The organism is Thalassospira sp. UBA1131 (assembly GCF_002311515.1).
Lineage (GTDB): Bacteria > Pseudomonadota > Alphaproteobacteria > Rhodospirillales > Thalassospiraceae > Thalassospira.
The window spans coordinates 1-45,061 of the sequence record NZ_DCAO01000059.1 but is presented as its reverse complement, the minus strand read 5'-3'; the positions used below and the strand labels follow the sequence as shown (position 1 = coordinate 45,061).

Annotated in this window: 42 protein-coding genes, 2 tRNA genes and 2 pseudogenes; 25 read left to right on the top strand and 21 right to left on the bottom strand. The window is 55.0% G+C overall.

The genetic code is table 11. The features are described 5' to 3' along the window. Positions 1-212, bottom strand: a pseudogene (locus tag B3Z49_RS09060) (2-isopropylmalate synthase); the annotation flags it as partial. Between the two features lie 630 nt (positions 213-842). Here B3Z49_RS09060 and B3Z49_RS09055 point away from each other — a divergent pair. Together B3Z49_RS09055 and B3Z49_RS09050 are read left to right on the top strand one after the other, a co-directional pair. Further along, complete coding sequence (locus tag B3Z49_RS09055; protein ID WP_296990168.1) at positions 843-1,466, top strand: LysE family translocator; 624 nt, start codon at positions 843-845, stop codon at positions 1,464-1,466. Between the two features lie 130 nt (positions 1,467-1,596). Further along, positions 1,597-1,929: a hypothetical protein gene (locus B3Z49_RS09050; RefSeq protein WP_008892093.1), complete on the top strand. Its 333-nt coding sequence runs from the start codon at positions 1,597-1,599 to the stop codon at positions 1,927-1,929. Between the two features lie 83 nt (positions 1,930-2,012). On the opposite strand, the gene B3Z49_RS09045 is transcribed toward B3Z49_RS09050, so the two are convergent. Continuing rightward, positions 2,013-3,047, bottom strand: a complete 1,035-nt coding sequence (locus B3Z49_RS09045; protein WP_296990163.1) for a hypothetical protein — start codon at positions 3,045-3,047, stop codon at positions 2,013-2,015. A gap of 212 nt (positions 3,048-3,259) precedes the next feature. Continuing rightward, on the bottom strand, positions 3,260-4,285 hold the full coding sequence (locus B3Z49_RS09040) for a GGDEF domain-containing protein (RefSeq protein ID WP_064789853.1): 1,026 nt from the start codon (positions 4,283-4,285) through the stop codon (positions 3,260-3,262). A 544-nt stretch (positions 4,286-4,829) separates the two neighbouring features. Here B3Z49_RS09040 and B3Z49_RS09035 point away from each other — a divergent pair. The 3 genes from B3Z49_RS09035 (at position 4,830) to B3Z49_RS09025 (ending at position 6,775) form a co-directional block, all read left to right on the top strand. After that, positions 4,830-5,555 carry a hypothetical protein gene (locus tag B3Z49_RS09035; protein WP_296990159.1) on the top strand — a complete coding sequence of 242 codons (726 nt, stop codon included), beginning with the start codon at positions 4,830-4,832 and terminating at the stop codon, positions 5,553-5,555. Positions 5,556-5,755: 200 nt separating this feature from the next. Beyond that, positions 5,756-5,962, top strand: coding sequence for a cold-shock protein (locus B3Z49_RS09030; RefSeq protein WP_008892097.1), 207 nt, complete (start codon positions 5,756-5,758; stop codon positions 5,960-5,962). 141 nt (positions 5,963-6,103) lie between these two features. Further along, positions 6,104-6,775, top strand: coding sequence for a 5-formyltetrahydrofolate cyclo-ligase (locus B3Z49_RS09025; protein ID WP_296990149.1), 672 nt, complete (start codon positions 6,104-6,106; stop codon positions 6,773-6,775). Positions 6,776-6,798: 23 nt separating this feature from the next. Here the strand turns inward: B3Z49_RS09025 and B3Z49_RS09020 are convergent, their stop codons facing one another. The 3 genes from B3Z49_RS09020 to B3Z49_RS09010 form a co-directional block, all read right to left on the bottom strand. Next, on the bottom strand, positions 6,799-7,164 hold the full coding sequence (locus B3Z49_RS09020) for a GFA family protein (protein WP_197145383.1): 366 nt from the start codon (positions 7,162-7,164) through the stop codon (positions 6,799-6,801). 122 nt (positions 7,165-7,286) lie between these two features. Beyond that, positions 7,287-7,360 (bottom strand) — tRNA-Gln (locus B3Z49_RS09015). A gap of 80 nt (positions 7,361-7,440) precedes the next feature. Next, a tRNA-Gln gene (locus B3Z49_RS09010) sits at positions 7,441-7,514 on the bottom strand. A gap of 308 nt (positions 7,515-7,822) precedes the next feature. On the opposite strand from B3Z49_RS09010, the gene B3Z49_RS09005 reads away from it, so the two are divergent. From B3Z49_RS09005 to B3Z49_RS08985, 5 genes are all read left to right on the top strand, one after another. Beyond that, a complete protein-coding gene (locus B3Z49_RS09005; protein WP_296990145.1) occupies positions 7,823-8,950 on the top strand; it encodes a Ppx/GppA phosphatase family protein in 1,128 nt (375 codons plus the stop codon). 60 nt (positions 8,951-9,010) lie between these two features. After that, complete coding sequence (locus B3Z49_RS09000) at positions 9,011-9,817, top strand: RlmE family RNA methyltransferase (RefSeq protein WP_008892170.1); 807 nt, start codon at positions 9,011-9,013, stop codon at positions 9,815-9,817. Positions 9,818-10,005: 188 nt separating this feature from the next. Further along, entirely contained in the window at positions 10,006-10,530 is a 525-nt protein-coding gene (locus tag B3Z49_RS08995; RefSeq protein ID WP_040824713.1) for a PAS domain-containing protein, read from the top strand. Between the two features lie 197 nt (positions 10,531-10,727). Further along, on the top strand, positions 10,728-12,194 hold the full coding sequence (gene guaB / locus B3Z49_RS08990; RefSeq protein WP_296990140.1) for an IMP dehydrogenase: 1,467 nt from the start codon (positions 10,728-10,730) through the stop codon (positions 12,192-12,194). 199 nt (positions 12,195-12,393) lie between these two features. Then, positions 12,394-13,731 carry an RsmB/NOP family class I SAM-dependent RNA methyltransferase gene (locus B3Z49_RS08985; RefSeq protein ID WP_120225417.1) on the top strand — a complete coding sequence of 446 codons (1,338 nt, stop codon included), beginning with the start codon at positions 12,394-12,396 and terminating at the stop codon, positions 13,729-13,731. A 131-nt stretch (positions 13,732-13,862) separates the two neighbouring features. Here B3Z49_RS08985 and B3Z49_RS08980 read toward each other — a convergent pair whose 3' ends face one another. Beyond that, positions 13,863-14,156: a hypothetical protein gene (locus B3Z49_RS08980; RefSeq protein WP_296990138.1), complete on the bottom strand. Its 294-nt coding sequence runs from the start codon at positions 14,154-14,156 to the stop codon at positions 13,863-13,865. A 290-nt stretch (positions 14,157-14,446) separates the two neighbouring features. Between B3Z49_RS08980 and guaA the strand changes: the two genes are divergently transcribed. Next, positions 14,447-16,000 carry a glutamine-hydrolyzing GMP synthase gene (gene guaA / locus B3Z49_RS08975; protein ID WP_296990135.1) on the top strand — a complete coding sequence of 518 codons (1,554 nt, stop codon included), beginning with the start codon at positions 14,447-14,449 and terminating at the stop codon, positions 15,998-16,000. A gap of 226 nt (positions 16,001-16,226) precedes the next feature. Here guaA and B3Z49_RS08970 read toward each other — a convergent pair whose 3' ends face one another. Beyond that, positions 16,227-16,985 (bottom strand): SDR family NAD(P)-dependent oxidoreductase, encoded by a 759-nt coding sequence (locus B3Z49_RS08970; RefSeq protein WP_296990133.1) that lies wholly within the window; start codon positions 16,983-16,985, stop codon positions 16,227-16,229. Positions 16,986-17,117: 132 nt separating this feature from the next. Next, positions 17,118-17,534, bottom strand: coding sequence for an MAPEG family protein (locus B3Z49_RS08965; RefSeq protein WP_296990131.1), 417 nt, complete (start codon positions 17,532-17,534; stop codon positions 17,118-17,120). A gap of 280 nt (positions 17,535-17,814) precedes the next feature. Between B3Z49_RS08965 and B3Z49_RS08960 the strand changes: the two genes are divergently transcribed. After that, positions 17,815-20,268 carry a GcvT family protein gene (locus B3Z49_RS08960; protein ID WP_296990128.1) on the top strand — a complete coding sequence of 818 codons (2,454 nt, stop codon included), beginning with the start codon at positions 17,815-17,817 and terminating at the stop codon, positions 20,266-20,268. 54 nt (positions 20,269-20,322) lie between these two features. Here the strand turns inward: B3Z49_RS08960 and B3Z49_RS08955 are convergent, their stop codons facing one another. Together B3Z49_RS08955 and B3Z49_RS08950 are read right to left on the bottom strand one after the other, a co-directional pair. Further along, on the bottom strand, positions 20,323-20,529 hold the full coding sequence (locus tag B3Z49_RS08955) for a helix-turn-helix domain-containing protein (RefSeq protein WP_008892160.1): 207 nt from the start codon (positions 20,527-20,529) through the stop codon (positions 20,323-20,325). After that, positions 20,529-21,083, bottom strand: a complete 555-nt coding sequence (locus tag B3Z49_RS08950; protein ID WP_296990124.1) for a DUF2975 domain-containing protein — start codon at positions 21,081-21,083, stop codon at positions 20,529-20,531. Before B3Z49_RS08950 ends, B3Z49_RS08955 begins: the two co-directional genes overlap by 1 nt. A gap of 177 nt (positions 21,084-21,260) precedes the next feature. Between B3Z49_RS08950 and B3Z49_RS08945 the strand changes: the two genes are divergently transcribed. Together B3Z49_RS08945 and B3Z49_RS08940 are read left to right on the top strand one after the other, a co-directional pair. After that, positions 21,261-21,695 (top strand): ArsR/SmtB family transcription factor, encoded by a 435-nt coding sequence (locus tag B3Z49_RS08945; protein ID WP_296990121.1) that lies wholly within the window; start codon positions 21,261-21,263, stop codon positions 21,693-21,695. 179 nt (positions 21,696-21,874) lie between these two features. Continuing rightward, positions 21,875-24,295 carry a heavy metal translocating P-type ATPase gene (locus B3Z49_RS08940; protein WP_296990118.1) on the top strand — a complete coding sequence of 807 codons (2,421 nt, stop codon included), beginning with the start codon at positions 21,875-21,877 and terminating at the stop codon, positions 24,293-24,295. Positions 24,296-24,376: 81 nt separating this feature from the next. Here the strand turns inward: B3Z49_RS08940 and B3Z49_RS08935 are convergent, their stop codons facing one another. Both B3Z49_RS08935 and B3Z49_RS08930 read right to left on the bottom strand, forming a co-directional pair. Then, positions 24,377-25,288, bottom strand: coding sequence for a sugar kinase (locus B3Z49_RS08935; RefSeq protein WP_296990115.1), 912 nt, complete (start codon positions 25,286-25,288; stop codon positions 24,377-24,379). A gap of 21 nt (positions 25,289-25,309) precedes the next feature. Further along, entirely contained in the window at positions 25,310-26,356 is a 1,047-nt protein-coding gene (locus B3Z49_RS08930) for a D-TA family PLP-dependent enzyme (RefSeq protein ID WP_296990113.1), read from the bottom strand. A gap of 172 nt (positions 26,357-26,528) precedes the next feature. Between B3Z49_RS08930 and B3Z49_RS08925 the strand changes: the two genes are divergently transcribed. The 6 genes from B3Z49_RS08925 to B3Z49_RS08900 are packed head-to-tail and all read left to right on the top strand — an operon-like array spanning position 26,529 to position 30,719. After that, positions 26,529-27,377: a transporter substrate-binding domain-containing protein gene (locus B3Z49_RS08925; RefSeq protein ID WP_064782283.1), complete on the top strand. Its 849-nt coding sequence runs from the start codon at positions 26,529-26,531 to the stop codon at positions 27,375-27,377. Between the two features lie 27 nt (positions 27,378-27,404). Beyond that, positions 27,405-28,067: an amino acid ABC transporter permease gene (locus B3Z49_RS08920; RefSeq protein ID WP_064782282.1), complete on the top strand. Its 663-nt coding sequence runs from the start codon at positions 27,405-27,407 to the stop codon at positions 28,065-28,067. Between the two features lie 11 nt (positions 28,068-28,078). Then, positions 28,079-28,738, top strand: coding sequence for an amino acid ABC transporter permease (locus tag B3Z49_RS08915; RefSeq protein ID WP_064782281.1), 660 nt, complete (start codon positions 28,079-28,081; stop codon positions 28,736-28,738). A gap of 10 nt (positions 28,739-28,748) precedes the next feature. Further along, positions 28,749-29,513, top strand: coding sequence for an amino acid ABC transporter ATP-binding protein (locus B3Z49_RS08910; RefSeq protein WP_008892151.1), 765 nt, complete (start codon positions 28,749-28,751; stop codon positions 29,511-29,513). A 19-nt stretch (positions 29,514-29,532) separates the two neighbouring features. After that, positions 29,533-29,919 carry a RidA family protein gene (locus tag B3Z49_RS08905; protein ID WP_296990105.1) on the top strand — a complete coding sequence of 129 codons (387 nt, stop codon included), beginning with the start codon at positions 29,533-29,535 and terminating at the stop codon, positions 29,917-29,919. A 41-nt stretch (positions 29,920-29,960) separates the two neighbouring features. Continuing rightward, on the top strand, positions 29,961-30,719 hold the full coding sequence (locus tag B3Z49_RS08900; RefSeq protein WP_296990102.1) for an IclR family transcriptional regulator: 759 nt from the start codon (positions 29,961-29,963) through the stop codon (positions 30,717-30,719). A 457-nt stretch (positions 30,720-31,176) separates the two neighbouring features. Here the strand turns inward: B3Z49_RS08900 and B3Z49_RS08895 are convergent, their stop codons facing one another. The 4 genes from B3Z49_RS08895 to B3Z49_RS08880 all read right to left on the bottom strand — a co-directional run bounded on the left by B3Z49_RS08895 (position 31,177) and on the right by B3Z49_RS08880 (position 36,361). Then, complete coding sequence (locus B3Z49_RS08895) at positions 31,177-32,316, bottom strand: DUF1513 domain-containing protein (protein WP_296990101.1); 1,140 nt, start codon at positions 32,314-32,316, stop codon at positions 31,177-31,179. 24 nt (positions 32,317-32,340) lie between these two features. Beyond that, on the bottom strand, positions 32,341-33,468 hold the full coding sequence (locus B3Z49_RS08890; RefSeq protein WP_296990098.1) for an imelysin family protein: 1,128 nt from the start codon (positions 33,466-33,468) through the stop codon (positions 32,341-32,343). Between the two features lie 68 nt (positions 33,469-33,536). Continuing rightward, positions 33,537-35,000, bottom strand: a complete 1,464-nt coding sequence (locus tag B3Z49_RS08885; RefSeq protein ID WP_296990096.1) for a di-heme oxidoredictase family protein — start codon at positions 34,998-35,000, stop codon at positions 33,537-33,539. 92 nt (positions 35,001-35,092) lie between these two features. Then, on the bottom strand, positions 35,093-36,361 hold the full coding sequence (locus tag B3Z49_RS08880) for an imelysin family protein (RefSeq protein WP_296990095.1): 1,269 nt from the start codon (positions 36,359-36,361) through the stop codon (positions 35,093-35,095). Positions 36,362-36,703: 342 nt separating this feature from the next. Here B3Z49_RS08880 and B3Z49_RS08875 point away from each other — a divergent pair, with 342 nt between their 5' ends. Continuing rightward, entirely contained in the window at positions 36,704-37,405 is a 702-nt protein-coding gene (locus tag B3Z49_RS08875) for a cytochrome b/b6 domain-containing protein (RefSeq protein WP_296990093.1), read from the top strand. Between the two features lie 107 nt (positions 37,406-37,512). On the opposite strand, the gene B3Z49_RS08870 is transcribed toward B3Z49_RS08875, so the two are convergent. After that, positions 37,513-37,977: a c-type cytochrome gene (locus B3Z49_RS08870; RefSeq protein WP_296990091.1), complete on the bottom strand. Its 465-nt coding sequence runs from the start codon at positions 37,975-37,977 to the stop codon at positions 37,513-37,515. Positions 37,978-38,175: 198 nt separating this feature from the next. Between B3Z49_RS08870 and B3Z49_RS08865 the strand changes: the two genes are divergently transcribed. The 4 genes from B3Z49_RS08865 (at position 38,176) to B3Z49_RS08850 (ending at position 41,968) form a co-directional block, all read left to right on the top strand. Next, positions 38,176-39,726, top strand: a complete 1,551-nt coding sequence (locus B3Z49_RS08865; protein WP_296990088.1) for an NAD-dependent succinate-semialdehyde dehydrogenase — start codon at positions 38,176-38,178, stop codon at positions 39,724-39,726. Positions 39,727-40,224: 498 nt separating this feature from the next. Further along, positions 40,225-40,386 (top strand): RSP_7527 family protein, encoded by a 162-nt coding sequence (locus tag B3Z49_RS08860; RefSeq protein WP_157088485.1) that lies wholly within the window; start codon positions 40,225-40,227, stop codon positions 40,384-40,386. 163 nt (positions 40,387-40,549) lie between these two features. Beyond that, positions 40,550-41,338, top strand: coding sequence for an alpha/beta fold hydrolase (locus B3Z49_RS08855; RefSeq protein WP_296990080.1), 789 nt, complete (start codon positions 40,550-40,552; stop codon positions 41,336-41,338). Between the two features lie 15 nt (positions 41,339-41,353). Next, on the top strand, positions 41,354-41,968 hold the full coding sequence (locus B3Z49_RS08850; protein ID WP_296990078.1) for an NUDIX domain-containing protein: 615 nt from the start codon (positions 41,354-41,356) through the stop codon (positions 41,966-41,968). A 7-nt stretch (positions 41,969-41,975) separates the two neighbouring features. Here the strand turns inward: B3Z49_RS08850 and B3Z49_RS08845 are convergent, their stop codons facing one another. The 3 genes and pseudogenes from B3Z49_RS08845 to B3Z49_RS08835 all read right to left on the bottom strand — a co-directional run. Beyond that, positions 41,976-42,716 (bottom strand): SDR family NAD(P)-dependent oxidoreductase, encoded by a 741-nt coding sequence (locus B3Z49_RS08845; protein WP_296990075.1) that lies wholly within the window; start codon positions 42,714-42,716, stop codon positions 41,976-41,978. An 80-nt stretch (positions 42,717-42,796) separates the two neighbouring features. Continuing rightward, on the bottom strand, positions 42,797-44,719 hold the full coding sequence (locus B3Z49_RS08840; RefSeq protein ID WP_296990072.1) for a monovalent cation:proton antiporter-2 (CPA2) family protein: 1,923 nt from the start codon (positions 44,717-44,719) through the stop codon (positions 42,797-42,799). A gap of 188 nt (positions 44,720-44,907) precedes the next feature. Then, positions 44,908-45,061 (bottom strand): annotated as a pseudogene (locus tag B3Z49_RS08835) (polyhydroxyalkanoate depolymerase); the annotation flags it as partial.

Sequence of the window (45,061 nt, the reverse complement as noted above, 5' to 3'; positions counted from 1 at the left end):
CCTTTGACCTGCTTGGCGATTTCATGGACGGACTGGAAGTCGCCGTTCGATGCGATGGCAAAGCCTGCTTCGATGACATCAACCTTCAGTTCCGCCAGTGCGTGCGCCACGCGCAGCTTTTCATCAAGCGTCATCGATGCACCCGGGGACTGTTCCCCGTCACGCAGGGTGGTGTCGAAAATGATGACGCGATTGTCGTTTGCACTAGCCATTATCTTGTTTCCTGATCAAACGGGTCTTTGCCCGGTATGTAAATTCTGTCTGGAAGGAGTGCGGGCCGTCTGGCGCGACTTTTTCCCCTGAGCTGCGGTAAATGGATCGACAAGCTATTCGTGTGATCCGGACCGGCATGATTCGCTCAGGGGCGAGTAAGTCGTAGAGCGCCTAGCTCTGCTAGACCAAGGAGACCGGAAATTAGGTTGAGGGCAGACAGCGCAAGCGCGCGCGAAGCGGTGGCTTCGGCACGGTCGGCATATGCATCAATGTTGCAAATGTCTGCGGTCATCGGTCTTCATCAATTGGCTTTGGATGCCAGCTGTTGCTGGCGACGTCCACAATTTCGTCGGCGGGCCCCTTCAGGTCAAGTAATTTTTGTACCTTTTGGTCTGTTTTTTGAGTGGAATTTAGCGGCGCCGGGTTTGGCTCGTGCATTTCTGTTACGATATTCGGGCCATTGTGCTGTTTTGGTGGGGGCCGACACGGCAACCGAAATGTCATTTCGGCCATACCAAAAAGATACTGGTCGGAATTTGTCTAATCGGGTAGTGATTTCGTCCCTGATGACGTCACGCCCCCAATGGTGACGGTCAGGGCGGAACGCCATCCAAGCCACAGGAACCATTATGCTGAGTTTGTCGTTGATCGGGGCCTTCATCCCCACGGCCTTCTTTGTCTCCATTACGCCGGGTATGTGCATGACACTTGCGCTGACCCTTGGCATGACAATTGGTCTGAAACGCACACTCTGGATGATGGTGGGCGAACTGATCGGTGTGGGCATTGTGGTCGTTGCCTCGGCACTGGGCGTGGCGGCGATCATGCTGCAATATCCGGCCGTGTTCGCGGTGTTTAAGTATATCGGCGGGGCCTATCTGGCGTGGCTTGGCATTCAGTTGTGGCGTTCGCGCGGGCGCATGGCAATTTCCGGCGAAGTCGAAGGTGCCAAGACAGCAACAGCAGCCGGGCTGGCAGCACAGGGCTTTGTGACCGCGATTGCCAACCCCAAGGGCTGGGCATTCATGATTTCCCTGCTGCCGCCATTTATCAGTTTGCAGCATCCCATCGCGCCGCAGCTTTCGGTGCTGGTTGGGATCATTCTGGTTACCGAACTGATCTGCATGACGATGTATGCCACCGGTGGGCGGTCGTTGCGTCGCTTCCTTGAAAAAAGCGGTAACGTGCGCATCCTCAACCGTGTCGCCGGAACACTGATGATCGGCGTTGGCATCTGGTTGGCAAGCAGCTGATCTGGTGATCGTTTGCGGCGTTTGGTTGTGCTTTGGGCATTATTTCAACGCGTTGCCTGAATTTGATGTTTGTTTTGTTGTTTCATCATAACAATATGTAATCAAACAACTGTTTTGAGGATTTCCGAGCATGCGCGAGATACGCTGTATCGTTTTCGAGGACGGCGAACTGATCAAGGCAATTCTGGCCCATGGTCGACGCACTGGCAAAGCGCTTCCGCCCGGTCAGATCAGCAGCTTTGAGGTGGAACGCAAACCGGAAGTCATCGCGCGTATGACGGTTACTTCTGATGAAGGTCAAAAGCTGATTGTGCCAACCGCAGGCGCAGAGCTTGCCGCTGCGATGATTGCCTATTGCATTGATCGCAAGGTCCCCGTGCCGGCAAATGCGTCAAAGTCGATTGCGGTTCTGGATGATCATGTGGCGCTTAAAATCACCATGACCGGTGAGAAGGCCCGCTAAGGCAGGTCGACAAGGCAGCTTAGAGACACAAAAGGCGCGCTTGAACAGCGCGCCTTTTTCTATTCCCAGCAGGGCGGGCAGGGTTACCACTGCATCATCTTGCCTTTGAGCTTGCCCATGCGTTCGTCTTCGTTCTTGAAGCTGTGTTGTTCGGAAACGCCGTCCTGCACCTTGGTCATCAGCAGCCATTGCTTGACCTTCATGAAGCGCGGGGCCAGGAACTGATAGGTCTGCTTGACCAGATTGACAGCCTTGGGACCGCGTTCCAGTTCAAGCTCTTCCCACTGTTCTATCAGTGGTTCCCAAGCGCGCAGACGTTTATAAAGGTCATCACGCTGGCTTCGGATATATTGGCGCTGCGACGTGAAGTTACGCAGAACTGACATGATTTCGCCGGTATTGGCATCCAGTTCGTCAAACGTGTTTTCGAACTTCTTCTTGGCATCATCAAGCAGGCGAATAGCCTGTGTGACGGTTTCGAGAACACCTTTTTCATGTGCATAGATGCGGCGAAGGTCCTGCAATTTGCGATCCACCATCAGGATCTTGCGATACTTCACGCGGAGCGTCTCAATATAGGACAGCTCATCAGCGACCTGATGCACAAGATTGACGACTTCTTCGCGATTTTCTTTGCCAAACCCAAGCTTTTCGGCAACTTCGTCAAAAGCCTGGTTGATTTTCTTTTTGGTGTTCGGATCTTCGGCGATCTGCATCAGTTGATCCGGGTCGGTGATGAGTTCTTCGCTCCCCGACATCCAGGTTACCAACTGCATGGTAATACGGTTATAGGCAATCGCCTTGTGATCTTCGTCGACGGCCCATGATGCTTCACCGGTCAGAACTTCAAGCGGCAGATTGTCGCCCGGGCGCAGGACGTTGACAAAGTTAAGCGACTTGTCGATCAGACCGATCAACTCACCATCCGCAGAGTTCGGATCGATGTCGAATTCGCGACAAATGGCCTTAAGTGGCAAAGACACAACCGATCCTTCTGCCATTTTCAGGACAAAAAGAGCTTCGTCTGAGATATCAGACTTCTGAAAGTGGCATTCCTCGAACGTTTTGAAAATCTTGTGCGTTAGCTGGATTTTACGTTCGCTATTGGGTGTCTTCATCTGCTTCTCCGCCCTGCAAAGCCGGTGCAACATATTACTATGTTGTACATCGCAGGTCCGATTGTTAGGTCATCGGTTCTGCTCTTTTGGCCTATTCGGACATGTGTGTTAGCTCGGTGTCTTGGTCGGTTCTTGGTTTTGTCTTCGAACTCTCTGTTTTCAGAGATGTCTTCATTCATGCCCTGTTTTGACGTGGTCCGCCAGAGCGCTTCCTACTGCGTGACGCAGGTGTTCCTGCCATCCTGCTTTGCCATATAAAGCGCTTTGTCCGCACGGTCCACAAACTCCATTATATTCTCTCCAAGATTATAGGCCGTCAAGCCAATTGAAACGGTTAACTTGCCGAAATCCTTGCCGGTTTTTTTGTTTATAATATGTTGGTTTGACACGTTTTGTCGCAACTTGTTGGCAAGCTTTGCCGCGTTCTCCGGCTCGGTATCGGGCAGGATGATCGCAAACTCTTCGCCGCCATAACGGGCAACCGTGTCTGCACCCTTTGTCGAACTGACCAGCACCCGCGCCACAGCCTTCAGGACCCCGTCACCGGCACGGTGCCCGAAATTATCGTTGAATTCCTTGAAGTGATCGATGTCGATCATCAAAAGCGATAATGGCGCGCCGGACTCCATTGTCGTCGTCACCGCATCGCGAAGCGACGTGTCAAAATTCTTGCGGTTGGCAATCCCGGTCAAGGTGTCGGTCAGGGCATCCCGGCGGACAAGCTCAAGCTCGGTACGGACCCTGAGAACTTCCTTGTGATATTCCTCAAGACTGCCGTTAAAGGAGCTATATGTATCGCGCGCTTTGCTGGATCTTTCCGACAAGCCACGGCTGACAGACCGGGCGTCCTCCAATGAGATGTCCGAGGCCAGCAACTGCTGTGATGCGACCTCGATATCGCCACAGAAAGTATCCGTCTCCCGCATGACCGACGTTACCGCCATTTCCACACGTTCGACAGCGGACTGCAGCCCCTCGACCCCTTGTTTCAGATGCTGTTGCATCGCGTGGGTGCCGAGGTACTTGTGGTAAATCCGGAAAACAGTCTCTTCATCAAGATCCTGCGTGTTGCGGATCAAGACCTTGATCAACTGACTGAGTTCGGGCACCTCGTCTGTCAGGTAGCTGTAGAAAACATGGTAAACCTGTGGCGTCGGCTGCAAGTTGAGCTCGTTGACGAGCGCCATAACGTTGTGCGCAATGTCGCGTGGGTTTGCGATCTTGGTTGTCGCTGTCACTTCCTGTTATCCGATCCGAATATCATGTCCATTCAGTCAAGCGTGTCCCAACTTAAACCCTGCATCGCTACTAACCGATGCTCTAGGGTGCCCGTGCACATTTAGGTGCAAGATATACTTTTTATATTAGGCTTGCTCTATCATCGTCTAAAGCAAGGGGCTTTGTCACGCACTTCTACCCCTCAGACGATGACAAATTCAGACATTCCGAATGAATGGCTTTCTAATTGTCAGGTGACAACGGCGTCTTGCGCTTGACGCCTGAAAAGTCGGTAACGGCGTATACGACGCCGGATCGTGGAGTGATCACTGCGGCCGCCATGAAAATCTGCTGATTTTATCCATTTTCAGGCTGTCCGGCCATCTGGCCCAATTTGGCGCAAGAACTTCATTTCATCCTTCCTGACTGTGAGCGGGGCAGTCTTTCTATTATCACTATCTGGTATTCAGATCGGGCGACCTTATATGGCTATTAGTCGAATGTTGCCCGGGAACGGCTTGCGCGTGACGGCATCTGTAATAACCACGAGGGCAGGGCGTTTAATTGATCCTTGTTACCAGCCGAATAGCGATGCGAGCAGCCCTGTTTGTCGGGCTTTTTGTTGTCTGCGGTCTTGGTGTTTCTGGTGCGCACGCAGCTGATGCGGTGCGGGTTGCCAGCAATATCGTGTTTGACACCAAATGGAGCCGATATGCTCTTCCCGGTCAGCGGCGGTTTATTACCCTGCTTGGCGCGCAACAGCGTCCGGTTGCCTTTGACGTTTTTCCCTATAACCGTTTTCGCGATGCGCTTGATGCGGGGCTGACCGACTGTATTCTTGCATCCCACCCGGCACGTTTTGAAGACACCATTGCCTCAAAAAGCAAGGTTCGCTTCGAACTTCGCGTCTTCCAGCATATCGGTGCCGATATCCGGACCCTGCCGCAGGTCGATATCGGAATCCTTGCCAATCTGCCAAGGCCGAGTCTGTCGCTGCGTGGTGAGATCGTCTGGCATGATCTCGGAAGTCTCGAGCAGGCTGTCGAGCTGCTTGCGGCCGGGCGGCTGACTGGGATCATCGGTGACAGCACCAATATCCGCATGTTTGGTCGCACCGATATCATCGAGGCCGAGCTGCCCCCGGTAATCACCGTCGACATCTCGCTGATCTGCCGCGATACAGAACCTTTACGGGAATTCGTTTCGGCATTTGATTCATCTATGGGTGTGTCTGGTTCCGGGCAGGTGCCGCATGGTGACCTGCGTCACATGGTCGATTACGCGTGGTAGCGAAAAAAGAACTTCATGCATGAATCCATTGCACTAAGCCGAAAATTGGGTAATTATTGAAACGATGCAGTGCATCTTTCAAGTGTGTGGTCGCTCTCTGGTTGATGGTGGTTGCGCTTTTGGTCGGTGTAATGCAGGGACTGTTTTCATGCATTCCTGACTTTGGGGATGCGCATACTAAACTAAGGACGACTACGGATATGGCTACCGGAACGGTTAAGTGGTTCAATGCGACCAAGGGTTATGGCTTCATCACCCCGGACGAGGGCGGCAAAGATGCATTCGTGCACATCACCGCTGTTCAGCGTGCTGGTCTGCAGGGACTTGATGAAGGGCAGAAAATTCAGTTTGAGCTGATTGAAGGTCGCAACGGCCGCATGTCGGCAGAAGAACTCGCCATTCTCTAAATTTCTATCTGGCTTGCAGCTTTCTTTGCTGACAACCGTTAACGCGCCGGCCTTCCGGCGCGTTATGCGTTTTTGGGGCCCGCTTGTTGGTGTCGCCTGAACGCGTGACTTTTATCAAAGCAGCAAACTCTCCGGGCATTCATGATCCTTGACCTTCCTGCCGCACCTGTTGGCGGTGATGCAACCACACAGTCGGAATGGCGCCACACGGTCAGGCGGGCTTTGCTTGGCTGGCGCGCCGGGCTTGATGCGCAAACCCACCAAAAACTTTCCGATCAAATCCGTGGTCATTTCGCGACCTTCCTAAAGGATCGTCCCGCCGCAACTATTGGTTTTTATTGGCCGATCCAGAACGAAATTGATCTGCGTCCGGTGGTCAAGGCCCATGTCAAATCAGGCGGTAAGGCAGCCCTTCCGGTGGTTCCAGGCAAGGATCAGGCGATGATCTTTCATGACTGGACGCCAGATACCGAAATGGTGTCGGGCTTTGCACGGATCCCCGAACCGGCCAATAGCAAGGAAGTCGCTGTAAATGTGCTTCTGGCCCCATTGGTCGGGTTCGACCTAGCAGGGTATCGTCTGGGATATGGCGGCGGGTTTTTTGACCGGACACTGGCGACGCTTACGCGAAAGCCGTTGGTGGTTGGTATCGGATTTGAAGCCACCCGGCTTGATGACATTCTTCCGCATCAATATGACGTGCCTGTCGATGTTCTGATCACCGAACACGGGACGCGCTATATTGACGGGCAGGCCACAGCTGATGCGGACAAGCCCGATCAAACATCACCGCCTTGCCATTTAAGTGACTAGGCAGCGTTGCGGCGATTGATGGTTCAGTCGCGATCGTAAAGGTGTTTGACAGGAAATTCCGGGAGCCACTTTTCGCGCCGGATCGTCCAGAGCTCATAGGTCGGGATGAACTGATCCGGGGCATCCATCGCGCCCAGATGAAGCTCGATCTCGTCATCGCTGCATGAAAACACCGACGATCCGCAATCAGGACAGAAATGCCGCCCCTGATAACTTTGGGTCTTTCCGGTAATCTCGACCGCCGTTTCCGGAAAAATGGCCGAGGCATGAAACAGAGCCCCGTGATGCTTGCGGCAATCCATACAGTGACACAGCCCGACCCGAAGCGGTTCACTTACTGTCTCAAAGCGGATTTTACCGCACAGGCAGCCACCAGAAACCTTCTTCATGCAACGTCCCCGTCCAAAATAGATGCCATCAATGATCAGGCACTTTAAATCGAACGTGTTCGCGCTGCAATTCAGCGACATTGCGGTTGGTCGAAAAGTGTCGTGGGAAGGTTGATGCAAAGTGGCTGGGGAACCTGGATTCGAACCAGGACTGACGGAGTCAGAGTCCGTAGGTCTACCGTTAACCTATTCCCCAACAGAACTTTGCGTACGTCATTTATAGCCCGGAACGTACAAATTGCAGGACGAAGAATGCGCTGCGATGTCCGGAAAGGTTGGCTGGGGAACCTGGATTCGAACCAGGACTGACGGAGTCAGAGTCCGTAGGTCTACCGTTAACCTATTCCCCAACAAAACTTGCTCCACCGTGCGCGACGTGCGGCGCGGTGTGGGCCGCTATGTATAAAACCCGCCCGGTTTTGGCAACCCCTTTTTTGTTTCCATCTGGTCAACCATGCGATTACCGCATACGGGATTTGCCTTGCCGGGGATTGTCGTTACACTCATATAGTTGATTCGCGATATCGTCACATAAATATCATGATGATCCGCAATATAGAAATTATGCGCGTAACAGAAGGCAGGTTTTCGAACGGTGAAGCACCAATCCCCTCATAGCAACTCGCACAGGGGCAGCAGCCCGGCAGGCGGCGCTGCGATGGGCGGGCATGCCGTGCTTGATGGCCCCGATAAACCGGGCATGCCGCAACCGGGAACCGCCGTTCAGGTCCCCGACGGTGGCGCGAAATCATCGCGCATCGTCGATTGCATTACAGCCCCGCTTTATGCCGCGATTGATTTGGGCAGTTCAAACTGCCGACTTCTGGTCGCGCGTCCGTGCAATGATGGCTTCAAGGTGATTGATGCCTTTTCGCGTGTCGTGCGCCTTGGCGAAGGTGTGCGTGAAAAGGGCTATCTGTGTGAGGCGGCCATGGACCGGGCGATTGATGCGCTTCGGGTCTGTGCCAAAAAACTGCGCCGCCATCCGGGGGCAAAGCTTCGTGCCGTTGCAACCGAGGCCTGCCGCACAGCCAATAACCGTGATGAATTTGTTCGTCGCGTTTTCGATGAAACCGGTATCTCGCTTGATATCATCAATCCGGATGAAGAAAGCCGTCTGGCGCTTCAGGCCTGCTCGGCCCTTCTGGACGAACGGCCCTATGCGGTGGTGTTTGATATTGGCGGTGGCAGTACAGAGATCTGCTGGATCAAGGTCGACAAGACCGGCAAGACCCAGTGCATTGAAACCCTGTCCATGCCATGCGGTGTTCTGTGCCTGACCGAACGTTATGCCACGGTCGAGGAACGCCGCGAACGGTTTGAAGCCATGCGCACCGAAATTCGCCAGCGTCTTGAAGAATTTGCCAAGCGTAATTGCTGCTCGGACATGCTTGATGATGACAAGGTGCAGATGGTTGGCACATCGGGGACCGTCACCACATTCTGTGGCATCGCCCTCGGACTTGAACGGTATGAACGTCACAAGGTCGATGGGTCTGATCTGCGGTTTGATGATGCGGAACGTGTGACCGAGCTTTTGCTGCGCATGGGATCGGACAAACGCAAGGGCCATCCGTGCATTGGCAATCAGCGCGCCGAACTGATGGATGCCGGGGCGGCGATCTTTGCAGCGATTCGTGATATCTGGCCTTTGGCGACGCTTAAGGTTGCTGATCGTGGGCTTCGAGAAGGCATTCTGGTCGATTTGATGCGCGCAGATGGCCACGCTATTGACCCATGCGACGCACGCCGTCATACAGTGTCGCATATTCCGGCTTCCACCTGATCGGTTGACATCCATGTCCCGGCAGGTCAGGCCAAAACAGAATTCAGTTCAGGATAAATCATGAGCGACAATCGCAGCGGAAAAGGCGGGCAGCGCCGCCGCAAGGGTTCGGCCATTGCAGCCATCGACACCGGCGCACGCCGTGGCCTGCGTACGCGTGTAAAAAGTGCCAAGGGGCGCAAGATTTCCTCTACCCGCTGGCTTGATCGCCAACTCAATGACCCGTATGTGCAAGAAGCCAAGCGTCTTGGCTATCGTTCGCGTGCGGCCTTCAAGCTGATTGAAATCAATAACCAGTTTGATCTGCTGCAACCGGGCATGCGCATCGTTGACCTTGGTGCGGCCCCTGGCGGCTGGACGCAGGTGGCGGTGGATATGGTCGGCTCCAAACATGGCAAGGGCCAGGTTGTCGGCCTTGATATCCTTGAATGGGAAGGCATTTCGGGTGCGACCTGTTTGCAGGCCGATTTCCTTGATCCCAAGGCGCCGGACATGATCAAGCACGAATTGCAGGGCGCGGTTGATGCTGTGATTTCCGATATGTCACCGGAAACCACCGGTCACCGTCAGACCGACCACATTCGTATTATTGATCTGGTCGAACATGCTTTGCTGTTTGCCGAGGAAGTTCTGGCACCGGGCGGCATTTTCATTGCCAAGGTGTTCAAGGGCGGTACCGAGAACGAGCTTCTTGACCGTGTCAAAAAGAACTTCCGGGTGACCAAGCATGCCAAACCACCAGCATCCCGCCCCGAAAGTCCCGAGGCTTACCTGATCGCAACCGGTTTCCGCGGCCAGAACAACGCCGAGGACGACATCAAGAATGCCGAAATCCGCGAAGACGACAACTGGTCGCCGATCGAATAAGCATCAATAAATTATTCCAATATCCACAATGGGATAGACTGGAATAGTTATAATTCTTCAGGCATTGTTGCGTTACATCAAACCCTGATCGCGCCCAAGGCGTTAATGATCAAGGTGGCAAGAAGTTAATCTTGCATTCCGGGTGGAACGGGCCATGTGGGGTGGCCATTGCTTGTGGGGTTTATCTGATGAAACAGGACAATCTTAGCCTGACAGGGGTGGAGCGTCATTTTGACGAGCATGAGATCATCGTCTCAAAGACCGATCTCAAGGGCAGGATTACATATGCCAATGACACGTTCCTGCGTGTCGCCGGATACCGTGAACGCGATATCCTTGGTCAGCCACACAGCATCATCCGCCATCCCGATATGCCAAGGTCGGTCTTTGCCCTGCTGTGGCAAACCATTGAGGCCGGGCGCGAGATTTTCGCCTATGTGATCAATCGCAGTGCCAATGGCGACCATTATTGGGTCTTGGCAAACGTTACGCCAAGCTTCGGTCCGGATGGCAAGATCATCGGGTATCATTCTAACCGCCGGGTGCCGCGTCGTGATGCGGTCGAAAAGGTCATTCCGCTTTACAAGGCGCTGTGTGAAGAAGAGGCCAAGGAAGCCAACCGCAAGGAAGGCATGGCGCGCGGGATCAAGATGGTCACTGACCTTCTGAATGACGCTGGCATGGATTACGACCAGTTTGTCTTTAGCCTTTAGGTCTGCGTTTCCAAGGCTTGCATTCGCGGAAATGAAAAAGGGGCTCGCCTGACGGCAGCCCCATCGACCAGTTTCTAACGGAATGCGCAAAATAAAGCATCAATAAAATCACAGGGCTGTTATGGGCGCACAAAACTTGGCATTTGGGGCATAACGTGTATAAATTCCGCGCCAACTCAGATTAACGAGGTGGCCAGATGACCCGCATTGCCGAAGCCCTGACGTTTGACGACGTATTGATCAAACCCGCAGCATCAGAAGTGCTGCCTGCTCAGGTGCAGACCAACACCCGCATTACCAAGAATATTGAACTCAGAATCCCGCTGCTTTCCTCGGCAATGGATACCGTTACCGAGAGTGCAATGGCGATTGTCATGGCACAGCATGGCGGCATGGGGGTCATTCACAAGAACCTCGATATCGCTCAGCAGGCCGAAGAAGTTCGCCGCGTGAAAAAGTTCGAATCGGGTATGGTCGTCAACCCGATCACCATTCATCCCGATCAAACGCTTGCCGATGCGCTCGACCTGATGGATGCCAACCACATTTCCGGTATTCCGGTTGTCGAACGTGGTTCGAACAAGCTGGTCGGCATTCTGACCAACCGCGATGTTCGTTTTGCTTCCAACCGCGCACAGCCGGTTTCCGAACTGATGACCCACGAAGGTCTGGTCACGGTCACCGAGAATGTCGATACCACCGAAGCCAAGAAACTCCTTCACCAGCACCGCATCGAAAAGCTGCTTGTTGTGGATGAAGCCTATCGTTGCACAGGCCTGATCACGGTCAAGGACATCGAAAAAGCCAAACTCCACCCGAACGCCTGTAAAGATGAAAGCGGTCGCCTGCGCGTTGCCGCAGCAACCGGTGTCGGCGAGGCCGGCTTTGAACGCGCCGCAGCCCTGATTGAGGCTGGCGTTGACGTTCTGGTCATTGATACCGCCCACGGCCATTCGGCTGGCGTGATCAAGGCGGTCGAACAGATCAAGGCCCAGGTTGGCGATACCCAGATCATTGCCGGTAACGTCGCCACTGCAGACGCCGTAAAGGCGCTGGCAGAGGCCGGTGCAGATGCGGTCAAGGTCGGTATCGGCCCGGGCTCGATCTGTACGACCCGTATCGTTGCCGGTGTTGGCGTGCCACAGCTGACCGCTGTTCTTGAATGTGGTGAAATGGCCCACAAGCTTGGTGTGCCGATCATCGCGGATGGCGGCATCAAGTTTTCGGGCGACATTGCCAAGGCGATGGCGGCCGGTGCAAGCACCTGCATGGTCGGATCGCTTCTGGCCGGTACCGACGAAGCCCCGGGTGAAGTCATCCTGTATCAGGGCCGTTCGTACAAATCCTATCGCGGGATGGGCTCTGTCGGTGCGATGGCACGTGGCTCGGCTGACCGTTATTTCCAGCAGGATGTTCAAGACAACCTTAAACTGGTTCCCGAAGGCATCGAAGGCCGCGTTCCTTACAAAGGCCCGGCTGGTCAGATCATCCATCAGCTGGTTGGTGGTCTTAAGGCATCCATGGGCTATACAGGTTCGGCAACGCTTGCGGACTTCCGCGAACGTGCAGAATTTGTTCGCATCACCAATGCAGGCCTGCGTGAAAGCCATGCGCACGACGTGACCATCACCCGCGAAGCGCCGAACTATCGTCCGGGCGGCTGATGGGTTTGCGCCTGCTGATTGGCTGACCAGCCTTGCGTTTGACGCTGTTGGCGAATGGTCTTTGCCATGATATGAGGCGCATTCAAATTTCGATGACGGCAGGCCTTCCTGCCGTCATCAGCTTTTTTATCGTAGAGTGATTGTTTGCTTCCCATATGCGAAGCAGTCTTTCACCCGCAAACAGGTTGGATTTTACGCTTTGAAACCCGGTGCCCGCATAGCAGCCGTTATCGAACTTTACGATGGCTGGACCCATAACCGAGATGACGCTGACCGCGTTGTGTCAGGCTATTTCGGATCACGCCGGTATATCGGCGGCGGGGATCGTCGTGAAATCAGCGAACGTTTCTATAACCTGATCCGTCATCAGGCCCGTCTGGGCTGGTGGCTGGCGGAATGCGATTATCAGTTCCAGGATGGTCGTGCGCGCATGATCGCCGATCTGGTGTTGCATGACGGTTTGACAACCAGCGAAATCGAAGACCGTTTCTGCGGCGAACAATTCTGCCCCGACATATTGCGTCCCAATGAAAAGCATTTGATCAACAAGCTTTCTGGCAAAACACTTGATCATGATGCGCAGCCCGGTGCGGTAAAGGCCGAATTGCCGAAATGGCTTTATACCGAACTGATGAAGCTGCATCACGAAAACCTTGCAGCCGAAATGGCGGCGTACAACCAGCCAGCCAAACTTGACCTGCGTGTGAACCGCTTGCGCGGGACTGTCGAAGACGCAATCAAGTCGCTGAAGGCTGATGGCATCAAGGATATCGAACGCACGCCCTATGCGCCCAATGGCCTTCGTTTGCCGCTTGGTTTGAACATGCTTGTCACGGCCGCCTACAAAGACGGCCTGATCGAAATCCAGGACGAAGCATCGCAGATTTGCGTGCATCTGGTCGATGCCAAGCCGGGCATGACGATTTTGGATATGTGTGCTGGCGGTGGCGGCAAGACGCTTGGCCTTGCAGCAGACATGCGCGGCAAGGGCCGTATCCTTGCCTGTGATACCCATGGCGGTCGTTTGGACAATGCGCGCAAGCGTGCACGTCGTGCCGGGGCAGGCGATTGCATTCAACAACGCATCATTGCCGATGAACGTGACAGCTGGCTGCGTAACAAGTCGGGCTTCTTTGACCGGGTGTTGCTTGATGTGCCGTGCTCGGGCCTTGGGACGCTGCGTCGTAACCCCGCACTGCGCTGGCGGATTGGGCAGCGTGACCTGCGCGGCCTGATGGCTGAACAAAGCAAAATCCTTAAGGCCGGTGCCGCCAAGGTCACCAAGGGCGGGCGCCTGATTTATGCGACCTGCTCGATCATGCCCGAGGAAAACGAACGTCTGATCGAAACCTTCATGCGCGATCGCAAGGATTTCAAACCGGTGCCGGTTAATGAAATCTGGCCGGATGCGCCAAAATCAGTGCCTGTACCGGGTGGCAAGGACAAGCCGTGGCTGCGTTTGTCGCCAAACGTCCATGGCACGGATGGTTTCTTTGTTGCGGTGTTCGAACGCACTGCAAAAGGCAAGGTAAAGTAATGACACTGGCGGTAATGGCATATGGAAACCAGTCCCAGCCTCACACCGCCCTTGTTCTGCCTGCAAATCAAAAGGCCCTGCGAGTGATGCTCGCAGGGCCAATTTTGTTTAACCGTCAACGCGCTAATGCGTTACTCGGTGGTCTGTACCGGCTCGTCAAAGATGGTGCCGGTGCCGGTCGCGCTACCGTCGCTTCCTTTGGACGCGTCGCCGTTCTCAAGGTTTTTCATGCCCGGAACGATTTCTTCGGCGCTATCAGGGATCAGGTCTTTGCCGTTTTGCGCCGGTGCGGTTTCCTCGGTGCCAATGATCGGCAGGGTGGTGCCGTCGTCTTTCTGGGTCATGGCGATTGCGGTTGCCGTGCCGGCAATCAGAATAAGGCCCGCGACGGCCATGGCGATTTTGCTACCGGTGGAAGTGCTCATGATGATGTGTCCCTTGCGTTGATCAATCGTTTGATGCTCGTGCTTGGACGCGGTGTTTCCCGCGTTCCGTTAGCTCAGATACTGCGCGCCCATTGCGCGGAAAAAAGGGACCAATTGTGGGGTTTTCGGGGTGCTCTGCGCGCAAATCCGCCGCAATTGCACCGCGACACCCGTAACAACAAGACAAGTTTTTTGAATGCATCGTTGGGGGACCATCTGCGCCGGGTTGCCCATCACGATGGTTTGGCGTATGTACGGCGCAACCCAATCTTCGACGGAGATACGGCCCGATGACTGATCGCGTGCTGATTATTGATTTCGGATCCCAGGTCACCCAGCTGATTGCACGTCGCGTGCGCGAAAGCGGTGTCTATAGCGAGATCCATCCTTTTAACAACGTCTCGGACGCGTTCCTGGATGAATATGCCCCCAAGGCTGTCATTCTTTCGGGTGGCCCGGCATCTGTCCATTGGGACAAGGCCCCCTCGGCACCGGCAAAGGTGTTTGAGCTCGGCGTGCCGGTTCTGGGCATTTGCTATGGTCAGCAGACCATGGTCAATCAGCTGGGCGGCAAGGTTGCGACCTCTGACCATCGTGAATTCGGTCGCGCCTTTGTCGATGTGATCGAGGATTGCGATCTTTTCAAAGGTGTCTGGGCCGAGGGTGCCCGTGAACAGGTCTGGATGAGCCACGGCGACCGCGTTGATGCGCTGCCCGATGGTTTCCGCGTTGTTGGTAAATCCGAAGGCGCACCGTTTGCCGCCATCGCCAATGACGACAAGAAATTCTATGCCGTGCAGTTCCATCCGGAAGTGGTCCACACCCCGCATGGTGCGCAGCTTCTCAAGAACTTCACCCATGGTGTTGCCGGGTGTTCTGGCGACTGGACCATGAATGCCTATAAAGACGATGCGATCGACAAAATCCGCAAACAGGTCGGCGATGGCAAGGTCATCTGTGGTCTTTCGGGTGGTGTTGACAGCTCCGTCACGGCAGTTCTGATCCACGAAGCGATTGGCGATCAGCTGACCTGCGTATTTGTGGATCATGGCTTCATGCGTTCGGGCGAGGCCGATCAGGTTGTGACCCTGTTCCGTGACCACTACAACATTCCGCTTGTGCATGTTGATGCGTCCGACACCTTCATCGGTGCCATCGAAGGCGAAACCGACCCGGAAGTAAAACGCAAAACCATTGGCCGTCTGTTCATCGAAGTGTTTGAAGAAGAAGCCAAGAAAATCGGTGGTGCAGACTTCCTGGCACAGGGAACGCTTTATCCCGACGTGATCGAAAGTGTGTCCTTCACCGGTGGCCCGTCGGTCACCATCAAGTCGCACCATAACGTTGGCGGCCTTCCGGAACGCATGAACATGAAGCTGGTCGAACCGCTTCGTGAATTGTTCAAGGACGAAGTCCGCGATTTGGGCCGTGAACTCGGCCTACCTGACAGCTTTGTTGGCCGTCACCCGTTCCCTGGACCGGGCCTTGCCATCCGTATCCCGGGCCAGCCGATCACGCGTGAAAAGCTTGATGTGCTCCGCAAGGCTGATGCGATCTATCTCGAAGAAATCCGCAATGCCGGTTTGTATGATGCCATTTGGCAGGCTTTCGCCGTCCTGCTGCCAGTCCGTACCGTTGGCGTCATGGGCGATGGTCGTACATACGATTACGCGTGCGCCTTGCGTGCCGTGACCTCAACCGACGGCATGACCGCGGACTTCTTCCCGTTCCCGCCAGAACTGCTCGGCCGCATTGCCAACCGCATCATCAATGAAGTCAACGGCATCAACCGCGTGACCTACGACTTCACCTCGAAACCACCGGGAACGATTGAGTGGGAATAAGTTTTCCGATAGCGGAAACAACAAACGGCGCGTCCTATGGGCGCGCCGTTTTGCTTTTGAGCTAGTTCGAGCCCGGCCCCTCCGACCCGCAGTCGCCAGTTGAATTACATGCATTTGACAAAGCCTGCTGTACGCTGCGCTGCCAGTTGAAGGTCAGGCAGGATGACAGGGCCAACATGGCGGTCAACGCTATGATCAGGCGGAGCGGGCGCATGGTAGGCGGCCTTTACTCTCTGCGAAGGGCGGGTAGGCCAACACCGGTGGTTTCAAACCCGCCGTCGGCGGCAACGATCTGGCCGGTGACAAAGCTTGCCTTGTCAGAACACAGGAAGTGTATCACTTCGGCAATTTCGTTCTCGGTGCCATAGCGGCCCAGCGGCATCGCGTCGAGATAGGCCGAGATGATTTCTGGCGAATGCACGGCCATGGCGAGTTTGGTTTTGACCGGTCCGGGGCAAACACAATTAGCGCGGATGCCATATTCGCCAAGTTCGGCGGCCTGCTGTTTGGTCATGTGAATGACCGCGGCCTTTGACGTGCCATAGGCCACGCGGAGCGTCGATGCCCGAAGGCCGGAGATCGAGCCGATATTGACAATCGTACCCTTGGTTTCCTTGAGTGCTGGTATGGTCGCCTGCGAAACAAGGAACACGCCATCAAGGTTGGTTTCCATGATCCGGCGCCAGGTGGCGAAGCTTGTTTCCTCGACCGGCAGGAAGTCGGCAACACCGGCATTGTTTACGACTGCATCAAGCCGCCCGAAGGCCGAAAGCACGGCATCCACCATCTGGTCAACCTGTGCGGGGTCGGAGACGTCATATTCAAAGGGCGAAGCCGCATCCGACACAGTTTTTGACGCAGCGTCCAGTTCCGGACCGTCGCGATCAATCATGGCGACCTTCCAGCCCTGATCGATAAACAGTTTGGTGGTGGCAAGTCCAATCCCGCGTGCGGCCCCGGTGACCAGTGCGACTTTCTGCGTCATGTAAAACGTCCTTTCCTGAACCATTCCCTGTTGCCACTGCTTTGTGCACGGCATTATTGGCGTTCATTAAGGCAAAACTCACAGCGCCCGGCAAGCGCGCGATCAATCAAGGATGTAAATGATCGCTTCGACCTAGGCCAAAAACAGTTGGGACGCGTAAACCAGCATCGAAAACAGGCTAACAAAATAGGCGATGGATCGAATGCCATTGATCCCCGAAACGCGCGTAATGCCGGCAAGATAGAAGCTGGCATGCGCGATGCGCGCCGCAAGGAATATGGCAGCACACGCAACGGTAACAGTATTGGAGATACTGATGGCATGTGCGGTCAGCACGATAATCGCAAAGGGAACAAGGTTTTCCAGATGGTTCTGATGGGCGCGTGCCCCGCGTGCGGCCATTCCGGTGCGTTCTGGCAGGGAATCACGGTTGCCCATGAGGCGCTTGCCACCGACACCGGGCTGCTTGGCGTAGGCATAGTTATAGGCCCATGGGAAAGCCAGGCAGAGAAACGCATTGAGAACCAGAATGGTTAATTCGTAAGTCACTGGAAATCCTGATTTTGAGAACGGTATCTGACTTACGTTGTCAAAACATCTGGTAGATCAGTTATGGCGGCTTTTAAACCGTGATAAATAAACGGTTTGTTGGTGCCAGTTGGCTGCATTTTATAGAGCCAAGCCATCTTTTGGCTCCATGTCCCCTTGTCGCGATGAAGCTTGTTGTCTAGCGTCAGGGGAACAACAGGAGCATCCGCGTTCCACACAGGGATGCCATCCGATCAGGAAACCGTCCGGTAGTCCTTCAGTGCATTTCGTGTAAGGGGTTATGGCATTGGCAAATATTCAGGACAAGGCCCGTGTGGTCATTATCGGCGGTGGTGTGATTGGTTGTTCGGTGGCCTATCACCTGACCAAATTGGGCTGGAAAGATGTTGTCTTGCTTGAACGCAAGGAACTGACATCGGGCACCACGTGGCACGCGGCGGGCCTGATTGCCCAGTTGCGCGCAACCGCCAACATGACCCGCCTTGCCAAGTACTCCCAGGAACTATACGGCACGCTTGAAGACGAAACCGGGGTCGCCACAGGCTTCAAACGCGTTGGTGCCATCACCGTCGCCCTGACGGAGGATCGGAAGGAAGAATTGTTCCGCCAATCCGCGATGGCACGTGCCTTCGGGGTGGAGATCGAAGAAATATCACCCGCCGAGGTCGGGGAACGCTACCCGCATGTCAATCTGGATGGGGTGACAGCAGGCGTGTATTTGCCCAAGGACGGGCAGGGTGATCCGGGCAATATTGCGCTGTCACTGGCGCGCGGTGCGACCAAACGCGGGGCGAAAATTCATAGCCGCACCAAAGTCACCGGTATGCGCAAACAGGGATCGCGCATCACAGCCGTTTCGTGGCAATCCGAGGATGGTGATCAGGGTGAAATTGCCTGCGATATGGTGGTCAACTGTGCGGGCATGTGGGCGCGTGATGTTGGCAAGATGGCCGGTGTGAATGTGCCGTTGCATGCGTGCGAGCATTATTACATCGTCACCGATAGCGTTCCGGATTTGGGTGATTTGCCGGTTCTGCGCGTGCCTGATGAGTGCGCCTATTACAAGGAAGATGCCGGTAAGATTCTTCTGGGCATGTTTGAGCCCAGGGCAAAGCCATGGGGGATGGATGGCATTCCCGACAGTTTCGACTTTGATGAACTGCCACCCGATTTCGAACATTTTGAACCGATCCTTGAAATGGCGATCAATCGCCTGCCGCTGTTGGGGCAAATCGGCATTCATACGTTCTTTAATGGACCTGAAAGCTTTACGCCCGATGACGCCTATCACCTTGGTTTGGTACCGGGCATGGATAATGTTTGGGTCGCGGCCGGGTTCAATTCCATCGGCATTCAATCGGCCGGTGGGGCCGGGATGGCGTTGGCGCAATGGATGGAAGACGGCGAAAAGCCGTTCGATCTTGGCGATGTCGATATCGCACGCATGCAGCCATTTCAGGGCAACAAGACCTATCTGACGGAACGTGTTTCAGAAACATTGGGCTTGCTGTATGCCGATCATTATCCGTTCCGGCAAAAGGCAACATCACGCGGCATTCGTCGCTCGCCCCTGCATGAACACCTTGCAAAGAACGGCGCGGTCTTTGGTGAGCTCGCAGGGTGGGAGCGTGCAAACTGGTTCGCCAATGACGGTCAGAAATCGGAATATGAATATAGCTGGAAACGCCCCAACTGGTTTGACAATGCCAAGGCAGAGCATTTGGCAATCCGAGCCGGTGTGGGCCTTTATGACATGTCGTCCTTTGGCAAAATCCGCGTTGAAGGCCCGGATGCGACGGCCTTCCTGAACTATGTCAGCGGTGGGGAGATGGACGTGCCGGTTGGCAAGATTGTCTATACCCAGTTCCTCAATGCGCGGGGCGGGATAGAGGCGGACGTGACCATCACACGCCTGTCGGAGCTTGCTTATCTGGTGGTCACACCGGCCGCAACGCGACTGGCCGATGAGACATGGATGCGTCGCCATGTTGACGATCATATGGTTGTCATCACTGATGTCACGGCGGGTGAGGCGGTTCTGGCCGTTATGGGGCCGAAGTCACGTGATCTGTTGGCTTCCGTATCGCCCAACGATTTCTCAAACGCGGCCAATCCGTTTGGCACAGCACAGGAAATCGAAATCGGCATGGGGATCGCGCGTGCTCATCGTGTTTCCTATGTCGGGGAACTCGGATGGGAAATCTATGTCAGTTCCGACATGGTCGCCCATGTGTTTGAAACACTGCTGGCGGCTGGCGAAGACCTTGGCCTGAAATTGTGTGGCCTGCATATGATGGATGGGTGCCGGATCGAAAAGGGCTTTCGTCACTTTGGACATGACATCACCTGCGAGGATCATGTGCTTGAAGCCGGGCTTGGCTTTGCGGTTAAAACCGACAAGCCGGATTTCATTGGCCGAGATGCAGTGCTTGCCAAGCGTGAAAGTGGTTTGACGCGTAGGATAGTGCAATTCCGCCTGAATGATCCTGAACCGCTTCTGTTCCATAACGAACCGATCCTGCGCGATGGCAAGATCGTCGGTCATCTGACATCGGGGGCCTATGGCTATCATGTCGGCGTGGCTGTCGGGATGGGCTATATTGGATGCGAGGGCCAGACGGCCAGTGATATTCTGGCGTCAAGTTACAGCATTGATGTCGCTGGAACAGTGGTTGGTGCTCAGGCGTCTCTGCGCCCGTTCTACGACCCGTCCGGGGATCGGATGAAGTCGTAAAAGCGGGCGAAATGCCATGGTTCTCGTGCTCTGCTCGCTTGCATTGGCCAGGCACTAGTCTGGTTGAAACTCCAGAAGATCACCGGGTTGGCAATCAAGCTCCTTGCAAATGGCCGACAGCGTTTCAAATCGCACACCGCGGACTTTGCCGGATTTCAAAAGCGACAGGTTTTGTTCGCTGATACCGATCCGTGCGGCGAGGTCCTTTGACTTCATCTTGCGGGTAGCCAGCATGACGTCCAGCCGAACGATAATGGCCATTAGACGAAGCTCCGATTTTCGTCATCAATGCGGGCGGCTTCGCCCAGCACCCAGGCAATGACGATGATCAGCCCGCCCAGGAACAGCGTGCTGGCCTCGGCATTGCTAAGTCCGATCGACAGAACCCGTTCACCCGCAGGACGGTGAAAAGTCGCAAGGACCGAGGTGGCAGCACCGGTTAGCGGTTTGATCAGGGTTTGCGCCAGAAGGGCAATACCAAACGCCTTGAGGTGCCTGATGGGTTCAGGCTGGAAAATGGTGTTATGAGCGAAGGCGCCAAACATCTTGCGCAAGCGATACAGGCCATAGGCCAGAACAAGTGACGGGATCATCATCACCGCCATGGTGGCGTATTTCTGCCAGCCTGAAAGCGCATGAAGATCGTCAAGGCTGACGGTCATTTGACTGGTGCTGGCTTCAACCCAGCCCGGCGCATACCACACCAGTGGCACGACCAGGATCTGAAAAATGATGGCAATCGCACAGACCCAGTAAAGCAGGGTGCTGATGGCGCGTACATTCTTAAGCCTATCAGTGTGTTCGGTGGAGGGCATCTGTGGGGCTCCTGAATAGGGAAATTCCGTATTAAGTTATAAAATTCATGTAAAACATGAATAATTCATCGAAATAAGTCAATTCGGTTTATTTCTGGCCTGCCGAAAGCGACGGCGGTATAGGCGAATTTTTATGTGTTGCTTGCCTTGTGCGGGCAGGCGTGGAAAATAGTTCCCATGTCAGAAAGCAAAACAAAACCTCGCACGCTCGTTCCCGCGACTGATCCTGATGACTGTCAGGAATGTGATGCGGCTGCCCGCCTTGGTCTGAGCACCGAGCAGGGCGAAGCCGTCACCCGCGATGCATCGCGGGCCGTTGGCGCAAATTTGGCTTTGCCTGATGTCGAGGCGGCAGCGAAAATCTTTTCCCTATTGGGGGATGCTGGGCGGCTTCAACTTGTTTTGCGCTGCATGGAAAAGCCGCAAACCGTCTCCGAGCTTGCCGATGCGACCGAGATGTCGCAATCGCTGTGCAGTCATCATTTGCGCCACTTGCGCGATCAGCGGATTCTGGCATCAGAACGGCGCGGCAGGCATATTTTCTATCAGATTGATGATGAACATATCTCGTGCGTGGTGCGCGATGTGTTTGCGCATGTGACGCACGACTAATTCTATTTCGGTTGTGAATTCAATATCTTGACGTGCTGTATCGCCGGGAATGGCCCGGTGGCATTTCTGTGTGCAATTCCCATATTCAAATGACGGTTTGAATGTGGTTGACAGCAGGACATATGAACCATATTTTGAATATAACATATGAACAGAAATTTGATCGTAAGAGGCCTTGAATGTCTTTCGTCGCCAAATGGGATGACCTGCCAGCCATCGGCAATTGCACGCAATGCCGTGATACGCTGATTGATGCCCTGAACAAGGCCGTACCTGATCACGGCTTTGTCAGTGATGTACATGGCATTTCGGCCGCCGCCCCGATCAGTCAGGCCGACGACGAGAAAATGCGTGAAGTCCTGCGTCAGCATGGCGGCGCTGTGAACCACTACCATTGGCAAGTGGCCGGCATGGATTGCGGGTCATGTGTTGCCAAGATCGAAACCGCCCTTGGCAAGTTCGAGGGCGTTTCATGCATCGATGTATCGATGATGCGCGAAACCGTGACGCTTGGTATTGATGCTGCCCACGATGAAACCCGTTCAGACATCACCAAAACCCTAAATAAGCTCGGATATCCGGCGCAGGAAAAGAACGCCCCGGGGGCTGCAAAGGCAAGCGGATCGTCTTGCTGTGCCAATAGCAGTTGCGGCTCGAGTACCGCCAATGATGGGGTATCGAATTCCGCAGATGACGCGCAAAATGCACCCAAACAAAGCCTTCTGCACCGTTTTGCGCCATGGTCCTCGGAAAATGACGAAATCGCCTTTGCCGCCATTTGCCTTACACTCGGCGGGCTGGTTGGTGCGATCTTGCCGGTGACGTTGCCATACGCCATGTCGGTGGCATCGCTTTTGGCAGCATTGCCCGTGATGAAAAAGGCTGCGCGGTTGGCGCAAAGCGGGGCGGTGTTTTCGATCGAGCTTTTGATGTCGGTTGCCGTGATTGGTGCAGTCGCGATTGGTGAAAGCCTTGAGGCCGGGATGGTCGTCTTGCTGTTTGCCATTGGCGAGCGACTTGAAGGTGTGGCGGCCGGACGGGCCAGAAGCGGGGTAAAGGCGCTGATGAAGCTTACCCCGGAACAGGCACGGCGTGTTGTTGATGCCGGTTTTGAGACCGTGACGCCGCGTGATCTGGTTATTGACGACATCATCGAAGTCCGCCCGGGCGAACGGGTGCCATCTGATGGCGTGATTGAAAGTGGTGTGGCCGAGATTGATAACAGCCACCTGACGGGTGAGTCGGTGCCGGTCTATAGCGACACTGGCACAGATGTTTTTGCCGGTGCGATTGTCACCGACAGTCCGGTCCGCATTCGTGTGACCCGTGCGGCGGGTCAAACCATGCTGGACCGCGTGATTGAGCTGGTCGAGCAAAGCGAAAAGCACAAGGCACCAGTCGAACGCTTTGTTGCCAAGTTTGCCCGCATCTACACCCCGATCATCATGGGGCTGGCACTTGCCACCGTCGTGATCCCGCCGCTGTTGTTCGGGCAGGCCTGGGAAGAATGGATTTATCGCGGTCTGGCCCTGCTTCTGATTGGCTGTCCTTGCGCCCTGGTGATCTCCACCCCGGCGGCGGTCACCTCGGCCCTGGCACGCGCGACCAGGATCGGCCTTCTGGTCAAGGGTGGGGCTGCGCTGGAGCTGATCGGGGCTGTGCGCACCATGGCGTTTGACAAAACCGGTACGCTGACCGAAGGCAAGCCGAAACTAAGCGCAATCAAAACAGCCGATGGTTATGGCGAAAATGGCATTCTGACGATTGCCGCAGCCCTTGAGGCTGTCACATCGCACCCACTGGCGCGTGCTGTCGTCACGGCCGCCGAAAACCGCAATCTTGATCTGCCTGTGGTCGAACAGGCCAGAACCATTGCCGGTGCCGGTGTCGAAGGCCGCATCGACGGGGCGCTGTATCAGGTGGGTGCCGCCAAACGTCTGAAAGGTATGCCGGATGGTGAAATTGGCGATTGGCTGACTACGCAAGAAGATGAAGGCAGTACTGCCGTCGTGATCCTGAAAGACGGGCAGGTAATCGGTGCCCTAGCCTTGCGCGACGTTGCACGCAGTGACGCGAAGAACGCACTTGGCGAACTTAACAGGCTTAACATCACGCCGGTGATGTTGACGGGCGATGCGGATCGGGTTGCCAAACGCATGGCCGCAGAGCTTGGCATGGAGTATCGCGCCGAACTGATGCCCGAAGACAAACTGAATGCCTTGGCAGAACTGCGGGATGATCCGAAAAGATCCGGTCCGGTGGCGATGGTCGGTGACGGCATCAACGATGCCCCGGCACTGAAATCCGCCGATGTGGGGATCGCGATTGGCGGGGGCACGGATATCGCCCTTGAGGCCGCCGATGCGGTGGCGGTCAAGGACCGGCTGGGTGATGTGGTCAATCTGGTAAAGCTGTCACGTGCGGCACGCCGGGTGATCCGTGAAAACATCACGATTGCATTGGGGCTTAAGGCGGTCTTTCTGGTGACATCGATCACCGGCCTAACCGGTCTTTGGCTTGCTGTTCTGGCCGACACCGGGGCGACGGTTCTGGTGACAATCAATTCGCTGAGATTGTTGATCGCCTTGCGAAAGGCATAGGTCACGAAGCACACAAGCAACAACAAATAAAGCCCGGCGTGATGCCGGGCTTTGTGCTGTGACAATGGTTTGTTTCGGCGCTTAAAGGTCTGCCATCATCTCGGCTGGTATAATCGCCCCGCGATGGGTGATGACCTTGCTGGCAAGCTTGTGTCCAGCAAGCGTTGCTGTCAGGCCGTCCTGTCCCTTGAGCAAGCCTGCCATGAAGCCTGCGTTAAAGCTGTCACCGGCGGCCGTCGTATCAATCGGGGTGACCGGTTCCGGGATCGGGACATGGTGAGTTTCCCCACCTTCATAAAGCAGGCAACCTCGCTCCCCCTGTTTGACGACAATCAGGGCAGGGCTCAGCTTGGCAATCCGGCTTACGGTGTCTTGCGCCGTTTTATCACCCCAAAGAAGCTGTTCGTCATCAAATGTCGGCATCATGACATCGGCAAGGGCGGTGATGCGGGCGTATGTCTCGCGCGCCTGTTCTTCTTTGCCAGACCAAAGCTTGGGCCGGAAATTGCCATCAAAGGCAATCTTGCCGCCCTTGTCTTTGTGGGCCTGAAGGGTCTGAAACAGAAGCGTGGTGTCGTCTTCCAGCACATGCAGGCTGATCCCGGAAAGATACAGCCACGGCGCATCTTCAAGTGCGTTTAGGTAGGCCGGGCTTGCCAGTGAAATCGTCTGGCGTGCGGCGGACTGATTGCGCCAGTAGTGGAAAAAGCGTTCGCCATCCGCCCGGTTGGTGATCGAATAAAGTCCGGTGTTTGCCTGATCCGTGCTTATCAGGAACGCATCACTGACGCGGTTGTCTTTTAGCACAGACCGGATCTGCTCACCAAACGGGTCCTCGCCGACGGCAGAGGCAAAGGCGCACTTGATCCCAAGGCGACCAAGATAGACCGCAGTATTAAACGTATCACCACCAACCTTGACGCTGGCGTTTCCTGCCGGGTCGAACGAAATCTCGCCCATGGCCTCGCCAATGCAAATGACATCAACAGACATCACAAAACTCCCTGATGCGGATTAACGCAGCATGCCGCGTGCGGCGACCGGCATTTCTGTCATTTCGCCGTTCTGATCCTTGATCCAGACGGTCGGAAACAGGTTGGTCACGACGCAGATGTGATTGGGGATAATCGAAATCACGTCACCAACTGCCGGGTCCCAATCGCTGTCACCAAGCTCAATGATGCCGTGTTCTTCGGACAGGCCGACAATTGATGCGTCCGGTGCCTCCCGAACCATGCCAAAGCCCTCCAGGCCCAGGAGGTCGGAACTCAGCGCCTTTGATCCTGCATCGATGATGGCACGGGTTTTCGTCGGGCGGGAAACCACGGTGGTCTTAACAACCGCGGCACAGTTTTCAACGCCACATGCACCGCGCGCAATCAGGGAACGGTCATTGTAAATATAGGTCCCGGCGCGGTGTTCAGTTGCGTGATTGAATGCAGGCAGGGCGTCCAGGTTTGGCGTGCCACCGGTCGAAACAACCGGGCAGGGGAGCCCTGCGTCCTCAAGGCGTTGTTTGGCATCACTCAGCCATTTGTCGACATTGTCTGCGTGATCCATTGGCGGATAGGTCATGAGCCCGCCAAATCGCAGTCCGGGCAGCTCATTGATCCTTGATGCCAGTTCAGCGGCGTCAGTTGGGCTTTGCACGCCACACCGTCCGGCACCGGTGTCGCATTCTACAAGCACGGTCAATTCGGCTTCTTCATTGGCAAAGCGCGCCGATAAACCCTTTGCGACGGTCAGGTTGTCGCAGGTGACCGACAGTTTGCATTTGCGCGCCAGTGCCGCCAACCGATCAAGTTTGGCAGCACCGATGACGTTGTAGGTCAGCAATATGTCGCGGAGTCCGCCCTCAACCATAACCTCGGCCTCGCCAATCTTCTGGCAGGTGATGCCGATCGCCCCGGCCTCAATCTGTCGTTTGGCAAAAAACGGCAGTTTGTGCGTCTTGATATGCGGGCGTGTCTTAAGGCCCGCCGCATCGGCAAGGTTTTGGAAACGCGCAATGTTTTCGTCAACGACGGGGAGGTCAATCACAAGGCAGGGGGTGTCGAGCATGCTGGTTCCTGATTGGTTTGAGGTTGGCGCTCTCAGCTTTTTGCAAAACGAAATTGACATATCTTGAACGCCGCTGCTAGGGTAAATCCGAAATAACGGGATATGTTCCGTTATAACGGAAAAACAAAAAACGATCCAAGAATGTGTGGCTCATTTGAAAGTGGAGACAAAAATGGCATTTCTTAAAACTCTGGCGGTCGCAACTGTCATGACCGCGACGGCGGCTTCGGCACTCGGTACTGCATCCGCCCAGGAAACAAGCAAACTTCAGCAGGTCCTTGATCGCGGCTATCTGGTCCTTGGGACCGGGTCGACCAACCCGCCGTGGCACTTTGTTGATTCAGACAATAAGCTCAAAGGTTTTGACGTTGATATGGGCCGCCTTGTGGCCAAGGCCCTGTTTGGCGACCCGGACAAGATCGAGTATGTCCAGCAGTCGGGCGACGCTCGTATTCCGAACCTCGTCACCGACAAGGTCGATATGGCCTGCCAGTTCATGACGGTCACGGCCGAACGTGCCCAGCAGATCGAATTCACCATTCCCTACTATCGCGAAGGTGTTGGTCTTTTGCTGATGGCAAACGGTGACTACGCCGATTATGACGCGCTGAAAGAAGGTGGCGATGATGTCACTGTCGCAGTTCTGCAGAACGTCTATGCCGAAGAAATGGTACACGCGGCCCTGCCGGAAGCCGAAGTTGATCAGTATGACAGCGTTGATCTGATGTATCAGGCGCTTAATTCCGGTCGTGCCGAAGCCGCCGCAACCGATCAGTCTGCGCTTCGCTGGTTCATGGTTCAGAACCCGGATCGTTACACGGATGCTGGCTATGCCTGGAACCCGCAAAGCTATTCGTGCGGTGTAAAACCGGGCGATCAGCGTTGGTTGAACTTCGTCAATACCGTCCTGCATGAAGGCATGACCGGTGTTGAATTCCCGTTCTATGCTGAAAGCTTCAAAACCTGGTTTGGTGAAGAGCTCGAAACGCCGAAAATCGGCTTCCCTGTCGAGTACAAGTAATCAACGCAAGCATTCGGGAATTCCGCTTTGAATTACGATTTCAACTTTGACGTCATCTGGCGTAACTGGGATCTCCTCGCAGAGGGGCTTGGGCTGGGGCTGTTTCTGGCCATTGTCTCGATTGCGATTGGATGCGGGATCGGCCTTCTGGCGGCGTTCGGGATGCTTTCGCGCCACAGAACCTTGCGCTGGATCGCGGTGGCTTATGTCTCCGCGATCCGCAATACCCCGATCCTTGTTCTTATTCTGTTTTGCTATTTCGCGCTTCCACAACTGGGTATCGCGTTGGACAAAATATCGTCCTTTGTCTTTACGCTTTCGATCTATGCCGGGGCCTATTTGGCCGAAGTATTCCGGTCCGGTCTGGTCGCGTTGCCCAAGGGATTGCGCGAAGCCGGCCTTGCGATTGGTCTGACGGAATTCAAGATCAAGACCAACATCATCATTCCGGTGATGTTTCGAAATGTTCTGCCGTCACTTTCAAACAACTTCATTTCGCTGTTCAAGGACACTTCCCTTGCCGCCGCCATTGCGGTGCCGGAGCTGACCTTTTATGCGCGCAAAATCAATGTCGAGAGCTTCCGTGTGATTGAAACATGGATGGTCGCGTCAATGATCTATGTGGTTGCCTGTTATGTGATTGCGGCTCTGCTGCGCCGTCTTGAACTGCGCCTTGCAGTTCCACGCTAAAGGGGTATCAGATGAATTTCTCTCTTTTCCTGACAGAATTGTGGAACGCACGGCTAAGCCTGCTTTCGGGACTGGGTGACACAATCCTGATTTCGGTTGCCTCGGTTATTCTGGGATCAGTCCTTGGTGTGTTCGTTGGTTTGGCGATGACATATGGCGCGAAGTGGCTCCGCTTTGTTGTCCGGCTGTATATCGACTTTCTGCGCGGAACGCCGGTCTTTGTTCTGATTTTGGCCTGCTTCTACATCCTTTCGGTTGTCGGTCTTGACCTGACGGCGTTTCAGGCCGGTGTTTTGGCACTGACGCTGTTTTGTTCATCCCATGTTGGTGAAATCGTCCGCGGGGCATTGTCCGCCATTCCGCAAGGCCAGACCGAAGCTGCCAAATCGGTCGGTCTGACATTCGGGCAAACCTTTGTTTATGTGCTACTGCCCCAGGCTCTGCGCCAGATCCTGCCAACCTGGGTCAATACCGCGACCGAGATCGTCAAGGCATCGACGCTGCTTTCAATCATTGGCGTGGTGGAGCTTCTGCTTGCGACCCAGCAGGTCATCTCGCGCACCTATCTCAGCCTTGAGTTCTATCTCTTTGCGGGCTTTGTCTATTTCCTTTTGAACTTCGTGATCGAACAGGCTGGTCGTGCCGTCGAACGCCGCATTTCGATCCCATAAAGAGGCAATCATGTCCCCAATTTTGACTATTTCCGGCCTTCACAAAAGCTTTGGCAAGGTCGAAGTGCTTAAGGGCATCGACCTGACCATGCAGCAGGGCGATGTGGTTTCGCTGATCGGATCGTCCGGTTCGGGCAAGACCACGCTTTTGCGTTGTGTGAACCTTCTGGAAGATTTTGAGCAGGGCTCGATTGAACTGGCAGGTCAGTCTATCGGCTATAAACAGGACGGCGGACAGCGTCGCCGGCTGTCGGAACGTGAAATTGCCCGTCAACGTGCCATGACCGGCATGGCTTTTCAGCAGTTCAATCTTTTCCCGCATATGACGGCCATTCGCAACGTCATGCTTGGTTTGATCAAAACCAAGAAAATGCCGAAGGACGAAGCACGGGCAATTGCCGAAAAATGGCTTGAGCGCGTCGGTATGGGGCAGCGTCGCGATCACTATCCCGGCCAGCTTTCCGGTGGCCAGCAACAGCGCGTAGCTATCGCTCGTGCCATCGCGATGAACCCGCAAATCATGCTGTTTGACGAAGTGACTTCCGCACTTGATCCGGAACTGGTGGCCGAGGTGCTGGCAGTTGTTCGTGATCTGGCGAATGAGGGCATGACCATGTTGCTTGTGACGCACGAGATGCGGTTTGCGCGCGATGTTTCAAGCAAGGTCGTGTTCATGCATCAGGGGCGCATCCACGAAGAAGGCACGCCGGAACAAATTTTCGGTGCGCCGAAAACTGAACGTTTGCAGGGCTTCCTTGCAAATTCTGAATTTTAAGAACCAGGAGATATTTTTTATGAGCATTAAAAGACACGGTGTTGGCGAAGGTAAGGGCAACGGTCAGAAGGCATTGCCATTCGCCAAGGCCACCGAAGCCGATGGCTGGCTTTATGTGTCCGGACAAACTCCGATGCGCGATGGCGAAGTCGTCGGCAACGGCATCGTCGAACAGTCCCGCATCGCGATTGAGAATATGCTCAAAATCGTTGAAGATGCCGGTTACACTGCGGCTGACATCATGCGCATTGGTGTCTGGCTTGATGACGCGCGCGATTTCTGGTCATTCAATGGCGTGTTCGAGGAATATTTCGGCGAAAATCCTCCGGCACGTGCCTGCGTGCAATCCTCGATGGTTGTTGACTGTAAAGTAGAGGTCGACTGCATCGCCTTTCGTAAGGCATAACAGTCTACAACTATTGCACTAAGACGTTAAATGAGGGGTTTATGACGGAACAGCAGATACGAAAGCGCGCGCGCGGCATTGATCGTGCGTTCGATATTCTGGACCATCTGCGTGATGTCAGAACCTCTCAGCGTCCTGCCGAAATCGCCCAGGCTTTGTGCGCGCCGACCTCGACGGTTTACGATCTGATCGGCACGCTGATCGATCATGGCATGCTTGAAGTGACCGATGCCAATGGCTCGGTCTTTTTGGGGCGGCGGGTTTATTTCCTAGGCCTTGCCTATCGTGATTATTTCGACCTGACCCGGCAGGCGGCCGGGGTGCTTGATGAAATCACCGCAAGCACCAAGGAAACCTCCCAGTTTTGTATGCTGGATGGCAACAAGTATACCGTGGCCCTGCAACGCGAAGGCAGCCGCCCGTTTCGCATTTCTGCTGATGTCGGGGAACGGACTGCCATTCCGTGGACGGCGTCTGGTCGGCTTTTGCTGGGGCACCTGAGTGATCAGGAAATCCGCGATCTGATCCCGGCTGAGGACTTTATCCTGCCCGACGGGCGTCAAATGGATATTGCTGCCTATATCGCCGAAATCCGCCGCGCGCATGACGAACGCTTTTTCTCGTTCGACAGCATTGTGGATACCTTCACCCATTGCTTTGCCGCACCGGTCTATAATCAAAGCGGTATCTGTTCTGCCACGCTGTGTATCGTCGCCCCCAAGGACGATGCGCGTAAAAACTATGATTTCTATAAAAACGTGCTTCAGACAGCGGGCGACAAGCTTTCCAAAACCGTCTGAGCCCATCGGGCATCGGTCGATAAACACATCACCCGGATCAATCGTCCGGGTGTTTTTGTTTTTGCGTGTTGGTGTTGTTGTGGAATTTGGCCGGAAAAGAGAAAGCGGCGGTTATCGTTTCCCGCATCGATAACCACCGCTTTTCCACCTTGAGAGGCCTATGGGGAGAGAAGACCCATAGGTCTGAGAGACAAGCCGCTTGGGGACAAGTGCGAATGGGTTTCATTCGCGGGCTGTGTCGAGACCCGTTATAGGTAAGAAAAAACACCGACGCAAGTGAAAATCGTTCTCATTTGCGAAAAACTTTTGGTTGATGGATTTCTGATATAAATATCCCGACAAAAACAGTTGGTTAATCGTGGTGCTTATGCCCGGATTTCCGCGATTTTCAGATGTCGGAAATAGAAAAACCCGCAGCGTTTGTGCGGGTTTTGAATGGCTTTATCGTCGGGTTGTTTCAGGTAATAATCCGGCGTAAATGATTGTCCCAATGCTGCGATTTCAAGGAATCGTCGGGCAGTTCGACCCGCTTTCGGCGAATCGCATCCATCCGCCAACCATTGCCAAGGCCACTGGTGCCAACAAATTCACCGGCCCGATCCGTTGCGGCAAGGCCGCAGCCATCCGGGGCGGCGATATGGGTGAGGAAGTCATTGGTTTGCGCATCCCAGAAGGTCACAAGCCCGCCGCGCGGACAGGAAATGCCAAATACCTGGCCCGATGCATCAAATCGCACCGACCCGCAATATTGCCGCATGCGGTACTGAACGGTATCCGGGGCCTCAAGCGGGCGGATGTCTGATCCCGGTTGCCAGATGCCGACAAGTGGCACCTGATCGGTCAGATCGCCCTGATACTGGAAGCCAGCGGCAATCGTGCCGTTGGCGGACACATCAAGATGGCGGATCGAAAGTTTGTGCCAGTCATGTTTCAGCGCCGCCTGGTGAACAAGCTTGCCGTTGCTGCGATCAATGATCGACAGGTTGGGTTCCATCGAGCTGATATTAAGTGGTGTGCGTCCGTCCTGATCGGGATGGGTGTGCAATCCGCCATTGGCAATCACCAGATGTTCGCCATCCGGCATCAGATGCAATTCATGCGGACCGGTACCAAAGCTGTCAAACTCCGCCACCCGGCGATAGCCATCCTTGGCATCCCACACGGAAACAACCCCGCGGGCATGGTCAAAATCGTTTTCGGTGATGTAAAGATACCGACCATCATTGGAATAGATCGCATGGCCATAAAACCGGCGGTCTTCGGGGCAATGCAGTTTTGCGCGAACATCCCCGGTATGACGATCAAGGATCAGGCCATAAAGCCCCGGACGGCGTTCCACCGCGGCCACATCAACATGGTTGGGGCGCAGGCCAATATCATGGCCACGGCCGGGCAGAGTCTGTTCAAACAGGATTTTGCCCGAAGCATTAAACGCGCTGACATAATAGTCGCCATCATCCCCGGCGCTGGCGGAGATATAAACTGCGCGGTCTTCGGGGTTGGGCGTGGTTGCCGCACGGGCAAGGCCCACTGGCAAAAGGGTGAACGCCCCGCCAACACCCATGAGTTTCAGGAAGCTGCGACGTTGATATGCCATCTTTGATCTCCTGCCGTCTGAGAACTAGTCGCCATCCAACGCGTTAAAGCCACCGCCAAGCTGGGTATTGCCGCCGACGTCGTTTTCAACAAGCGTGGTCAGGAAATCAATCTGCCCCTTAAGGTCTGTCAGCACGGTATAACCATTCGGCTGCTCCAGCACCTCGGCAACAGAGGGCGGAAGCTCTGCCACTGTGTCGCCAACAGTCTGCCAGTTAAGCTTGAATGACCGATCCAGCAGGCTGTTATCAATCAGGGCGGCAAGGCCTTTGCCTTCTTCACCGACATCACCCCAAGTGCCGTCATAGATGGCAAACAGACCAATCAGGTTATGTTCGATATTACGAAGCGATCGTTCCGATATCGGGCTTTCCGCACGGCCTGCACTGGCGTCCTCTGCCCCATCGCCAAGCGGACGGGCAAGCTTCTGGCTTGAGATGATCAAAAGCCCTTCATGCAGGGCACGATAGAGATCGGTCGCAGCAAACTTGGCGGTGGGATAATCCATGCTGTCCGGTCCGGCATTTTCCACTGCCGTCGCAAATTCCGGCCATTCGGCCTGCAATTCGCCCGAAAGCGTACCAAGGTTGGTGGCAATTGCCGTGCCGTACTGGCACAGGAACACGCCATCTTCATCGGCCGCAACCATCTGATCACCGTGATCATCGGCAAACAGGACTTCTTCGAGTGCGGGGAAGCCTTGAAGTGCGGCACTGGCACCAGAAAGTTTTTCGGGATCGGTATAGGCGGCCGGTTTATCAAACATCAGCTTGCGGAACTGACGCGCCGCCGTACCGTGTTTGTCCGGCCAGTATTCGATATGCTGATCACGCCCATTGGCAACCAGCGGCCCCATGTGCCAGGGCTGGATTTCCTGCCAGATATCCATCGCCGCGTGAAAGGCCGCTTGGGTGCCTTCAAGTCCGCTCTTATCCGGATCTGAGCAGAAATCCTTGAACTCGCTGGTCAGATTTTCCGTTGCCGCGTGGAAGTCATCAAGCTTGGGTGGCATCACGGTGCCCAGCAAGTGCGCCAGAACCGGTTGATAGTTTTCATCGGGAATATCCGCACGCGCATCGGGGCTGATGACACCAACAGCAAGAACGGTGGTGGTCGAAAGCAACAATGTGCGCCAGCTCGGTTTGCAGAACATATGACTTATCCCGATATTCACGTGATTTGGTATCTGGTTTGGTATCCGGTCTTGCGACATATATCGCGTCACAATGACTTTAGAAATGCCAACAATTGACTGCGTTCCGATGGTGGCAGCTTTGTGACTGCTTTGCGGGCGTTTTCGGCCTCGCCCCCATGCCACAGGATCGCTTCAAGAATGGTTCTTGCCCGGCCGTCATGCAGGAAGCGGGCACGTGGATCAATCTCTTGCGCGCGGCCAATCCCCCAAAGCGGTGGCGTGCGCCATTCAGTGCCCGATGCCTGTGCCTCCGGCCTGTGATCGGCAAGGCCGTCGCCCATGTCGTGTAACAACAGGTCCGTATAGGGCCAGATGATCTGCCCGGACTGTTCGGGCAGGTCGTCACGTTCGGGCAACGCGTAACGCGGCGTATGACAGGATGCACAGCCGATTGCGTCAAAGATCTTTTCGCCCGCCAAAACGTCGGCATCATTGGCGTTCTTTCGGGCTGGCGGGGCAATGTTGCGCGCGTAATACAGCACCAGATCGGTCATTACCGAATGGACTTCCAGCCCCTCGAATTCATCATCATTGCCATCGGGCGCAGTAATGCAGTCCGTTTGCGCAGCCGTGCAATCGCCGCTGGCATTTGGATAAAGCGGGGTAGAAAGGCCGATATCAAACTGAAACGCATTCTGGTTTTGCTGATCCAGGGTCGGCATGCCGGCCTTCCAGCCAAACCGGCCAATCGCCATCTTGGAATTGGCAATGTCCCAAACCTGATTGAGCCGCCCGGATATTCCGTCGCCATCTTGATCCTGAGGATCGCTGGCCGCCATTAGGGTGCTGTCAGGAATGGCTTCCAACAGTCCAAGCCCGATCATCGGCGGGGCAAGGCGCGGGGACACCATGATATCGGGATGCAGCGGCCCATAGGCCAGATCGGTCATTTCATACGTTGGGTTGCGCAAGGTAACCGTCTCACCCCCGGCTAAGAGAACGTCGGTCTTTGTATAGGTCACCTTGACCCGTCCCTCGGCCTGAATGCCGGGGATCGAGAAATCCTGAAACTGGCCGCCATAAACCGGGTCGGGAAGGGTGGCCAGCTTTCCATCCAGATGATCGCGGAGTTGATTGGCGGTTTGTGGCGGGATGGACAGACGCAGCAACATCGACGTTGCCCCGGCCTCACGATCATTCTCATCAACCGGATGACCGCGGCCATTGCGGATATGGCACCCGCTGCACGCGCGTGAATTAAACAGTGGACCTAATCCGTCTGCCGCCTTGGTTCGGGTCGGGGCGGTGACCCATAATCTTTGAAAAAGGGCTTCACCCAGCTTGAAATCAAGCCGCTTTTCAAAGCTCATATTGGCTGACTGGTGCATGAAGGCATTGCGGCCCTTCGCCCCGGTCCAGCTTGTTTCACCGCCGGGCATTGCCGGGTCACCGCTGGTCTGTGCATTGACAGCGATTGGTGCAATAGCAAGGCCAATGGATGCCAGCCAGAACGGGAATGAAAACAGCGGCGTGCGTGCGGGACGTTTCATGGAAGTCTTCTAATTCGGGGTCAAAGCAAAACGGCGGGAGAATTCATCCCCCGCCGTTCACAGTCAATCAGGCAGGTGCCTGATGATCAGGATTAGTTGACAGCAGCCGGGTTGTCGAGGCTGTCGGAACCTTCGAACTCGATACCATCAATGCCGACCGCGGCAATGATCTGTTCGATTGATTTGGTCTGATCGACAAGCGCATCAACAAAGGACTGAACGACGGCATTGCCATCTTCATTGCCCATAGCAATCAGCTGATCAAAGGCTTCGCCGCCCTGTGCACGGGTGACCATGACTTTACCGGCAACAACCGATGCCGCCAGCTTGGCGCGCAGTTCGGTGTCCAGTGCCGCGTCATTGGCCGCAACCAGATCAGAAAGCGACGGACCTTCAACAACCGAACCATCAACACGGGTGTAACGGCCAAGGTAAACGTTCTGGATGCCCAGTGCGTCATAGAAGTGGCTGTTGTGAGTGTTGTCCGAGAAGCAGTCATGCTCTTCTTCCGGATCATGAAGCAGCAGGCCAAGCTTGGTACGCTCGCCGCCCAGTTCGCCATAAGAAAGCGAACCCATGCCGGTCACAATCGCGGTCAGGCCCGGAACGCCGTCACCTTCAAGAACGGTTTCGCGTGCTTCGCCGCCTTCGGCCCACTGCGCGGTCATCCATTCAAGATCAGACACCATAAGGTCGGCTGCGGCCTGAAGATATTCACCGCGACGGTCACAATTACCATTGGTGCAGGCATCACCGGATGCGTAGTCGGTCCATTTGCGTTCACCGGCACCGGCATCGGTCCCATGAAGGTCCTGACCCCAAAGAAGGAATTCAATCGCGTGGTAGCCGGTGGCAACGTTTGCTTCGACGTCGTCAATTTCATGCAGGCTTTCAAGCAAAGCTGCATCAATGGTCGAGGCATCAAGGGTTTCGCCAGAAATGGTCAGGGTCGGGTTGGCAATCACATTGGCGGTGTATGCCGGGTTTTCTTCGCTTTCTTCGCCGTAAAGGCCGGTTTCGACATAGTCGATCAGACCTTCATCAAGCGGCCAGGCATTAACCTTGCCTTCCCAGTCATCAACAATCGCGTTGCCGAAACGATAAACTTCGGTCTGCTGATAGGGGGCGCGCGACGCCAGCCATGCGGATTTCGCGGCATCAAAGGTCGCGGCCGACGGATTTGCAACCAGCTCATCAATCGCCGCCTGCAGTTCCTTGGCGGTGATCAGTGAATCTTCGTAACCGGCATGCGCGATATCGGCATAAGTGGTCAGCACGTCTTTGGCGGCCGGTGCGGCATATGCCTGCGCGCCAAGGGTAGTGACCAGTGCGGCCGTACCCAGAATCTTTGCGATCTTCATAGGAGTTCCCATCTATCCCTGAATGGTGAGCCAAGGGCAAAAGCCCCTTCGATCAAGGTGAAAATCCGTCACGCTCAAAAACTGAACGCGCACAGGAACTGTGACCCTGATCACTTTGCTTCCGCCAATTGATACTGCTTGTGAGAATGATTTTCAATTAAAGAATTGGCAATTCGCAAAGTTTTAGGTTTCGGTAATGTGATAACCGTTGGTTGACCCAGCATCCGCGGGCAATTTGTAGTGGTATGGAAAATTGATCTGTCTTTAAGTTTCTTGACGGAAACTGCTGTGCGATATTTTCCGCAATTGAATAACCCCTGTTCGTGCAAAGAGAGAGACCCGATGAGCACCCCGTCCGCAGACGAAAAGAAAGTCAAACTTTGGGATTTCCCGGTTCGCCTGTTCCATTGGGCTCTTGTCGTGGCCATTGTCACGGCCTGGTGGACCAATCGACAGGTGATGATTGATATCCATGCCATCGCCGGTTACAGCGTGCTGGCGCTTGTGATCTTTCGCATCATCTGGGGCTTTGTCGGCAGCTCAAACGCCCGCTTTGCCGATTTCCTGACCGGTCCACGCCATGTGATCGGTTATCTCGGAAAATTGCCCAAGGGTTCGACCTCTGAACTGACATATACCGGGCACAACCCGGCCGGGGGGTGGATGGTTTTGGTCATGATTTTGCTGGTCGGGGTGCAAGCGGTATCTGGCCTGTTTGCCAGCGAGGATACCTTCCTGTTCTTCGATGGACCGCTTGTGGCTTATGTTAGTTCCGATTTTGCCAGCACCATGAACTGGATCCATCACACCAACATCAACCTGATCTATGCCGCCGTCGGGCTGCACGTGTTTGCCGCTCTGTTCTATCTGGTTGTCAAACGCGAAAACCTGATCCGGGCGATTGTGATTGGCACCCGCCGCGTGCCGGCCGAACTGGCAGGACGCTTTGCAAACATCCGGTTTGCCTCACCTGTGCTGGGGATTGTGATCCTGATTGTCTGTGCGCTTGTGGTGTGGGGCGGTGTCACGCTGGCGCGCGGTTAGTTCGGGGCTGCGGATAATAATAAAGGCCAACGTTCCCTTGATGGAACGTTGGCCTTTTTTGATTTGCATGGAAACCCCATGATCGGGCAGGGCAGCAAGATCAAATTTTACTTGGTGCGGAACTCGTCGTGGCAACCTTTGCAGGATTTGCCCAGATTGCCCATCGCAGCGCCCATCGCACCCTTGTCACCAACAGCGTCGGCCAGCGCAAGCGCAGCCTGCTGCATTTCCGGGAAGCGACCAGAGAAATCATCCCAGTTGGTCCAGATATCGGCACTTGCCGTTGTCTTGACGGACGCATCCGGGGTTTGCGGCTCAAACGCTGCCGGGGCAGCCCCCGCCGAAAACGCAATGCCCTTGGCCAGATTGGCCAGAACCGGATCGGGCAGGGTGCATTCACCCTTCATATAGCAGCCAAGTGTGCCCATCGCGCCGCCGATGCCATCCATCAGCATCTTGCGGTTTTCAACCGCGGCGTTGTCGGATGCTTCATCGGCCTGTGCCATCGTCGGGAATGCGGCACCTGCCGTTATGATCGTGCCGAGGAGACCGGCAAAAAGGAGCTTCTTCATCTTGGGTTCTCTCTCCAAAACGCGTTAAAGTGTCTCTCTGAGTGCAGTGTTCAGTTTAGTTTTTTATATTGAGATGTAAGCACGTTATTGCCATTAGCCCGCCGCAAGGCTTAGTGTCCCAGCAGTGCCCCCGAAACTGTAATCACAAGCGCGTGATCACCAAAGTTTTTGTTATTGCGTGCCAAGGAAGTCCCGCCCATGTCCGCTGCCACCCGGAATAATTCACCCTCCGCATCATCCGCCCCGGATCCGCAGGCTAATGAGACCCTTATTCGCGAGGGACGCGCGCGTGCACGCGCCCTTGTCCGCGACTGGAACCTTAAACATGCCTATATCAACGGGGAATGGCGGGCGGCCGACAGTCGTGAAACGCTGGACGTGATCGACCCGGCAAAGGGTGACGTGATTGGCACAGTGCCATTTATGCGCACATCCGAGGCGCGTCAGGCAATTGATGCGGCCCACGCGGCCTTTCCGGCATGGTCGCGCATACTGGCACGCGAACGGGCAGATATCTTGCGCCGCTGGCGTGACTTGCTTGAAACCTATCAAGAAGACTTGGCTGCCCTGATTACCCTTGAACAGGGAAAACCCCTTGATCAGGCGCTTCGCGAAGTGGTCGGTGCGATTGCCTATGCCGAATGGTATGGCGAAGAAGCCAAACGCGCCTATGGTCAAACCATGCCCGCAACCCAGCGCGATCGTCGCGTTGTTGTGCAAAAACACCCCGTAGGTGTGGTCGCGGCGATTACGCCCTGGAATTTCCCGCTGACCATGGTGGTGCGCAAATGTGCGCCGGCGTTGGCGGCGGGCTGTACCGTGATTGTCAAACCGGCCGAGGATACCCCGCTTTCGGCATTGGCAGCCGCCAAGCTTGCCGAACAGGCCGGTTTCCCGCCGGGTGTGTTTAACGTCGTGACCGGTTTGCCCCACCCGATAGGCGAGGCCCTGACAGGCGATCAGCGCGTTCGGATGTTGTCGTTCACCGGTTCAACATCGGTGGGCAAACGGTTGATGGAACAATGTGCGCCGACGATGAAAAAGCTCTCGCTGGAGCTGGGCGGCAATGCACCCTTTATCGTCATGGATGACGCCGATCTTGATGCGGCCGTTGCTGGCGCGATGATTTCAAAGTTCCGCAACAGTGGACAGACCTGCGTTTGTGCCAACCGCATTTTCGTCCAGGACGGTGTTTATGAGGCCTTTGTCGAAAAGTTCGTTGCCGCCAGCAAGGCACAGACCATCGGCAATGGATTTGTGCCCGGCACGGAATTGGGGCCACTGATAAACCGTCAGGCGGTGGCGAAGGTCGAACGCCTTGTCGCCGATGCCCAAAAACGCGGTGCAAACCTGATTTATGGCGCGCCCTTGCCCGAGGAAGGCTTTTTCACCCGGCCACTTGTGATGATCGATGTGCCCGATGATGCAGATTGCTTTGACGAGGAACTGTTTGCCCCGGTTGCGCCGATCTATCGGTTTGGCACCGAGGATGACGTGATCACACTTGCCAATCGGGTGCGCACCGGACTGTCTTCTTATATCTATAGTCGCGATATCGGGCGTATCCAACGGCTTGCCGATCGGCTGGAAGTCGGGGTGGTTGGCATCAATGATGGCACCACCAGCCACGAAGGTGCGCCGTTTGGCGGGGTCAAGGAAAGTGGTCAGGGCCGCGAAGGCGGTCATTGGGGGCTTGAGGAATATCTTGAGCCCAAATACCTCAATTACGCCCTTAAGTCGGGCATCTGACCGCGCGTAAAGAACCCCCGGATAGGCGGATCGTAAAACGGCAATATCCTGATCGGGTATTGCCGTTTTCTGATTTTGGGCAAGCTATGCAAAATTGTGCGGTGTGACTCTGGCGAAAATATCCGCAATTTTGACCGCATTTGGCGAAAAATCGATCTGCACCAAGTATTTTTCGATGATTTTTCTTCTGCGCAGGACTTGAAATACCGTCGGGCAGAGCATCTTCATATTAGGATCATCATAGATTTGGTGGGATGTTGAGGGTTTCCAGACCTGAAAATGTGAGCAAAACGAACGCCTTATTTGTCATGATACAAATATGTGAAATATGCATGACGAAATTATCTCATTGCCAGCCATAGGTATGCGTTGAATGCATGTTTGGGGTGATAAAACTCTTCTCGTCGGTATGATCAAACAGGCGTACACCGGGTTTAACGAAACACACAGCGAAACCCCGGCGGGAACAACGCCGGATGCTTTTAAGAGGAAACGGACATGAAAATGTATCGTGATTATGACCTGGTTGCCCTGCAGCGCGAAGCTGAACATCTCCGTGCACAGGCTATGCGTCAGATGCTTGTTGCACTGGTACGCAAAGTTGGTGCCCTGTTTGGCGCACACAACAAACCCCATGGTGGTGTTGCTGCTGGCGCGTAATTGCCTAGCCAACCACACCCTGCGACCGTTAAATCGGTACGCTTAAAAACGCCTCCGCATCTCGTTGTTGCGGAGGTGTTTTTGTTTGGGCACTTCACCTTCGCAGTTTGCACCGCTATTAAGGGGGATCGACCCCGTTCGAATTGCGCAGAAGTTGGTCTTTATGAAACTTGCCCATTACGCCTTTGGCGAAGAAAACCGTGACAACGGCACCATCGTGATTGTCCATGGTCTGTTTGGTCAGGCGCGGAACTGGACGGCCATCGCACGCCGACTGGCGGAAAAGTATCACGTTGTCACCGCTGATTTGCGAAATCACGGACGCTCCGACTGGGACGCGGAAATGACCTATCCGGCCATGGCGGCCGATCTGGCCGAACTGATCAGTGAGGTATCCGATAAACCGGTGCATCTGGTCGGGCATTCGATGGGCGGCAAGGCATCGATGGTGCTTTCCCTGTCGGCCGATGCCGGTTTGGTTGCCGATCTGGTCGTGGTCGATATTGCCCCGGTTTCCTATGACCATGATTATAGCGGCTATATCAGCGCCATGCGCGATGTCGACTTTTCCACTATTTCGCGCCGCGCCGAGGTCGAAGACGCCCTGTCTTCTGGCGTATCGGAAAAGGGTGTGCGTCAATTCCTTGCCCAGAATGTCGCGACCGACAAGGAAACGGGTGCTATGTCATGGCAGGTCAATATCGATGCCATGGCCAACCATCTTGACGATATCATCGGCTGGCCAACGGACGGGATTGCCGATCAGTATGATGGCGATGTCCTGTTTATTTCGGGGGCGAACTCGCACTATGTCGATCCCAAGGACCGCGATCACATCAAGTCGCTTTTCCCCAAGGCAGCCTTTACCAGCATCAAGGGTGCTGGACATTGGGTACATGCCGAGAAACCCGACGCCGTGCTTTTGACCCTGTCTGCCTTCCTGAAACGCTAGTCGGGTGACGTCATCATGTTCGATCTGCCCAAAGGCTGGTCTCTTCCCGATCAGGATCACGTCCGTGTCAATGATATCGAATGTCTGTCGGACAACTGGTATCGGCTTTATCGCGTCAGCTTTGATCTGAAACGATCAGATGGATCATGGCAAAGCCAGACGCGCGAAGCTTATGAACGCGGCAATGGCGCGGGCATCCTGCTTTATAACCGCGCGGATCGTACTGTTGTCCTGACCCGTCAGTTTCGCCTGCCAAGCTTTGTCAATGGCAACGTAGACGGCATGTTGATCGAAGTCCCGGCAGGTGTGCTTGATGATCGTGATCCGGCCGCAGCCGTCATTGCCGAGGTCGAAGAAGAAACCGGCTATAAGATCGGAAAGCCCCGCCAGGTCTTTGACCTGTTCATGAGCCCGGGATCCGTCACCGAACGTTTGCATCTGTTCGTTGCCGAAGTTACCCGCGATCACCGTGAAGGGGATGGTGGCGGCCTGCATGAAGAGGGCGAGGATATCCATGTGCTTGAGATCGGCTTTGACGACATCATTCCGATGATGGCCGATGGACGCATCCGCGATGCCAAGACCGTAATCCTGTTACAGCACGCCCTTCTGACCAAGCTGTTTGATTAAGCACGGATCACCAAGGCAGTTCCGTGCCGTCATAGGCAAAGAACCCGCCCGATTGCTGGGCCTCAAGCTGATCAATGACGTTCAGCATATTGGCCGTCGCCTCGTCCGGGCTTTGTACTTTTAGTCCGGATTTGGCAAATGGGCCGGAAAGCCCGGTATCGACCGTGCCGGGATGAAGGGCCACGCAAACGCAATCACGCTTGTTCCGCCCGATTTCAATCGCGGTGCATTTAACCAGCTGATTAAGCGCTGCCTTGGCCGCACGGTATCCGTACCAGCCGCCCATGCGATTATCCCCGATACTGCCAACCTTGGCCGACAGGGTGGCAAACACCGATTTGCCTGATCGCGGCAACAGCGGGCAGAAATGCTTCATCAAAAGCGCCGGGCCAATCGCGTTAATCTGAAACTGCTTGGCCATGTAGTCGGCATCAATGTGGCGCAGGGATTTTTCCGGCTGGAAGGTTTCATCATGCAGATAGCCGGTGGCATCAATGATCAGGCGGATATCACAACTGCGATCAGTGGCTTGTTGCTTGGCATTCTCCGCACAGGCCCCGACAGAGGCCGGATTGGTGAAATCAAGTGCTGGCGTGGTTTTGCGCGAATATTCCAAGACGCTTGAAAAGTGCCCCGACGCGGTCAGATGATTGACAAAGGCCTGACCAATCCCGCCGGTTGCCCCGATGACAATCGCGATTTGTCCGGGGGCAATCGTATCAAAGGTCGGGGATGGGGTATTTGTCATTGCGGGCACCTTGAATTGTTTCTCAATGTCCTACGCAATCACAGCATGCGCGGTTCAAACCGTCTGGATGACTGTTGCGATTAACTGTTGGGCTCGGTGCTGGCGGATTTCTGGGGTTGGTCCTTTTCATCGCGCTCTTCGCGTTCATCGCGCATGATTTCAAACAGTGTTTCGTTCTGGGCGCGCATCGTATCGATATAGCCCTTGTCCATACCGTGTTCATTCCAGCGCGCGCGCAGCTTATCAAGCGTTTCGAGATCATGTTTGCGGAATGCGGTCTTTTTGCGCTCAGCCCCGGTCGGCGTCAGGCCGAGTTCAATCAGTGCATCACGCCCAAGGTTAAGCGCGCTTTCGAATGTTTCGCGCTCCACGCAATGGGCGCCGGCATTTTCAAGTTCATAAACATGGTGGCGGTCGATCGCGCGGGCAAGAATGCGGACATTCGGGTAATGTTTGGCGACATGGGCGACAAGTTGAGTCAGCTTTTCGCGATCATCAATCGCAGCAACGAAAAGCTTGGCTTTCTCAATGCCCGTATTGTGCAGGAGATCAGGGCGCATCGCATCGCCATAATAGCCGCGGAAACCAACCCGCCCAAGGTTTTCAATAACCTCCGGGTCATGGTCCAGGACCACAATGCTATGGCCGTTGGTCGCCAGCAGGCGCGTAATGATCTGTCCAAATCGACCCACCCCGGCGACAACAATACGACCGGTTTCGTCAATTTCGTCGGCCTCGCGATTGCCTGTCCGGATCAGGCGCGGTGCCAGCAGTCTTTCATGGATGATGAAGGCCGCGGGGGTCAGCATCATGGTCAATGCAACTGCCAAAGTCAGTTTCTGCACCAGATCAAGTGGCAGGACACCAACGGCGAATGCCATTCCAAACAGGACAAAGGCAAACTCACCCGCCTGCGCCAGGCCAACCGTAAACAGCATGCGATCAACGCCACACATGCGCACACTGCTTGCGATCAAAAACAGGACAACAGCCTTGATCACCATGATGCCAAGCGCTATGGCAAACAAGGTGACGGGTTCATCAAACAAAAGATTGAAATCAATCCCGGCCCCGACGGTCAGGAAAAACAGGCCCAGCAAAAGCCCCTTGAACGGTTCGATGTCGTTTTCAAGTTCGTGGCGATATTCGCTGTCAGACAACACGACACCGGCAAGGAATGTTCCCAATGCCGGGCTGAGGCCGATGGCATTCATCAAAAGTGCTGTGCCAATCACCAGCAACAGTGCGGCTGCGGTGAATACTTCACGCAGATGTGCCTTGGCGATAAAGCGAAAGATCGGCCGCATCAAATAGCGCCCGCCAACCACGATGGAGGCAATGGCGCCGATAATCACAAGTGGCTGCGCCCATTCCGGCACCAGATCCAGCAACATGCCGCCATGCGCCGATCCATGGTCGACCCCGCCGGTGGCACCGGATACAACCAAAAGCGGCATAATCGCAAGCATCGGAATGACAGCCACATCCTGGGTCAGAAGAACCGAGAACGAGCTTTTCCCGCCGACTGTGCCAAGCCAACCCTTTTCACCCATGGTTTGTAAAACAATTGCAGTCGATGAAAGGGCAAGGACCATGCCGACCGCGACGGATTGTTGCCATGTCAGGCCCAGCGCATAACACGCCGCGCCAATGATCGCCGTCGTGCCCAGGACCTGCATGCCACCCAGGCCGATCAATTGCCCGCGCATCGTCCACAGCATGGCGGGCCGCAGTTCCAGACCGACCAGAAACAGCATCATAACCACGCCGAACTCTGCAAAATGCTGAAGATCGGCGGCTTCGGCTCCGACGATGCCCAGTACAGGACCTATCATCACGCCTGCGATCAGATAGCCAAGGACTGATCCCAACCCCAGTCGCTGGGCAATTGGCACCGCCACCACAGCTGCAACGAGATAGATAAACGCAGATGACAGGATTTCCATCAGGCAGGCTCCGGGCTTAATGTACTTGGCGAGAAGGTCTTGTTTATGCGACTTCACAGACCGTTCCAGCGGACTTTGGAATGGTTTCAGTCTGATTTAGCCTGCTTTTGGGGGCGAGGTAAATCAGATGTTTGATCTCCTGATCGGTTCAACTGACGGAGATCTCTGGACTCACGCTTTAAGCAAGCCCACAAAAAAGCCGCCTGTTTTTATGCAGGCGGCTTTTGATATGGTTGCGGTTGGTGTTATTCGGCCGCATTGATATGTGTGACATTGGGGGCGCTGCGCGCACCTTTGCCCTCATGATCATGACGGCGGATGAATTCCTTGATCCGCGGGCTGATCTGTTCGCGCCAGCGACGTCCGTTAAAGACGCCGTAATGGCCGACACCCTGCTGA

Bases quoted from the DNA above. Each gene is read 5' to 3' on its own strand.
- B3Z49_RS09055 (WP_296990168.1), top strand. From the start codon at position 843: ATGCTGAGTTTGTCGTTGATCGGGGCCTTCATCCCCACGGCCTTCTTT.
- B3Z49_RS09050 (WP_008892093.1), top strand. From the start codon at position 1,597: ATGCGCGAGATACGCTGTATCGTTTTCGAGGACGGCGAACTGATCAAG.
- B3Z49_RS09045 (WP_296990163.1), bottom strand. From the start codon at position 3,047: ATGAAGACACCCAATAGCGAACGTAAAATCCAGCTAACGCACAAGATT.
- B3Z49_RS09030 (WP_008892097.1), top strand. From the start codon at position 5,756: ATGGCTACCGGAACGGTTAAGTGGTTCAATGCGACCAAGGGTTATGGC.
- B3Z49_RS09025 (WP_296990149.1), top strand. From the start codon at position 6,104: ATGATCCTTGACCTTCCTGCCGCACCTGTTGGCGGTGATGCAACCACA.
- B3Z49_RS09020 (WP_197145383.1), bottom strand. From the start codon at position 7,164: ATGAAGAAGGTTTCTGGTGGCTGCCTGTGCGGTAAAATCCGCTTTGAG.
- B3Z49_RS09005 (WP_296990145.1), top strand. From the start codon at position 7,823: ATGGGCGGGCATGCCGTGCTTGATGGCCCCGATAAACCGGGCATGCCG.
- B3Z49_RS09000 (WP_008892170.1), top strand. From the start codon at position 9,011: ATGAGCGACAATCGCAGCGGAAAAGGCGGGCAGCGCCGCCGCAAGGGT.
- B3Z49_RS08995 (WP_040824713.1), top strand. From the start codon at position 10,006: ATGAAACAGGACAATCTTAGCCTGACAGGGGTGGAGCGTCATTTTGAC.
- guaB (WP_296990140.1), top strand. From the start codon at position 10,728: ATGACCCGCATTGCCGAAGCCCTGACGTTTGACGACGTATTGATCAAA.
- B3Z49_RS08980 (WP_296990138.1), bottom strand. From the start codon at position 14,156: ATGAGCACTTCCACCGGTAGCAAAATCGCCATGGCCGTCGCGGGCCTT.
- guaA (WP_296990135.1), top strand. From the start codon at position 14,447: ATGACTGATCGCGTGCTGATTATTGATTTCGGATCCCAGGTCACCCAG.
- B3Z49_RS08970 (WP_296990133.1), bottom strand. From the start codon at position 16,985: ATGACGCAGAAAGTCGCACTGGTCACCGGGGCCGCACGCGGGATTGGA.
- B3Z49_RS08960 (WP_296990128.1), top strand. From the start codon at position 17,815: ATGGCATTGGCAAATATTCAGGACAAGGCCCGTGTGGTCATTATCGGC.
- B3Z49_RS08955 (WP_008892160.1), bottom strand. From the start codon at position 20,529: ATGGCCATTATCGTTCGGCTGGACGTCATGCTGGCTACCCGCAAGATG.
- B3Z49_RS08950 (WP_296990124.1), bottom strand. From the start codon at position 21,083: ATGCCCTCCACCGAACACACTGATAGGCTTAAGAATGTACGCGCCATC.
- B3Z49_RS08945 (WP_296990121.1), top strand. From the start codon at position 21,261: ATGTCAGAAAGCAAAACAAAACCTCGCACGCTCGTTCCCGCGACTGAT.
- B3Z49_RS08940 (WP_296990118.1), top strand. From the start codon at position 21,875: ATGTCTTTCGTCGCCAAATGGGATGACCTGCCAGCCATCGGCAATTGC.
- B3Z49_RS08935 (WP_296990115.1), bottom strand. From the start codon at position 25,288: ATGTCTGTTGATGTCATTTGCATTGGCGAGGCCATGGGCGAGATTTCG.
- B3Z49_RS08930 (WP_296990113.1), bottom strand. From the start codon at position 26,356: ATGCTCGACACCCCCTGCCTTGTGATTGACCTCCCCGTCGTTGACGAA.
- B3Z49_RS08925 (WP_064782283.1), top strand. From the start codon at position 26,529: ATGGCATTTCTTAAAACTCTGGCGGTCGCAACTGTCATGACCGCGACG.
- B3Z49_RS08915 (WP_064782281.1), top strand. From the start codon at position 28,079: ATGAATTTCTCTCTTTTCCTGACAGAATTGTGGAACGCACGGCTAAGC.
- B3Z49_RS08910 (WP_008892151.1), top strand. From the start codon at position 28,749: ATGTCCCCAATTTTGACTATTTCCGGCCTTCACAAAAGCTTTGGCAAG.
- B3Z49_RS08905 (WP_296990105.1), top strand. From the start codon at position 29,533: ATGAGCATTAAAAGACACGGTGTTGGCGAAGGTAAGGGCAACGGTCAG.
- B3Z49_RS08900 (WP_296990102.1), top strand. From the start codon at position 29,961: ATGACGGAACAGCAGATACGAAAGCGCGCGCGCGGCATTGATCGTGCG.
- B3Z49_RS08895 (WP_296990101.1), bottom strand. From the start codon at position 32,316: ATGGCATATCAACGTCGCAGCTTCCTGAAACTCATGGGTGTTGGCGGG.
- B3Z49_RS08890 (WP_296990098.1), bottom strand. From the start codon at position 33,468: ATGTTCTGCAAACCGAGCTGGCGCACATTGTTGCTTTCGACCACCACC.
- B3Z49_RS08885 (WP_296990096.1), bottom strand. From the start codon at position 35,000: ATGAAACGTCCCGCACGCACGCCGCTGTTTTCATTCCCGTTCTGGCTG.
- B3Z49_RS08880 (WP_296990095.1), bottom strand. From the start codon at position 36,361: ATGAAGATCGCAAAGATTCTGGGTACGGCCGCACTGGTCACTACCCTT.
- B3Z49_RS08875 (WP_296990093.1), top strand. From the start codon at position 36,704: ATGAGCACCCCGTCCGCAGACGAAAAGAAAGTCAAACTTTGGGATTTC.
- B3Z49_RS08870 (WP_296990091.1), bottom strand. From the start codon at position 37,977: ATGAAGAAGCTCCTTTTTGCCGGTCTCCTCGGCACGATCATAACGGCA.
- B3Z49_RS08865 (WP_296990088.1), top strand. From the start codon at position 38,176: ATGTCCGCTGCCACCCGGAATAATTCACCCTCCGCATCATCCGCCCCG.
- B3Z49_RS08860 (WP_157088485.1), top strand. From the start codon at position 40,225: ATGAAAATGTATCGTGATTATGACCTGGTTGCCCTGCAGCGCGAAGCT.
- B3Z49_RS08855 (WP_296990080.1), top strand. From the start codon at position 40,550: ATGAAACTTGCCCATTACGCCTTTGGCGAAGAAAACCGTGACAACGGC.
- B3Z49_RS08850 (WP_296990078.1), top strand. From the start codon at position 41,354: ATGTTCGATCTGCCCAAAGGCTGGTCTCTTCCCGATCAGGATCACGTC.
- B3Z49_RS08845 (WP_296990075.1), bottom strand. From the start codon at position 42,716: ATGACAAATACCCCATCCCCGACCTTTGATACGATTGCCCCCGGACAA.